At 72.0% G+C, this 57,671-nt stretch carries 45 protein-coding genes (2 of these 45 running past the window's edge); 21 read left to right on the top strand and 24 right to left on the bottom strand.

The annotated features are described in order from the left end of the window. The 4 genes in view from ACFY2Q_RS16935 to ACFY2Q_RS16920 are tightly spaced (at most 20 nt apart) and all read right to left on the bottom strand, a layout consistent with a single transcriptional unit that may run on beyond the window. Window positions 1-28, bottom strand: partial view of a BMC domain-containing protein gene (locus ACFY2Q_RS16935; protein WP_354824231.1) — the beginning only. The gene continues 263 nt to the left of window position 1, outside the view; the window shows 28 of its 291 coding nt (coding positions 1-28); the start codon lies at window positions 26-28; the stop codon falls past the left edge of the window. 20 nt (window positions 29-48) lie between these two features. Further along, window positions 49-876 carry a 2-amino-5-chlorophenol 1,6-dioxygenase subunit alpha gene (locus tag ACFY2Q_RS16930; RefSeq protein ID WP_387131117.1) on the bottom strand — a complete coding sequence of 276 codons (828 nt, stop codon included), beginning with the start codon at window positions 874-876 and terminating at the stop codon, window positions 49-51. After that, on the bottom strand, window positions 869-1,855 hold the full coding sequence (locus ACFY2Q_RS16925) for a tRNA U-34 5-methylaminomethyl-2-thiouridine biosynthesis protein (RefSeq protein WP_387131116.1): 987 nt from the start codon (window positions 1,853-1,855) through the stop codon (window positions 869-871). The genes ACFY2Q_RS16930 and ACFY2Q_RS16925 overlap by 8 nt, the downstream gene beginning before the upstream one ends. Then, window positions 1,852-3,891: a hydantoinase B/oxoprolinase family protein gene (locus tag ACFY2Q_RS16920; RefSeq protein ID WP_387131114.1), complete on the bottom strand. Its 2,040-nt coding sequence runs from the start codon at window positions 3,889-3,891 to the stop codon at window positions 1,852-1,854. The genes ACFY2Q_RS16925 and ACFY2Q_RS16920 overlap by 4 nt, the downstream gene beginning before the upstream one ends. A gap of 121 nt (window positions 3,892-4,012) precedes the next feature. On the opposite strand from ACFY2Q_RS16920, the gene ACFY2Q_RS16915 reads away from it, so the two are divergent. Continuing rightward, window positions 4,013-4,840, top strand: coding sequence for an IclR family transcriptional regulator (locus ACFY2Q_RS16915; RefSeq protein WP_387131112.1), 828 nt, complete (start codon window positions 4,013-4,015; stop codon window positions 4,838-4,840). Window positions 4,841-4,845: 5 nt separating this feature from the next. On the opposite strand, the gene ACFY2Q_RS16910 is transcribed toward ACFY2Q_RS16915, so the two are convergent. From ACFY2Q_RS16910 to ACFY2Q_RS16875, 8 genes are all read right to left on the bottom strand, one after another. Continuing rightward, window positions 4,846-6,468: a thiamine pyrophosphate-binding protein gene (locus ACFY2Q_RS16910; RefSeq protein ID WP_387131110.1), complete on the bottom strand. Its 1,623-nt coding sequence runs from the start codon at window positions 6,466-6,468 to the stop codon at window positions 4,846-4,848. Next, window positions 6,465-7,226: an enoyl-CoA hydratase/isomerase family protein gene (locus ACFY2Q_RS16905; RefSeq protein WP_387131108.1), complete on the bottom strand. Its 762-nt coding sequence runs from the start codon at window positions 7,224-7,226 to the stop codon at window positions 6,465-6,467. The genes ACFY2Q_RS16910 and ACFY2Q_RS16905 overlap by 4 nt, the downstream gene beginning before the upstream one ends. Further along, a complete protein-coding gene (gene purB / locus ACFY2Q_RS16900) occupies window positions 7,223-8,581 on the bottom strand; it encodes an adenylosuccinate lyase (protein WP_387131107.1) in 1,359 nt (452 codons plus the stop codon). The genes ACFY2Q_RS16905 and purB overlap by 4 nt, the downstream gene beginning before the upstream one ends. Continuing rightward, window positions 8,581-10,146 (bottom strand): class I adenylate-forming enzyme family protein, encoded by a 1,566-nt coding sequence (locus ACFY2Q_RS16895; RefSeq protein ID WP_357483193.1) that lies wholly within the window; start codon window positions 10,144-10,146, stop codon window positions 8,581-8,583. Before ACFY2Q_RS16895 ends, purB begins: the two co-directional genes overlap by 1 nt. A 3-nt stretch (window positions 10,147-10,149) precedes the next feature. Continuing rightward, the gene (locus ACFY2Q_RS16890) at window positions 10,150-12,159 is read right to left on the bottom strand and encodes a hydantoinase/oxoprolinase family protein (protein ID WP_387131105.1); all 2,010 of its coding nucleotides are present in this window, start codon (window positions 12,157-12,159) and stop codon (window positions 10,150-10,152) included. A 31-nt stretch (window positions 12,160-12,190) separates the two neighbouring features. Continuing rightward, the gene (locus tag ACFY2Q_RS16885; protein WP_356999342.1) at window positions 12,191-12,949 is read right to left on the bottom strand and encodes an ABC transporter permease; all 759 of its coding nucleotides are present in this window, start codon (window positions 12,947-12,949) and stop codon (window positions 12,191-12,193) included. A 68-nt stretch (window positions 12,950-13,017) separates the two neighbouring features. After that, window positions 13,018-13,902: an ABC transporter ATP-binding protein gene (locus tag ACFY2Q_RS16880; RefSeq protein ID WP_387131103.1), complete on the bottom strand. Its 885-nt coding sequence runs from the start codon at window positions 13,900-13,902 to the stop codon at window positions 13,018-13,020. Then, the gene (locus ACFY2Q_RS16875; RefSeq protein ID WP_387131101.1) at window positions 13,899-14,861 is read right to left on the bottom strand and encodes an ABC transporter substrate-binding protein; all 963 of its coding nucleotides are present in this window, start codon (window positions 14,859-14,861) and stop codon (window positions 13,899-13,901) included. The genes ACFY2Q_RS16880 and ACFY2Q_RS16875 overlap by 4 nt, the downstream gene beginning before the upstream one ends. A gap of 143 nt (window positions 14,862-15,004) precedes the next feature. On the opposite strand from ACFY2Q_RS16875, the gene ACFY2Q_RS16870 reads away from it, so the two are divergent. Next, window positions 15,005-15,886 carry a MaoC/PaaZ C-terminal domain-containing protein gene (locus ACFY2Q_RS16870; protein ID WP_387131099.1) on the top strand — a complete coding sequence of 294 codons (882 nt, stop codon included), beginning with the start codon at window positions 15,005-15,007 and terminating at the stop codon, window positions 15,884-15,886. A gap of 46 nt (window positions 15,887-15,932) precedes the next feature. On the opposite strand, the gene ACFY2Q_RS16865 is transcribed toward ACFY2Q_RS16870, so the two are convergent. Next, a complete protein-coding gene (locus ACFY2Q_RS16865) occupies window positions 15,933-16,226 on the bottom strand; it encodes a helix-turn-helix domain-containing protein (RefSeq protein WP_387131098.1) in 294 nt (97 codons plus the stop codon). A gap of 77 nt (window positions 16,227-16,303) precedes the next feature. Here ACFY2Q_RS16865 and map point away from each other — a divergent pair, with 77 nt between their 5' ends. Then, a complete protein-coding gene (gene map / locus ACFY2Q_RS16860) occupies window positions 16,304-17,122 on the top strand; it encodes a type I methionyl aminopeptidase (RefSeq protein ID WP_387131096.1) in 819 nt (272 codons plus the stop codon). A gap of 77 nt (window positions 17,123-17,199) precedes the next feature. Here the strand turns inward: map and ACFY2Q_RS16855 are convergent, their stop codons facing one another. From ACFY2Q_RS16855 to ACFY2Q_RS16830, 6 genes are all read right to left on the bottom strand, one after another. Then, window positions 17,200-17,754, bottom strand: coding sequence for a carboxymuconolactone decarboxylase family protein (locus ACFY2Q_RS16855; protein ID WP_387131094.1), 555 nt, complete (start codon window positions 17,752-17,754; stop codon window positions 17,200-17,202). Window positions 17,755-17,994: 240 nt separating this feature from the next. Continuing rightward, window positions 17,995-19,392 carry a cation:proton antiporter gene (locus tag ACFY2Q_RS16850; RefSeq protein ID WP_387131092.1) on the bottom strand — a complete coding sequence of 466 codons (1,398 nt, stop codon included), beginning with the start codon at window positions 19,390-19,392 and terminating at the stop codon, window positions 17,995-17,997. Window positions 19,393-19,502: 110 nt separating this feature from the next. Further along, window positions 19,503-20,027, bottom strand: coding sequence for a winged helix-turn-helix transcriptional regulator (locus ACFY2Q_RS16845; RefSeq protein ID WP_387131091.1), 525 nt, complete (start codon window positions 20,025-20,027; stop codon window positions 19,503-19,505). A 52-nt stretch (window positions 20,028-20,079) separates the two neighbouring features. Next, on the bottom strand, window positions 20,080-21,522 hold the full coding sequence (locus tag ACFY2Q_RS16840; RefSeq protein WP_387131089.1) for an MFS transporter: 1,443 nt from the start codon (window positions 21,520-21,522) through the stop codon (window positions 20,080-20,082). 668 nt (window positions 21,523-22,190) lie between these two features. Then, window positions 22,191-22,943, bottom strand: a complete 753-nt coding sequence (locus ACFY2Q_RS16835) for a helix-turn-helix domain-containing protein (protein WP_387131087.1) — start codon at window positions 22,941-22,943, stop codon at window positions 22,191-22,193. 468 nt (window positions 22,944-23,411) lie between these two features. Beyond that, entirely contained in the window at window positions 23,412-24,218 is an 807-nt protein-coding gene (locus tag ACFY2Q_RS16830) for a TIGR03084 family metal-binding protein (protein ID WP_387131086.1), read from the bottom strand. A gap of 465 nt (window positions 24,219-24,683) precedes the next feature. Between ACFY2Q_RS16830 and ACFY2Q_RS16825 the strand changes: the two genes are divergently transcribed. The 13 genes from ACFY2Q_RS16825 to ACFY2Q_RS16765 all read left to right on the top strand — a co-directional run bounded on the left by ACFY2Q_RS16825 (window position 24,684) and on the right by ACFY2Q_RS16765 (window position 44,014). Then, on the top strand, window positions 24,684-25,634 hold the full coding sequence (locus ACFY2Q_RS16825) for a DUF1702 family protein (RefSeq protein ID WP_387131084.1): 951 nt from the start codon (window positions 24,684-24,686) through the stop codon (window positions 25,632-25,634). A 28-nt stretch (window positions 25,635-25,662) separates the two neighbouring features. Further along, window positions 25,663-27,198: a polyketide synthase dehydratase domain-containing protein gene (locus ACFY2Q_RS16820; protein ID WP_387131081.1), complete on the top strand. Its 1,536-nt coding sequence runs from the start codon at window positions 25,663-25,665 to the stop codon at window positions 27,196-27,198. 301 nt (window positions 27,199-27,499) lie between these two features. Continuing rightward, window positions 27,500-28,030, top strand: a complete 531-nt coding sequence (locus ACFY2Q_RS16815; protein ID WP_387131078.1) for a DUF5987 family protein — start codon at window positions 27,500-27,502, stop codon at window positions 28,028-28,030. Further along, a complete protein-coding gene (locus ACFY2Q_RS16810) occupies window positions 28,027-29,682 on the top strand; it encodes an FAD-dependent oxidoreductase (RefSeq protein ID WP_387131076.1) in 1,656 nt (551 codons plus the stop codon). The genes ACFY2Q_RS16815 and ACFY2Q_RS16810 overlap by 4 nt, the downstream gene beginning before the upstream one ends. Continuing rightward, window positions 29,679-30,740, top strand: coding sequence for a carboxymuconolactone decarboxylase family protein (locus tag ACFY2Q_RS16805; protein ID WP_387131075.1), 1,062 nt, complete (start codon window positions 29,679-29,681; stop codon window positions 30,738-30,740). The genes ACFY2Q_RS16810 and ACFY2Q_RS16805 overlap by 4 nt, the downstream gene beginning before the upstream one ends. Window positions 30,741-30,809: 69 nt before the next feature. Continuing rightward, a complete protein-coding gene (locus ACFY2Q_RS16800) occupies window positions 30,810-31,805 on the top strand; it encodes a DUF1702 family protein (protein ID WP_387131072.1) in 996 nt (331 codons plus the stop codon). Window positions 31,806-32,181: 376 nt separating this feature from the next. Next, window positions 32,182-34,131: a CRTAC1 family protein gene (locus ACFY2Q_RS16795; protein ID WP_387131069.1), complete on the top strand. Its 1,950-nt coding sequence runs from the start codon at window positions 32,182-32,184 to the stop codon at window positions 34,129-34,131. 5 nt (window positions 34,132-34,136) lie between these two features. Beyond that, complete coding sequence (locus ACFY2Q_RS16790; RefSeq protein WP_387131066.1) at window positions 34,137-35,174, top strand: enediyne biosynthesis protein; 1,038 nt, start codon at window positions 34,137-34,139, stop codon at window positions 35,172-35,174. Beyond that, window positions 35,171-40,924: an SDR family NAD(P)-dependent oxidoreductase gene (locus tag ACFY2Q_RS16785; RefSeq protein WP_387131063.1), complete on the top strand. Its 5,754-nt coding sequence runs from the start codon at window positions 35,171-35,173 to the stop codon at window positions 40,922-40,924. The genes ACFY2Q_RS16790 and ACFY2Q_RS16785 overlap by 4 nt, the downstream gene beginning before the upstream one ends. Window position 40,925: 1 nt before the next feature. Continuing rightward, complete coding sequence (locus tag ACFY2Q_RS16780) at window positions 40,926-41,360, top strand: acyl-CoA thioesterase (RefSeq protein ID WP_387131293.1); 435 nt, start codon at window positions 40,926-40,928, stop codon at window positions 41,358-41,360. A 19-nt stretch (window positions 41,361-41,379) separates the two neighbouring features. After that, window positions 41,380-41,961, top strand: a complete 582-nt coding sequence (locus tag ACFY2Q_RS16775; protein WP_387131060.1) for a flavin reductase family protein — start codon at window positions 41,380-41,382, stop codon at window positions 41,959-41,961. After that, window positions 41,958-43,328 (top strand): cytochrome P450, encoded by a 1,371-nt coding sequence (locus ACFY2Q_RS16770; RefSeq protein ID WP_387131059.1) that lies wholly within the window; start codon window positions 41,958-41,960, stop codon window positions 43,326-43,328. The genes ACFY2Q_RS16775 and ACFY2Q_RS16770 overlap by 4 nt, the downstream gene beginning before the upstream one ends. Beyond that, the gene (locus tag ACFY2Q_RS16765) at window positions 43,325-44,014 is read left to right on the top strand and encodes an O-methyltransferase (protein WP_387131057.1); all 690 of its coding nucleotides are present in this window, start codon (window positions 43,325-43,327) and stop codon (window positions 44,012-44,014) included. Before ACFY2Q_RS16770 ends, ACFY2Q_RS16765 begins: the two co-directional genes overlap by 4 nt. A 217-nt stretch (window positions 44,015-44,231) precedes the next feature. Here the strand turns inward: ACFY2Q_RS16765 and ACFY2Q_RS16760 are convergent, their stop codons facing one another. Continuing rightward, a complete protein-coding gene (locus ACFY2Q_RS16760) occupies window positions 44,232-44,522 on the bottom strand; it encodes a phosphopantetheine-binding protein (RefSeq protein ID WP_387131055.1) in 291 nt (96 codons plus the stop codon). A 264-nt stretch (window positions 44,523-44,786) separates the two neighbouring features. On the opposite strand from ACFY2Q_RS16760, the gene ACFY2Q_RS16755 reads away from it, so the two are divergent. Genes ACFY2Q_RS16755 through ACFY2Q_RS16740 form a run of 4 tightly spaced genes read left to right on the top strand, consistent with a single transcriptional unit; the run spans window position 44,787 to window position 52,608 of the window. Then, window positions 44,787-48,065 (top strand): AMP-binding protein, encoded by a 3,279-nt coding sequence (locus ACFY2Q_RS16755; RefSeq protein WP_387131291.1) that lies wholly within the window; start codon window positions 44,787-44,789, stop codon window positions 48,063-48,065. A 5-nt stretch (window positions 48,066-48,070) separates the two neighbouring features. Beyond that, window positions 48,071-49,678 carry a tyrosine 2,3-aminomutase gene (gene cmdF / locus ACFY2Q_RS16750; RefSeq protein WP_387131053.1) on the top strand — a complete coding sequence of 536 codons (1,608 nt, stop codon included), beginning with the start codon at window positions 48,071-48,073 and terminating at the stop codon, window positions 49,676-49,678. Window positions 49,679-49,708: 30 nt separating this feature from the next. Beyond that, window positions 49,709-51,211: a tryptophan 7-halogenase gene (locus ACFY2Q_RS16745; RefSeq protein WP_387131051.1), complete on the top strand. Its 1,503-nt coding sequence runs from the start codon at window positions 49,709-49,711 to the stop codon at window positions 51,209-51,211. A gap of 14 nt (window positions 51,212-51,225) precedes the next feature. Further along, window positions 51,226-52,608, top strand: a complete 1,383-nt coding sequence (locus tag ACFY2Q_RS16740) for a condensation domain-containing protein (protein ID WP_387131049.1) — start codon at window positions 51,226-51,228, stop codon at window positions 52,606-52,608. Window positions 52,609-52,672: 64 nt separating this feature from the next. Here the strand turns inward: ACFY2Q_RS16740 and ACFY2Q_RS16735 are convergent, their stop codons facing one another. The 4 genes from ACFY2Q_RS16735 to ACFY2Q_RS16720 all read right to left on the bottom strand — a co-directional run bounded on the left by ACFY2Q_RS16735 (window position 52,673) and on the right by ACFY2Q_RS16720 (window position 56,716). Beyond that, window positions 52,673-53,686 carry an SDR family NAD(P)-dependent oxidoreductase gene (locus tag ACFY2Q_RS16735; RefSeq protein ID WP_387131047.1) on the bottom strand — a complete coding sequence of 338 codons (1,014 nt, stop codon included), beginning with the start codon at window positions 53,684-53,686 and terminating at the stop codon, window positions 52,673-52,675. 90 nt (window positions 53,687-53,776) lie between these two features. Next, window positions 53,777-54,199, bottom strand: a complete 423-nt coding sequence (locus ACFY2Q_RS16730) for an SgcJ/EcaC family oxidoreductase (protein WP_387131045.1) — start codon at window positions 54,197-54,199, stop codon at window positions 53,777-53,779. A 32-nt stretch (window positions 54,200-54,231) separates the two neighbouring features. Next, on the bottom strand, window positions 54,232-55,413 hold the full coding sequence (locus ACFY2Q_RS16725; protein ID WP_387131043.1) for an acyl-CoA dehydrogenase family protein: 1,182 nt from the start codon (window positions 55,411-55,413) through the stop codon (window positions 54,232-54,234). A gap of 238 nt (window positions 55,414-55,651) precedes the next feature. After that, on the bottom strand, window positions 55,652-56,716 hold the full coding sequence (locus ACFY2Q_RS16720; RefSeq protein ID WP_387131041.1) for an RNA polymerase subunit sigma-70: 1,065 nt from the start codon (window positions 56,714-56,716) through the stop codon (window positions 55,652-55,654). A 290-nt stretch (window positions 56,717-57,006) separates the two neighbouring features. Here ACFY2Q_RS16720 and ACFY2Q_RS16715 point away from each other — a divergent pair, with 290 nt between their 5' ends. Next, window positions 57,007-57,671, top strand: the 5' end (the start) of a protein-coding gene (locus tag ACFY2Q_RS16715) for an FAD-dependent oxidoreductase (protein WP_387131289.1). The gene runs 688 nt beyond the window's last position; only the first 665 of its 1,353 coding nucleotides appear in the window; the start codon lies at window positions 57,007-57,009; the stop codon falls past the right edge of the window.

Raw genomic sequence — 57,671 nt, 5'->3', positions numbered from 1 at the left:
CGACGAAGCCGGCAGCCATGTTCCGCATGGTTTCTCCTTTTCCAGTGTTTAGGGCAGGTTCCAGGACAGGACGGCGCCGCCGGTGCCCCAGAGCGGTCCGTACCCGTGCAGTTGCGCCGGTCCGGTCGCCGCCCCGGCGCCGGCGGCGAACGCCAGCGCGCGGAACTGGCTGTCGGCCTGCGCCTGGCGGGCGAAGTCCTCGCGGATCTTCAGCGCCTCGTCGACCTTGCCGGCGGTCAGCAGGTCCAGCACCCGCCGGTTCCAGCGGTCGTGCGCGGGGTCGCCGATGTGGTCCTCGTGCGGCTCGATCCACTGCTGGATCAGGCCGGACGACATGCCGGAGACCACGACGACGGCGGCGCGTACGCCGGCCTCGCGGGCCGCGGCGGCGCCGGCCGCGCCGACGTCGGCGAGCGTCTGCGCGTCGGCGTACAGGTTGCACGACACCTGTGACCAGCGCAGCTCACGGCCCGGGTCGAGCAGCGCCGAGGTGACGATGGTGCCGGTGTCGATCGGGAAGCCGTCGTAGCGGGTCCGCCGGGCCTGCATGCCGTCCTTCTGCACCTGGTCGGCCCACCGCTCGGTGAACGGCACGTCGAAGCGCAGGTCGTAGCGGAGCAGGCCGTAGTCGTAGGCGTACCAGTTCTCGTCGACGTGCTCGCCGCGCGGGTTCGGGTCGCACTGGAACTGGTGGCCCAGGACGGTGAACCACTGCGTGGACAGCAGCAGCACCACGTCGGGCTTGAGTCGGCGCAGTCGGTCGCCGACGTCGCGGGCGGCGCTGGCCAGGTCGGCCCAGCACTGCGCGGGCTTCTCCGCCAACAGGTGCGGCATGCCGGGCAGCAGCGCCCCGGCGATGATCCCGGTGTCAGGCACGGCGGTCTCCTTCGGGCGTCCACTCGACGACCGCGTTGCCGGTGCCGATGATCGTGCCGTAGCCCATGACGTCGCCGGGTATCTGCGGCCAGCCCATCGCGGCCAGCATCCAGGTGAGGCTGCCCGCCTTGGTCTCCGACGCGGTGGCCTCGATGTGCTCGGGGATCAACTCGCGCAGCGGCGCGGTCGGCCCGCGGCGGATCGCCTCCAGCAGCTTCATGTCCCAGCGGTACTGGTGGTTGTTGTACGGGTGCTCGCGTTCCATGTCCTCCGGCAGCTCCGGCTCCTCGTGCCAGTGCAGGTGCGACAGGGAGTTGGAGGCCAGCAGCACGGCGCGGCGGCCGGTGCGCTCCACGGCCCGGCGGGTCGCCTCGCCCAGCACCTCCATCTCCTCCAGCGACGCGTCGGAGTAGAAGTACGGGTTGTTGTTGGCCGACAGCGACACCACCGGGATGTCCCAGGCGGGGTTGACCAGGTGCAGCGCGCCGATCGTGGCGTAGTCCACCCGTACCCGTGGGTCCCGCAGTTTGCGGGTGACCAGGCCGAGGTCGCTGGCCTCGTCGGCGATGGCCTCGCCCAGCTCGACGTCGGAGCGGAAGTCGTAGGAGTACCGGAACAGGTGCGGGAAGATCGGCTCGACGGAGACGCCGCGCGGGTTGGGCACACAGTTGACGTGGTGACCGACCATCGTGATCCAGTGCGGGGCGTGCACGATCAGCACGTCCGGGCGGTGCACCTCGCGGATGCGCTTGCGCAGCCGCTCGTACGCCCAGCGCAGCACCTCCCAGCCGCCGGTGGAGCGCGGCTCGTTCTGCGGCGGGTTCTCCGCGTAGATCAGGTGCGGCGGGTGCGGGCTCATGATCCCGGCGACGATGCCGGCGCGGGCGGGCGCCTCCTGCGGCAGCCGCTCGGTGGTGCCGGTGCGGCCGACGCCGCCCGGACGGGCGGGCGCCACGGGCACCCGGAAGACTCTGCTCATGCCGGTCCCTCCCCGGTCGTGCCCCGGTCGGCCAGCACCCGCACGAACGTGCGCTCGTCGGGTTCGGCGCCGAGGATCTGCAGCCCGTCGTCGTCGAGGGCCAGTTGGTCGTCGGCCAGGCCGGCGTCGTGCCGGACCCAGGCCCGCAGGGGCGCGGGGTGCGTGCCGTGGATCTCCACGAGGGCGCCCTCGGCCAGGCCCGCGCCCGGTGCCACGTAGACGATCCGGCGCCGGCCGCGCTCACCGGCGTACGGCTCACGGTCGGTGGTGGTGACGCGCAGCCACCGCCGCTCCCCGCGCATCTCCTGCCGGGTCGCCGCGGTCGCGCCGAGGTCGACCCGGCCGTCGTCGTCGAGCCGCAGCCCGTAGCGGCGTTCGGCGTCGGCGGCGCTGAGGTATCCCTGCGTCACGTCGTCGGCGACCTCGGCGGGTTCGCGGTCGAGCGGGTCACCCCACCCGCCGCCGCCGGCGGACTCCATGACGAGGACGTCGCCGGCGCGCATGGTGAAGCCGGCGACCTTGCCGGGGGTCGCGAAGTCGACCCGCTCGCCGCTCGCACGGCGCACGAACGTGACGGTGGGGGCGCCGGGGCCGCCGTGGTGCAGACCGTACGGCGGCACCGTGGTGCGGTCGGTCTGCACGGAGTAGGCGCCGGTGCTGGCGAGCAGCCGGGTCTCGCGCCGGCTGCCGAGCCCACCGCGGCGCGTCCCGTCGCCGCACGAGCCGAGGCGCAGTTCGGACGCGTCGATGAGGATCGGGATCTCGGTTTCCAGCCGTTCGACGGACTGGATGGTGGAGATGTCCCCGAGGTCGACGGGGTTCATCGCGCTCGGCCCGTCGGATTCGAGGAATCCACCGTTGCCACCCGCGGGGTAGTCGTAGTACAGGTAGGGCCGGCCGGTGCGTTGGTCCACGCCGCCGATGAGGTTCTGGAAGGTGGTTCCGAATTGGTCGGCCGCGATGAGGTCGGGTGCGACCTGGCTCAACGCGGCCATGACGGCGGAGATGACGCGCTTGCGCACCTCGCTGTGCGCGTTGGCGGGGGCCGGGTAGGCGACGTGCACGACGGTGCCCTGCTCGGTGTGCACGCGCAGCGGGCGGAAGGCGCCGTGGTTGACCAGACCACCGGGGTCGAGCGCGCTCTTGACGGCGATGAAGACGCCGGCGACGGTCATCGCTCGCGAGGAGTTGACGACGGCGGCGACCTGTGTGGACGAGCCACGGAAGTCGGCGTCGATCTCGTCGCCGTCGACGGTGAGGACGCAGCGCACCAGCGCGGGGTCGTACCGGCCGTCGGTGTAGAGGTCGAGGTAGTCCTCGTAGCGGTAGACGCCGTCGGGCAGCTCGCGGATGCGGTCGCGCAGGCGCTGCTCGGTGCGGTCCATGTTGGCGGCGACGCTGTCGAGCAGCAGTTCGGCGCCGTATCGGCCGACGAGTTCGCGCAGCCGGCGCTCGGCGGTGTGGCAGGCGGCGATGCAGCTCTCCAGGTCACCGCGTCGCTCGTCGGCCATCCGCACGTTGGCGAAAAGGATGGCGTACGCGGCGGCGTTGGGACGGCCCTGCTCGATCAGCTTGATCGGCGGGATGCGCAGTCCCTCCTGGAGGATCTCGGTGGCCTGCCCGGAGACGCTGCCGGGGGTCATCCCACCGATGTCGGCCCAGTGCATGCGTACGCAGGGAAAGAGGAACAGCTCGTCGTCGACGAAGACCGGGGTGATCAGGGTGACGTCGTTGAGGTGGCTGCCGCCGCGGTACGGATCGTTGACGATGTAGAGGTCACCGGGGCGCATCTCGTCGGCAAAGTCGGCGAAGATCTCCGCGACGGAGGCCGGCATGGCGATGACATGCCCGGGCATGTCGCGCCCCTGGGCGACCATCTGACCCTTCGGGTCGAACAAGGCGCAGGAGAAGTCCTGCGCGTCCGCGATGACGGGGGAGTGCGCGGTGCGGAAGATCGTTTGGCGCATCTCGCGCACGATCGAGATCAGACCTTCGGTGACGATCTCGAGGTCGATCGGGTTCAACGTCTTGGTCATGCGACGCCTCATGTGTTCCGGCTCGTGGTGCCAAGTGGCTTGGCTCTGGCCTCCCGTGGACCACATTGTGGTCCGTGGTTTATATTATGAAACACTATCAAGCGAGAAAGTGGGAAGCAAGATGTCGCAGGCCGCAGGACCGCCCCCAGCTGCGGAGGAGCCCGTCACCCGGGAGTCCGGCACCCAGGCGCTCGACCGCGCCCTCAGCGTGCTGCTGGCCTTCCGCAGCGGGAGCGTCGAACGCAAGGTCAGCGACGTCAGCCGCGAGCTGGGACTGCACAAGTCGACCGCCAGCCGGTTGTTCCGGGCCCTGGCCGACACCGGCTTCCTGCAACGCAACGACGAGACCGGCGCGTACCGGCTCGGCGTCACCGTCTTCGAGCTGGGCGCCCGCTTCCTCTCCGGGCTCGACATGCACGCGCTGGCCCGGCCGCTGCTGCACCAGCTCGCGCAGGACCAGGGCGAGTCGGTCAACCTGTCCATCCGCGACGAGCTCGACGCGCTGTCGATCTACATCGAGCACGGCACCCACAACGTGCAGCTCGTCTCCCGCCTCGGCCGGCGCATCCCGCTGTGGTGCAGCGCGGCCGGCAAGGCGCTGCTGCTCGACCACGACGACGAGCAGATCCGTGCCCTGTTCGCCGACACCGAGTTCACGCCGCTGACCCGCAACACCGTTGCCGACCTCGACACGTTCGCCGAGCGGATGCACCAGGCCCGCGAGCAGGGGTGGGCGCTCAACGACGAGGAGAGCGAGGAGGGCCTGCGCGTCGTCGCCGCGCCGGTGCGCGACCAGTTCGGCCACGTCACCGCCGCGATCAGCGTCTCGGGGCCGATCTTCCGCCTCGACGAGGCCCGCGTCGCCGAACTGGCTGCCGCCGCCGTCCGGACCGCCGACGAGCTGTCGCGTCAGATGGGCCACGGCGTGGGCGCGATCTGGGGGCACTGACCAGCTCAGAAGTGTTCCTGCACGGCGTCGGGGTGCACCCGCACGTGCAGCAGGGCGGGGCCGGTGACCGGCAGCACCGCGTCGAACGCGGCGTCGGCACCGGCCTCGTCCGTCACCGTCCACGACGGCACGCCCAGTGCCCGCGCCACGGCGGCGAGGTCGCGTTCAGGGAAGCGGGCCAGCGCCGGATCCACCCCGCGTGGGCGCAGCTTGCGCACCTCCGCCCCGTACGCCGCGTCGTCTAGGACGATCAGCAGCACCGCAGCGCCCGTACGGGCCAGCGTGTCCAGCTCACCCAGCCCGGTGAGCAGGCTCCCGTCGCCCTCGAACGCCACCACCGGCCGATCCGGACGACCCACCGCGGCGCCCACCGCGAACGGCAGCCCCACACCGATGCTTCCGAAATCCCACGGGGCGATCAGCGCCCGGTCCACCGCAGGTGAGTCCAGCAGCAGGTTCGGCCAGCCGCCGAAGTGCCCCACCCCCACCACAGTGGTGCGGTGCCGCGGCAACCGCCGCGCGCACACCCGCAGGAACGCCCGCGGGTCGATCCGGTCGGCCGTCCGCAACGGGACCAGCCCGGCGAACGGGTCCGCCTCGGCCACCTCCCGCGCCAGCTCCGCCGAGCGCCACTGTGGCCGCGAGATCGGCGGCAGCGCGGCGGCCACCGCGGCGGCCACCGCCCCCGCGTCACCCACCACCTGAACGTCCACCGGCCAACGGGCGCCCAGCGCCGCCGCGTCGATGTCGACGCCCACCACCTCGGCCTGGGCGAACAGCCGGCCGTGGTCCGCCGTCCACCGGTTCAGCCCGGCCCCGAACGTCAGCACCAGGTCCGCCTCGCCCAGCACGCGCCGGGTCAGCGGCCGGGCCAGCCCACCGGCCACCCCCAGGCAGTACGGGTGGTCGGCGAAGACGCCCGCTCCCATCAGCGTGGTGGCCAGCACCGCCCCGCTGCGGTCCGCCAGCTCCCGTACCGCCGCCGCGGCAGCCTCTGCGCCCCGGCCGGCCAGCACGACCGGCCGCTCCGCCTTCCGCAGCCGCTCCGCGAGCATCACCACGTCGTCCGGGTGCGGGGTCGGCGGCCCCGACGGGCGCGGCCGGACCACCGCGACGGGCGGCGGCACGTCCTGCGGGACGTCCTCGTCCTGCAGGTCCATGGGCACATTCAGCACCACCGGCCCACGGGCCGATTCGGCCAGCCGGAACGCCGCCGCGACGTCCCGGACCGCGCCCGCCGCGCCCACCACCGGCACCACGCGGCCCGCCGTCGCCAGGGCGAACGGCTGCTGCGGGAAGTTCTGCACGTGCCCCGGGTCGCCGGGCGGGGTGTCGCCCGCCACCAGCACAAGCGGGGTGCCCGCCTGGCGGGCGATCGTCAGCGCGGCGCCCGCCACCGCCAGCCCCGGCCCCTGGGTCACCGTGGCCACCGCGCACCGCCCGGACGCGCGGGCGTACCCGTCGGCCATCATCACGGCGGCGTTCTCGTTGCGGGCAGCGACGAACCGCACGCCGTGCCGGTCCACCAGGTCGTTGACGAGGAACATGTTGGCGTCGCCCAGCAGGCCGAACACCGTGTCGACGCCGTGTGCGACAAGCGCGTCGGCCAGCAACTCGTACACCTTCACCGCTGCTGGCCCTTCGGGTAGGCGCCGGCCGGTCGCAACGCGACGCTGAGGGCACCCAGGTACGAGTCGTTCGCGGCGGCCTCGAACCGCGGCCCGGCCAGGCGCGCGGCCCGCTTCGTCATGGACCGGCCCACCGGCGACACCGCCAGCAGCCGATCGACCACCGCGTCACACGCCGCGCCCAACTCGTCCGCCGGCACCGCCGCCGTGACCAGGTCGTGGCGCAGCATCTCGGCCGGGTCGATCCGGTCACCCAGCAGCAGCCAGCGCTTCGCCCGGTCCGCACCCACCAGGTCGGCCAAGATCGCCATGCCGCTCCAGGTCAGCGGGATGCCGAAGGTGACCTCCGGGAACGTGAAGAAGCAGCTCTCCGCCGCCACGCGGACGTCCGCGGCCAGCCCGAGCACCGCGCCGGAGCCGATCGCCGGACCGTTGAACGCGGTCACCGTCGTCTGCTCCAACCGGTACCAACGCTCCACCAGCTCGGCCGTACGGCGCTGCACGTGCATGGTGGCGGACGCGTCCAGGGTGGCCAGCTCGTCCAGGTCGGTGCCGGCGCAGAACGCCGACCCAGCGCCGGTGAGCACCACCACCTCCACCTCGGAGTCACGGCCCACCTCGTGCAGCACGTCCTCGAACCGGGCCAGCATCGCCAGGTCGAAGCTGTTGCGCCGATGCGGGCGGTTCAGCGTGATCCGGGCCAGCCGGCCCGCTCGGTCGAGCAGCACGGAAGACCCGGAGGACGGTTCGGTGATCATGGTGACTCCGAGGTGAGTAGGGCGCGGTCCACCAGGGCGGCGGCGTGACCGACGTACGACAGCGGGTCCAGCAGCCCGGCGACGTCCTCGCCGGGCAGGGCGGCGGCGACCTGCGGGTCGGCGCGCAGCACGTCGGCGAACGGGCGGTCCTGCTCCAGGCTGTCGCGCACCACCCGCATCACCAGGTGGTGAGCCTCCTCGCGGCCCAGCGTGCCCGCCAGCCGCAGCATCACCGCCTCCGACAGCACCAGCCCGCCGGTGATATCAAGGTTGGCGCGCATCCGGTCCGGATTGACGCCCAGGTCGCCGAACACCTCGACCAGGCGCTCCAGGGCGCCGCCGATGAGGATGAAGCACTCCGGCAGCAGCTTCCACAACGTCATGCCGACGCCCATGTCCCGGTCGTCCTGCGCGACCATCGTCTGGAGGGCCAGCGGCACCTGTGCACGGAGCGTGCCGGCCGCCGCGATCACCGCCTCGCAGCGGATCGGGTTGCGCTTGTGCGGCATCGTGCTGCTGCCTACCTGGGTCGCGCGCTGCGGCTCGTACGCCTCGCCGATCTCGGTGCGGCCCAGGAAGTACACCTCGCGGGCCAGCTTCTCGCCGCTGGCCGCCACCAGGCCCAGCACCATCAGGCACTCGGCGAACCGGTCCGAGGTGGCGTGCCACGGGGTGTCCGCCACACCCAGGCCCAGGTCCTCGGCGACGATCCGCTCCAGCGCAAACGCCTGCGGCCCGTACCCGGCCATCGTGCCCGCCGCCCCGCCCATGCTCGTCACGAGCAGCCGGGCGCGCAGTTCCCGGAGCCGGTCGCGGTGGCGCTGCAACTCGCTCTGCCACACCGCGCAGCGCAGCCCGAACGTCGTCGGCAGCGCCTGCTGCCCGTGCGTACGCGCCGGCATCGGGGTGCTGCGGTGCCGCAGCGCCAGCCGGCGCAGCAGCCGCACCAGCTCGTCGAGTTGGCGTCCGACGATGTCCAGGCCGGCGCGGGCACGCAGCACGAACCCGGTGTCCATGATGTCCTGTGTGGTGGCGCCCAGGTGCACGTACCGCCCCGCGTCGCCGGGGCACGCCGCGGTCAGGGCGCGCACCAACGGCACCAGCGGGTGCACGGTGTCCGCGGCGTCGGAGGTCAGCGCCGCCGTGTCCAGCTTCTCCAGCCGGGCCGTCGCGGTGATCGCCTCCGCGGCGGAGTGCGGGATGATCCCGAGTGACGCCTGACCGCGGGCGAGCGCGGCCTCTACGTCCAGCCAGGACTGCATCAGCTGCCGGTCGTTGAACACCCCCCGCATCTCGGCGTTGCCGAAAAAGCTGGTGACGGTCAGCGAGTCGAGGAAACAGGACCCCAGGTGCATCAGTTCTCCCCCTCGAACAGCGCCAGCGCGGCGCGCCGGTCGACCTTGCCGGACGGCAGCAGGGGCAGCCCGGCGACCGCGCGTACCCGTGTGGGCAGCTTGTGTCGGGCCAGCCGCCCGGCGGCGGCGGCGAGCACCACCTCGGGGTCGAGCCGGGCGTCGGGCGCGGCGACCAGCAGCGCGCCGACCTCCTCACCCCAGCGCGCCGACGGCACGCCGAGCACACACGCCTGGCCGACGGCGGCGTCGTCGAGCAACACGGCCTCCACCTCCGCCGGGCTGACGTTCTCGCCGCCACGGATGATGAGCTCCTTGACCCGGCCGGTGAGCGTGAACACCCGCTCGGCGGTCAGCGCGCCGAGGTCGCCGGTGCGCAGCCAGCCGTCGTCGGTCAGGGCCGCGGCGGTGGCGTCGGGGTCGTCGACGTACCCGGCCGCGACCGACTCGCCGCGGACCAGCAGCTCACCCGGCTCGCCCGGCGGCACGGCGTGCCGGGTGCCGGGCCGCACCACGGCCGCTTCCAGGCCGGGCACGATCCGGCCGACGGTCAGGCCGACCGGGGCGCAGCTGCCGTCGCCCGGGTCGACGCTGATGGTCGGACCCGCCTCGGTCTGGCCGTAGACGACGGCGGCGCGGTCCAGGCCCAGCACGCGCACGGTGCGCTCGCGCAGCGCGGGCGGGCACGGCGCGCCGCCGAGGAAGCCGACCCGTAGCGAGGACAGGTCCCACCGGCCCGGCTCGCGCTCGACCCGGTCGGCGAGCATCGTGGCCATCGTCGGGACGGCCTGCACCACGGTGCAGCGGTGCCGCTCGATGAGGTCCAGCACCGTCTCCGAGCGGAACCGCCGCGTCGACACCCAGAGCGCCCCGGTGACCAGGGCGAGCACGGCGCCGCTGCTCAGCCCGGCGGCGTGCGCCAGCGGCAGCGGTGAGGCGAGGATGTCGGCCGGGCGCAGCCCGGCCGCCTGGGTCGTCCACTGCGCGTTGCGCACCAGGTTGCGGGCGCTCAGCGCCACCATCTTGGCGGGGCCGGTGGAGCCGGAGGTGAACTGGATGTTCAGCACGGCATCGGCGTGACCGGTCGGTGCCGGTGCCGGGTCGGCCCAGCCGGTCAGCGCCGCGAGCGCGCCCCGACCGCCGTCGTCGTCGAGCGTGTGGATGCCGTCCGGCGCGTACGGCGTACCGGCCAGCGCGGCGGCCGCCTCGGCGGGCGCGTTCCGGTCGCGGATCCGCGCGGCCACGAACAGCCGGCGCGGCCGGGCCCGGGCCACCGCCTCGGCCAGCTCCGCCGCGGTGAGGCCCGGGTGCAGCGTGACCAGGGCGGCGCCGCGCCAGGCCGCCGCCGCGAGCAGCGTCAGCCAGGCGAGGCTGTTCTCCGACCACACCGCGATCCGGTCACCGCGACCGATCCCCTGGGCGGCCAGGACGGCTGCGCCCCGGCCCGCCAGCTCGGCGAACTCGGCGTGCGTGACCGGGCGGTCCAGCTCCGCGAACGCGTACAACGGCCGGTCCGGGCACCGGGTCGCCCCGTCGAGCAGGACGGCGTCGAGAGCGAGGTGCGACATGGGTCAGTCCCGGGTGAGCAGCAGGTTGCCGTGCTCGTCGGCGGCGCCGCGCCAGCCGGCCCCGACGACGGTGGTGCTGCCGTTCTCGCGCACCACGGCCGGGCCGGTCACCGTGTCGCCGGGGGCCAGTTCGGCCCGTCGCCACACCGCGGCGTCCACCCAGCCGTCCAGCCCGTACAGCCGGGTTCGGCCCGGCTCGGCCCTGCCGGCGGACGGTGCGGCGAAGCGCACCTCCGGGCTGGGCCCGAACGCGGTGAGCCGACAGTTGACGATCTCCGCCGGGTGGCCGGTACGCACGTAGGCGTACCGCTCGGCGTACGCGTCGTGGAAGGCCGCGACCAGGTCCTCGGCCCGGGTGGGCAGGTCGTCCACCGCGACGGCCAGGTCGTGGCTCTGCCCGCGGAAGCGCATGCCCACGGTCAGGGCGAACGACACCTGGTCGGCCTCGATGCCGTCCTCCGCCTTGAGTTGCGCCCGGGCGGCGTCCTGTAGCTCCGCGACGGCCTCGCGCGCCGCGGCCAGCCCCGGCTCGTCGGCGCCCACCAGGACGGTACGCACGTAGTCGTGCCGGGCGCGGGCCGTGACGAACCCCAGCGCCGAGAAGTTGCCCGGCACCGGCGGCACCAGCACCCGGCGGATGCCCAGCTCGTCGGCGAGCGCCGTGGCGTGCATCGGCCCGGCCCCGCCGAACGGCATCAGCACGAAGTCGCGCGGGTCGTGCCCGCGGGCCACGGAGATCTCCTTGATCGCGCTTGTCATCTTGATGGTGGCCAGCCGCAGGATGCCGTGTGCCAGCTCCATCTCGTCCAGCCCGAGCTGCCCGGCGAGCGCCGCCGCGGCAGCCGCCGCCGGCGCCCGGTCCAGCAGCACCTCGCCGCCCAGGCTCTCCTGCGGGTCGAGGTGCCCGACCAGCAGGTGCGCGTCGGTGGTGGTCGGCTCGGTGCCGCCACGGCCGTAGCAGGCCGGGCCGGGCGTGGAGCCCGCGCTGCGTGGCCCGATCCGCAGCTCGCCGCCGAGGTCGCGCCATGCGATGGAACCGCCGCCCGCCCCGATCGTGTTGATCTCCACCTGGAAGGTGCGGTTCGGGTACCCGGCGATCGTCCCGTCGCTTGTCATCAGCGGCGAGCCGCCCTTGATCAGGCAGACGTCGGTGCTGGTGCCGCCGATGTCGCAGGTGATCACGTTCGAGTGTCCGGCCAGGCCCGCCACGTGGACGGCGGCCGCGACACCGCCCGCCGGGCCGGAGAGCGCCAGGTTGATCGGCAGGCGGCTGGCCTCGTCGGTGGAGACGACGCCGCCGCTGCTGGTCATGATGGACAGCGGGTGCACATACCCGGCGCTGGCCAGGGCGGTGCCGAGCCCGCGCAGGTAGTCGGCGACGGCGCCGCGGACGCTGGCGTTGAGCACCGTCGTGGCGAACCGCTCGTACTCGCCCTGCTCCGGCACGACGTCGGAGGAGACCGTGCAGACCAGGTTCGGGTGGCGTTCGGCGAGCCGCTGCGCGGCGGCCCGCTCGTGGGCGGGGTTGCGGTACGAGTGCAGCAGGCAGACCGCGACGGCTCCCGGCCCGGCGGCTGCCACCCGGTCCAGCACCTCGTCCAGGTGGCCGGGGTCGAGTGGTTCGGTGACCGAGCCGTCGGCGGCGACCCGCTCGCGCAGCGCGTGCCGCAGCGAGCGGGGCGCCAGCGACGGGCGGGCCGCCTCCTTGACGCTGTAGAGCTGCGGGCGGTGCCCGAGGCCCATCTCCAGTACGTCGCGGAAGCCGGCGGTGGTGACCACGCTGACCGGGTCGCCGGACCCCTCCAACAACGCGTTCGTCACCCGCGTGGTGCCGTGCACGAAGCGGTCCACCGTGTCCAGCGAGACGCCGAGCTTGGCGAGTCCTTCGAAGATCGCGGCCGCGGGGTCGTGCGGCGTCGACAGCGTCTTCGCCTCGGCGAGCCGTGCGGTGGCCGGCTCGTAGACGATCACGTCGGTGAACGTGCCGCCGATATCGACGCCGATGCAGAGCATGCGGGGGGTGCCTTTCGTGGGAGGGGGACCGTCAGAAGGTGACGCCGTAGCGGCGCAGCGTGGTACGCGTGACGGTCCGCAAGATCCAGTCGAAGAGGTAGCCGAGCAGGCCGAGGGCGAGGATGCCCACGAAGACCCACTCGGTCTTGGCGTAGTTGCGGGCGGTCCAGATCAGCGAACCCAGCCCGCTCTGCGCCGCGACGATCTCCGCGGAGACGATCGTCAGGAACGAGTTGCCCATGGCGAGCCGAGCGCCGGTGACGACGTGCGGCACTGTGGACGGCAGCACCACCGACACGAGGCTCTGCAGCGGCGAGGCGCCCAGGGCGCGGGCCGCCCGCAGTCGCAGATCGTCGACGGCCAGCACCCCGGCCAGGGTGTTGAGCGCGACGATGAAGACGGTGGTGTAGAAGATCAGCGCGACCTTGGACGCCTCGCCCGGGCCGAGCCAGATGATCGCCAGCGTGACGAAGGCGATCGGTGGCACGAACCGGAAGAACTGGATGTACGGGTCGAGCATCAGTCGCAGCCAGGGGATGCACCCCATGAGCAGCCCCACCGGCACGCCGATCACGACGCCGAGCGCCCAGCCGGTCAGGATGCGGGTCGACGAGGCGCTGATCGAGGCCCACAGGGTGCCGTCGCGGATCAGGTCGACCGCGCCGTTCCAGGTCAGCATCGGCGACGGCAGGAAGAACGCCGTGTAGTTGCGGCTCACCAGGTCCCAGACGGCGATGCCGAGGGCCACCGAGAGCACCGACAGCCCGACCCGGGTCAGCTGGGGTCGCATGGTTCGCCGGCGTGCCGGGTGGCGCGGTCCGACGGGGGTGGGCGCCGGGTCCGTACGCACGTCGACGGTCATCGTCCCGCCCCTTTCTGGTCGCTGGTCGGCCGGCCGTCGTGCCCGTCGTCGAGCCCCTGGGCCCGCAGGGTCCGGGCCACCTCCTCGCCGATGTCCTCGCGCAGCTGCCGGAACAGGGCGGCGCTGGCCGGGTCGGTGAGGTCACGCGGCCGGGGCAGGTCGCACGGGTACACGTTCTTGATGGCGGCGGCGGGGCCGGCGGTCATGGTGACGATGCGGTCGCTGAGCAGGATCGCCTCGCCGATGTCGTGGGTGACGAACAGGATGGTGGCGCCGGTGTCGCGCCAGATCCGGTCCAGCTCGACCTGCATGACCAGCCGGGTCTGGGCGTCCAGCGCCCCGAACGGCTCGTCCATGAGGATGACGGAGGGCTCGTTGGCGAGCACGCGGGCGAGCTGCGCCCGCTGCCGCATGCCGCCGGAGAGCTGGCTGGGGAACCGGTCGGCGCTGTGGCTGAGCCCGACCATCGCCAGGTAGCGGTCCTCGACGGCGGTGCGCTTCGCCTTCGGCATGTTCCGCATCCGGGGGCCGAACGCGACGTTCTGCCGGACGGTCAGCCAGGGGAACAGCGCCTCCGCGCTCTGGAACACCACGCCGCGCGCCACGTCCGGCCCGGTGACCGGAGCGCCGCCGCAGGAAACCTCGCCGCTGGCCGGGGTGACGAACCCGGCGACCGCGTTGAGCAGGGTGGACTTGCCGCAGCCGGAGGGCCCGAGCAGGCAGATGAACTCGCCCGCCGCGATGTCGAGTGTCGCGCCACGCACCGCGTCGAAATCGCCGAAGCGGATGTCGACGTCGCGTAGGGAGACGGGGTCCCCGCCCCGGCCGGTCGAGGACGACCGGCCGGTCGGGGACGCCGTACGCGTGCCGTGGGGCGTCACGCCACGCCCCTGACCATCACCGTCGCAGGGTCAGCGGCCTTCTCCACGATCTTGCTGTCCTGCTGGAACTTGGCGATCTCGGTGTAGCGCTGGAGGTCCTCGTCGGTGAAGTCGCGGACCTTGCACTCCACGCCCTGCAGGAGGTTCTGGGCCTCGGCCGCCGGGACCTTGATCGCCTTCTCGGTGACCGCGCCGGCCTTGGCGGCGTCGGCGGTGAGCTGCTCGCACGCCTTGCCGACGGTGTCGACGACCTTCTTGGCGGCGTCCTTGTTCGCCTCGTACCAGGCGCCGTCGACGCCGATCACGAGGTTGTAGACGTAGCCGATGTCGCCGCTGGTGAGCAGCACCTTGCCGCCGTTCGCCACACCGCGCGACGGCCACGGCTCCCACATGATGTAGCCGTCGACGTCGCCGCGCTGCAGCAGCGCCGGCATCTCGGCGGGGGAGGCCTTGACGAACTCGACGGCGTCACGGCTGATGCCCTTGGCCGCGAGGACCTTGTTGGTGGCGTACTCGTTGACGGTGCCGGGCACGACGCCGTACTTCTTGATGGCAGCGACGTCGTTGATGCCGGAGCGGGCGACGAGCTTGATGAAGCTGGGCGACTGGGAGAAGACGGCCAGGCCCTTGATGTCGCCACGGGTGGCCCGGTTGAGCAGGCTGGACTCGGTGCTGGCGGTCACCTGGCCCTGCTTGGCCAGGATCGCGTCCAGGCCGCCGGTGCCCTCCTGGAACTGGGTCACCGTCACGTTGACGCCGGCCGCGGCGAAGAGCTTGTCCTGGTCGGCCAGGTAGATGGGGGAGTACGCCGGGTCGACGCCCACCCCGAAGGTGACATTGGCGGACGGTCCGGTGGCGGCGCCACCGGCCTCGTCGACCGTCTGGTTCTCGGCGCACGCGGCGCCGGAGACCGTTATCAGCAGAGCCGCGGCCGCTACCCGCAACGTTCGCATCTTCATGGCTACCTCAGTCTCCGACTGGCTCATATGGTGGTCCGTGTTGCTCAATGTGGGACGGTACTGTGCTGCCGCGCACACCGTCAAGGGATCACGGCCCGCTGACCAGCGGTTGGACACAATCCCCCTCACGATCGAGGTTGCTCATGACCCCCAGCGCGGGCCCCGAAGTGCCCGATGACCGTTTCTGCCCCGACGCGCTACGCCGCTGGCGGCACACCGCCGAGCGGCGGTGGATCAGCGGCGACGCGTTGCTCTACGCCCTCGGCGTCGGCGCCGGGCAGCGCGACCCCGCCGCCGAGTTGCGTTTCACCACCGAGAACTCCGCCGGCCACCCACACGCGGTCCTACCGACGTTCGCGGCCCTGCTCGCCGCCGATCCGCCCCCGCTCGGCGACCCGGCGGCCGTCCGCCACGCCGAACAGTCCCTGTGGCTGCACCGCGAACTGCCCTCCGCCGGTACGGCCCGCGTCTCCGCCGCCGTCACCGCCGTGTACGACCAGGGCAGCGGCGCCCTGGTCCGCGTCGTCTCCCGGATCCGTGACGTCCAGGGCCGCCCGCTCGCCACCGCCGTCGCCGGCTTCTTCGTCATCGGCGCCGGCGGCTTCGGCGACGACCGTGCACCCGCGCCCGCCTGGCTGGCCCCCACCGGGCCGCCCGACCACGAGATCCGCTACCCGGTGCCCGCCGACCAGGCCCTGCTCTACCGGCTCAGCGGTGACCGGAATCCGCTGCACAGCGATCCGACGGTCGCCGCACGTGCCGGTCTGCCCCGGCCGCTGCTGCACGGGCTCTGCACGTACGGCTACGCGGGGCGTGCGCTGCTGCACACGGTGGCCGGATCGGACCCGGCTCGGCTGCGTCGCGTCGACGCGCGCTTCACCGCACCCGTGTATCCGGGTGACACCCTGACGATCCGCGTCTGGCGCCACCGCCACGGCGCTGCCTTCCAGGTCGTGGACGGCGCCGGCCGGGTCGTCCTCGACCGGGGCGTCGCCCGGGTGCGGCCACCCTCGGCTGAGTCCTGAGAGCGTATCCGGGGCTCCGCCGGAAGCTGAGCTCCGGGGCCCGCTCCTAGCGGAGCACCTGGGCGGCAGGCCTCCAGGACGACTGGCCGATGGGCATGTCGGCCATCCAGATGTCAGCCAGCTCGGCGAGCGGGACGTCGAGGGCCTGGCTGAGGCACACCACGGTGCCGAACGCCGGCGCGGGAAGGCGGCCCGCCTCGATCTTGCGCAGCGTCTCGGGGGAGATGCCGGCTGCCAACGCCACCTCGACGAGGCTGCGGCCGCCCCGCGCGGTCCGGAGGGCGGCTCCGAGGCGCTGACCCGCGGCGATCTGTTCGGCGGTGAGGGGTTGGCGAACCATGCCTGCAGGATAGTCCTTCCGGTGCGCCGCCGAACTGGCGTGGTATAAAAATACCGCTAACGGAGAGGGAGGCTGTCGTGATCGAGCTCAAGTCCGCCGAGGAGATCCGCCGGATGTCGGTGGCCGGCCAGTTCGTCGGCGAGCTGCTTGCCGAGCTGAGCGGCGTCGCCGCGGTCGGCGTCAACCTGATGGACCTCGAACACCACGCCCGCCGCCGGATCGCCGAACGCGGCGCCGAATCCTGCTACTGGGACTACGCCCCGTCGTTCGGTCGGGGCCCCTTCCGCAACGTGTTGTGCCTGTCGGTGAACGACGCGGTGCTGCACGGCCTTCCGCACGACTACGTCCTGCGAGACGGTGACCTGCTCAGCATCGACATGGCGGTCGGCATCGACGGGTGGGTCGCCGACTCCGCGCTGTCGGTAATCGTCGGCACCCCCGACCCGGCCGACGAGAAGCTGATCGAGGCCACCGAGGTCGCACTGGAGGCAGGCATCGCCGCCGCCCAGCCCGGTGGCCGCCTCGGCGACATCTCCGCGGCGATCGGCGAGGTCGCCCGCTCCTACGGCTACGGCGTCAACGCCGAGTTCGGCGGCCACGGCATCGGCCGCACCATGCACGAGGCCCCGCACGTCTCCAACGACGGCCGCCCCCGTCGTGGCCTGAAACTCGACCCCGGCCTCACCATCGCCATCGAGCCCTGGCTCTGCCGCTCCACCAACAAGATCAAGTTTGACGAGGACGGCTGGACGATCCGCTCCGCCGACGGCTCCCGCACCGCCCACTCCGAACACACGGTAGCCATCACGGCTTCCGGCCCCCAGGTCCTGACTCGCCGCCCCACGCGGGGCACCACCGCGGCCGACCCCACCAAGCGGTCCGCCGCGACCTCCTGACCCCTGCCCGCCTGAGGGCTGGGCTGCGCGGGAACGCCGATCAGTGCTGGGGCTCAGCTGACCGGGGTGGCGGCGGGCTACGCGGGGATCGCCGATCCGTATCCGACCTCGATGATTCGACGCGTGGTCTCGGCGTAGGCGTCCGGACCGACGGGCGCGAACGTGCCGAGACCGTCGACGTACCTGTTGAACATGCAGAACGCCGCCGCGATCAGGACGGTGTCGTGGATCTCCAGGTCGGTGGCGCCCTCGGCGCGGGCGTCGGCGACCAGCTCGGTGGTGACGTTGCGGCCGCTGATCTGGACGGCGCCGGCGATGCGCAGCAGTGCCCGCAGCTTGGCCGAGATCGGGGCGTTGTCGAGGTCGGCGCGCACCTGGTCGACAAGCGTCATGCCCTCGTCGAGTTGCGCCGCGGCGAACGCCGAGTGTGATGCGCAGCAGAAGGTGCACTCGTTGCGCCCGGAGACGTACGCGGCGATCAGTTCCCGCTCGCCGGCCGGGAGCGAGTGCGGTGCGCGCAGCAGCACCTCGGCCAGTTCGTTGAGCGGCTTCGCCGTCTCCGGGCGGTATCGCATGGGGCCGGTGATGCCGGGAAACTGCTTCTCGTCGACACCGAGATCAATGTGCGCCATGGTCGTCAACCCTTTCCGCCCGTGCGCGGTGGGCCCAGTCGGACGACGCCTCCGCTCAGACGACTGCCCGTGTGGGGCGGCGAGACCGCCGCGCGACAATGCTCCCACCCGGCCCGTCGGGGGCGTTTCTCCGATCGTGCTCTCCCCGGCGACCCGGCGACCCGGCGACCCGGCGACCCGGCGACGCGGTGACGCGGTGACGTGGCAGCCCGGCGGCTGCCGCCGTACTCCGGAAGGGGTTCAGGAGGGCGGGGACCCGTCGGTCGCGGCGGGCGGTGCCGCCGCCACCGGACTTCGGCCCCGCCAGGTGTCGTGTTCGAGCAGGCGCAGCCGCTCCTCCTCGCCCTCGGCCATCTGCCTGGTGGCGTACCGCATCAGCGGTGGTGTCATCAGCGAGGTGACGATGGCGACAAGGACGACGACCGTGTACATGGCGGTGTTCAGGACGCCGAGGCGCAGGCCGGTGAGCGCGACGATCACCTGGATGACACCGCGGGCGTTGATCCCCGCGCCGAGGGCCACCGCCGACCATCGGTCGAGCCGGCCGATCCACGCGCCGAGGAACGCCCCGGTGAACTTGCCGACGACTGCCACGACCAGCATGGCGAGCCCGGTCAGCAGCACGGCTGGCTCCACCAGCGCGGTGAGATCCATCCGCAGGCCGGCGGTGGCGAGGAAGATCGGCGCCAGGACCGACAGCACAATCGCCCGCAGCGGCGCGAGGAGCACCTGGGCCGACCGGGTGGTGGCGATGAGGATCCCCGCGATAAGCGCGCCGAAGAGCGCCTCCATGCCCAGCGAGTGTGTGATGACCGCGCCGACGAGCACGATGATGACGGCCGAGGCCACCGCCGAACCGGAGTCGCCCGAGCGGGCCGCGCGTTCCATGACGCGGCGGACCAGGACGCGGCCGACGGTGGCCGCGAACGCCACGAACCCGATCAGATGCCCGATGGCGAGGCCGACGGTACCGGCGGTCAGGCCAACCGTCGCGGCGGCGGCCACGAGTGAGAGCAGGAGCCACCCGACCACGTCGTCGATGACGCTGACGGCGAGGGTGAGCTGACCGATGTCGCGGTGCAGCAGACGCATGTCCGAGAGCGTCTTGGCGATAACGGGTACGGCGGAGACGCAGATCGCCACCCCGACGAGGAGCGCGAACGTCCACCGCTGCGCGTCAGGTGTGTCCGACACCGAGGCCGGGATCAGCAGACCCAGGCCGATGCCCAGAGCGAGCGGGATCAGCAGCCCACAGACGGCCACGGCGGTGGCCGCCCGCCGGTGGCGGCGCACCACCGTCAGGTCGACGTGGGTTCCGGTGACGCCGACGAGCAGCAGGAGGCCGAGCTGCGCGACGGCGTCCAGCAGGTGCATCTGCGCCGAGTCGTCGGGTAGCAGCCATCCGGTGATCCCCGGGACGAGGTGCCCCAGCAGGGACGGGCCCAGAATGACGCCGGTGAGCAGCTCGCCGACCACTGCGGGCATGCCGAGTCGTTCGGCGAGCGCGCCGAGCAGACGTGCGAGCAGCAGCAGGACGGTGATGGCGGCGAGGAACACCAGGAGCTGATGGTGGGCCAGAGGTGCCGGAGCGGCGGACAGGACCACGGGGGCGACCTCCTCGGCGGATGCGTCCCACAATTCTCCGCCCCGGGACGCGTCGCCGACGTCTCCGGAGGTGCCCTCCCGGTCGATGCCGACGTGCTCCGATGCCGCTTCTCTGCGCGGCTCGTCGCGCCGTCAGCGCGGGGTCAGGAGCCGGCGGGCGGGACCGACACGAGAGCCGCCGGAGGCGCGTCGTCCACTGTGGTGCGGGGCACCGGCACGGTGGGCGACGATGTGGTCGGCCGGGTGGTCACCTCACCCACGGGGATCGGCCCGTCGCACGACGCGCAGACCATCACCAGCTCGACGGGGTGGCCGCAGGTGGTGTGGACGCTCTCCCGCTCCGGTGGCCCGGTCCCGGCGCTGTGCTTGTCGCCCCACTGCATCAGCGCGGTCAGCACCGGCGCCAGCTCCCGGCCCCGGGGAGTCAGCCGGTATTCGTGCCGCAGTGGACGGTGCTTGTAGGGCACCCGCTCGAAGATGCCCGCCTCGACGAGGGTGTTGAGGCGTTGGGCGAGGACATTGCGCGCCATCCCCAGGTCGCTGAGGAACGAGTCGAAGCGGCAGTCGCCCACCATCGCGTTGCGGATGATGAGTAGCGTCCAGCGCTCGCCGACGATCTCGAGAGCGCGTGCGATAGAGCAGTCCTGTCCGTACCCGCGTCGAGACATTGAGTTATCGTAGTGCCCCTTCGGCCGGGGGAGCTGTGGGAATTGCCGCATCTCACGCGTCCACCCGTCGGGCCGGATGGCTGCCACCGTGTCGGAGCAGCAGCGCCGCCAGCGCCCCGACCACGGCAAGGCCGGCGGCGACGGCGAACGCGGTGTGCAGGCCGTCCGCCACCCGCTCCGGTGCCGCCGGTGCTCCGGCCGCCGTCTGGTGCGCGACGAGAACGGCCGACACGATGGCGAGCCCGATGGCCCCACCCATGCTGAACGAGGCGTCGGTCAGGCCCGAGGTGGTGGGCGAGTCGGCGTCGGTGGCGCCGAGGGTCACGGCGATCTGCGCGGCCACGAAGGCGGCTCCCGTGCCCACGCCGATGACCGGCAGCACGCTGAGGATGTGCCCGGCGGCCAGTGGGCCAGGGACCATTGTCAGCGCCAGCAGGCCGGCACACACCATGGCCATGCCGACCATGGCGACCGTCCGCAGCCCGTGCCGCAGTGCCACGGCCTGACCGGCGTACGAGCCGATGACCGATGGCAGGGTCAGCGCGACCATCAGGATGCCGAAGCGGCTCGCGGAGAAACCCAACGACTCCTGGCTGTAGAGGGCGATAAGCAGCAACACGCCGTCGACGATCGTGCCGGCGGCGAACAGCACGACGAGGCCGGCAAGTCGGGTGCGGGATCGCAGCAGTCCGGGGCGTACCAGCGGACGGGCGGCTCGTGACTCGACGGTCAGGAAGAGCAGGAGCAGCATGATCGCGCCGGCCAACCGCAGCAGGTCGGCGACGGCAGAGCCGTTGGGGGTGAACGCGCCGACGATCGTCCAACCGAACAGGGCGAGGGCGCTGACCAGGATCGCCGCGCCGACCACGTCCAGCGGACGTCCCGAGGGAGCGCACCTGTCGGCGGGTAGGAGTGGGACGAGGAGCGCGGCGGCGATACCCACTGGCACGTTCAGCAGGAACACCCAGCGCCAGCCGGGCCCGTCGGTGAGCACCCCGCCCAGCAGCAGCCCGGAGGTGCCGCCGAAGGCCCCGATCAGGGTCCACAGACCGAGCGCGCGGGACCGGGCCGGCCCGTTGCCGAGGGAGAGCGCGAGCAGCGGCAGCGCGGTCGTCGCGACAAGCGCCGCGCCGACGCCCTGTAGGACACGGGCCGCGATCAGCACACCGCCGGACCAGGCCACGGCCGACAGCAGCGAGGCGGCGGTCACCAGCGCCAGGCCTGCGGTGAAGAGCCGTCGGCGGCCGAACATGTCGGCGAAGCGGGTGCTGAGCAACAGCATGCCGCCGAAGCTGATCAGGAACGCGGACATGACCCACTGCACTGTCCCCGTGGACAGGCCGAGTCCACGTTGGATGCTCGGGATAGCGACATAGACGATGGTGCTGTCTACTGTCACCATCAGGAACGAGGCGCCGAGCGCGCCGAGGGCCAACCGTTGACGTCTGCCGAGCCGCACCGCCGATGGCGACGGTCCACTGAAGTTGTCCACCATCCAGCCCCTTGGTTTCCCCGTGGTGCGGGAGCTAGCCGCATCCGTGAGCGGCAGACGTGCCGCGGGTCTGACCTGCCCACGGCGGGCCACGGCTACGACAGACCCGAGGTGCCACGACCGGGGGTGTGTCTGGGCGAGTCCCCGGGCTGCCGCTGACGCGGCGCTGCCTACAACCACTCAGTGCGGATTAAAAACTGACGTTGGGCAATGAAGATAGCAGCAGAGCCTCCCTCGCACGACCCTGACGGCCGGAGTCCCACGACAGCGAGCACATCACAACAAACGGCGATCGTGGAGGTGGTTGTCGTGCATGTTCCACACCTATCGTCGACGCCCTCGTCGAGCCGATCTCCGGCAGGTTGGCCGCGACGGTCACCGCCGCTCCAACGGAGTTACGGACGGACCGGGCCACTGTCGCGGGCCGCGACGGTCCCCGGCTGCCCAACGGGTGTGGGCGACGGCTGCGGGCGTCGTCGACCGCGAGGTTTCGGCCCTGGCCGTGGTACGACTCGACGTCGGGCGGATCGTCGGTCAGCGAGTGTCGGCTGACGCGCTCGGCGCAGACGCTCCGCGCGGGTGAGGTCGTACGGCGACGGGGCTTTCCCGAGTCGGCCGTGGCTGAGCAGCCCTGGCCGACGGTGTCGGGCGGCTACCGGCGGCGTGCCGGGTCAGCGGATGGGAAGGGCCAGCAGGATCGGCGGGTCGAGCGGCGTCATGCGTCGTAGGTGCAGGTCGACCTCTGTCGAACCCGGACGCCGGCAGATGGTGAGCGGACCGTGCGCGCCGATGAGGGCGTCCTGGTCCTCGAAGGTGGGGCGCGTCGGCGACCAGTAGTTCTGCTCCTCACGGAGCCTGGAGTAGGCGAGGACATACCACTGACCCGGCGGTGGGCTCTCCAACCGGTAGGGGCCGGGGCGTTCGAGGACGGTGCAGCTCGCCGGTCGCCCGAGTGGCACGGGGTCGCGGAAGAGTCCGATGAAGACGGTGCGCTCCGTGTCGTGGTCGGATTCGGGAGCGTGCACGGTGCCGCGGATCGCGGCGACCGGAGGCTGGGCAGTCGGTCGTAGGTCGACGGCAACCTGCGGTGTCACCCCGCCCAGTCTGCGGAAGGTGCTCGGCGAGACACCGACGCTGCTGCTGAACCGGGAACTGAAGGTGCCCACACTGGCGTAGCCGACCTCATGGGTGATCTCGGTGACGCTCAACGAGGTGGACAGCAGGAGTTGTTTGGCGCGGTGCAGCCGCATGACCATGAGGAAGCGCCCCGGAGAGATGCCTGTGGTCCGTTGGAAGATCCGGGTGAAGTGGAACTTGCTGAACATCGCGGTCCTGGCCATGCCGTCCACGGTGTGCTCTTCGGCAAGATCCTCCCGAATTGACCTGATTACTCGACCGACGGCTCTCTGGATAGAGTCTTCCATCGCATCCCCCAATCCGATGGTTGGTACGCGTGTGACGCAGGATTTCGTGGCGGTGACTCGACCTGTCAGCTCTAGCGTGTGGCGATACGCGTTCCGCGTGCCGCCGGGTTGTTAAGCCGGCGGCAATTGCGGGTCTAAGAACCGACAGGGATAGACATAGGGAAATGGTTGGCGACGGTGGGCTTATGTTAGCCGGCACCGGACCGGCAATCAATACACCTATTTTCCCAGGTGGAGATACAGTTTCGTTAGGAGACTGGCCAGGGGCGACGAAAATGGACGCTTGCCCCGTATGCGATGACATTGGTATGTGTTGCCGGGCAATGTCGGACCGTTCGATCCGGTTTGTCGGTTGGCGACCTGGTCGGGCTGGTGGAAATGGGGCGTTCCGTCGTCCCGTCAATGGGACGCAATGGTGCCGGACGGATTTCCGACGCTGTGTCGGGTGAAATCCATGTCAACCGGGTGCTATGGCTGTCGGGTTCGGGCGAACTGACCCGGCGCCCGTCCGGAGCCGGCCGGTCCCCGGTACGCCTGGGCGATGTCCAGCCAGCGGTCGGCCTCGCTGCCGACCGCGCGCAGGGCCAGGTCGTCGCGGTGCCGGCGGCGGGTGGTGAGCAGGCAGAAGTCCTCGGCCGGGCCGCTGATCCGCTGCTCGGCGTCCTCCGGACCGAACGTCCAGGTCGCACCCGAGGGCGCGGTGATTTCGAACCGGAACTCGGCGTCCGGCGGCGTCAGCCCGCGCGCCAGGTACCCGAAGTCCCAGGTCCGGACGGCGAACGCGACCAGGTGGCCGAGTCGGTCGGTGGGGGTGCGGCGTACGCCCAGGGCGTCCGCGACGTCCTGGCCGTGCCCGAAGACCTCCATCATCCCGGCCGCCGCGAGCACCGGCGCCGGCAGTGCGCGCACCAGCCACGGCACCGGCTGACCAGGCGGCACCGCGGCCAGCGCCTTCTCGGCCGTGGCCCGCTCGGCGCGCCAACGGGACAGCAGGACCGCGGGCGGCTCGACGACGAACTCCGCCATGGCGGCCGCCACGTTGGCGTCGAAGTCGTCGCTGAGTCGGGAGGTCACCTGCTGGAACATGGCAGGCTGCGCGGCGGCCAGGCCGGCGAGTCGGAAGGTCGCGGCCAGGTGGGCGATCTGGTGTCGGATCGCCCAGCCGGGCGCCGGGGTGGGGGTGTCCCACCGGTCCGCGTCCAGCTCCGAGACCAGGGCGTCGAGGGCCTCGCTCTCCGCGGTGAGATCGGCGATCACGTCGGGTGCCTGGGTCACGTCGTACCCTCTTCCTGATAGTCGTCACGGGGCGGGTGCCTGTTCGACGGTCCGCGACACGGTGTTCCGACCGACTGTCCGCACATTTACCAATTTGTGTGCATCGATGCGTGACGTGGGTACGGAAACTGCTGCGACCGTCGCGAGAGGTCAGTAAAGCTGAGCTCAATACGTCGGCAAGTCCTGTGGCGCATGATCTACGTCGAATAGACTTTCCGAGTGTGCCCCAGTCGGCGACAGTATTTCTTCTCTGTTTGTGCCGTCACTCGACCAGCCCTCGACCGGCGATTACCGGCCGGTGTGTCGGTGTCATCAATACGGGCCGTGATTTACAGTGATCAGGAGATCGCGCAGAGCAACCAGGAAGTAGGCGATCGCCCCCCGCTGCCCCTAGCCTCGGCTCATCCGGGTTCACCGGACAAGGACACGGACGCCACAGGCGTCCGTCTTCCGTGGGGAGAGCCGATGGCAGGCATGTGGCGCACCCTCCGCGCAAACCTCATGACGCCGGACACCGCCGAGACGACGATGAGTCGGCGGGGGTTCCACGTCAAGGACGAGGCCACCCGCCGCCGGCTGGAGTCCGTCGGCGCCAGCTTCCTCACCGGCTTCCGGGCCGCGGTCGAGGCCCGCGACGACGCCGACATCGAGCGTCTGGAGCTGATCGAGCGGCAGTTCCGCGGATTCGCCTACGAGGGCGCCGCCATGGGATACGCCATCCTGGACGGTGTCGCCCTCGGCGGCGACCGCACCGGCCGCTTCCTGACCGGCTTCGGAGCGCCGCACGTCTACATGGCCTACGTCGGGATCGGCTGGGCGTACGCCAAACTGCCCCGGTGGCGCTGGCGCGCCGTCCAGGCGCCGGACCCGCTGCTGCGGTGGCTGGTGCTCGACGGCCTCGGCTTCCACCGCGCCTACTTCGAGACCGACCGCTTCGTGCGCCGCCAGGAGATCAAGGCCGTGGCCTGGCCCTCGGACGTGCCCGGCGACTACCCCGCGCACGCCATCGACCAGGGCATCGGGCGGGCCAGTTGGTTCGTCGCAGGCGCCGACCCCGACGTCGCGGCCGAGCTGATCAGCCGCTTCGACGAGTCCCGCCACGGTGACCTGTGGAGTGGCATGGGCCTGGCCGCGACCTACGCCGGCGGCGCCGACCCCGACGAGCTCAAGAAGCTGTACGTCCACGCCGGCCGGTACCGGCCGCAGTTGGCCCAGGGCGCGACATTCGCCGCGCAGGCGCGACTGCACGCCGGCCTGGCCACCGAGCACACGCACCTCGCAACAGGTGTCTTCTGCGGCTGCACCCCGCAGGAGGCGGCGACGCTCACCGAACGGGAGCGCGACGCCCTCCCCGCGGACGGAGCCGTGCCGGCGTACGAGATCTGGCGTCAACGGATCCAGGCGCACTTCGCCTGACAGGTGGACCAGTCGGGAAGGTGGCACGGTGGAGCGGATCACGACGGGGCCTCGTACGGCATCAGGTGCGGCGGCACCGGCCGCGCGCTTCACCACCTCGGTGCTCGTCCACGAGCCGGGTCGGCTGCTGGTGACCTCGGCGACGCTGGGGCCGGGGGAGGACCCATACCTCGACGACCCGGGCGGCGACGCCCCGCTGGTGCTCCCGGCCGCGTGCGCCCTTGAGGCGCTCGCTCAGGGCTGGACGGCGCTGACCGGGCACGCCGGACCTCCGGTGTTCGAGGCGGTCGAGTTCGGCGAGCCGCTCGTGGTGCCCCGCGACCGCGCCGTCGAGCTGCGGCTGACCGCGCTGGCCGGCCCGCAGGCGAGCACGGCCACTGTGACGTTGCACAGCGCCTGTCCGGGAGGGCAGGTGGAGCACGTCCGCGCCCGGCTGCGGCACCGCGGCGCCGCAAGGGTGTCCGACCCGGTACCTGTCATGCGGCACCGGGCGGCCACCGTGCCCGTCCCCGCCGCCCTGCCGGTGCCCCCCGCGCGGCGCGTCGAGTCGACGCCGCAGTGGCCCGAACCCGCGGGTGAGGTGCACGAGGTTCCGCTCCGCTCCGACGGCCGGCTGCGTCGCGTGCTGCGGTACCGCGAGATCACCGCCTCCGGCTGCGTGGCCGAACTCGCCGGAGCCGGCGCGACGTGGTGGTTCGGGGCGGCTCCGCCCGAGCCGCTGCTCCTCGGTGACCCGGGCCTGCGCGACGCGATCCTGCACGCCCTGCACGGGTTGGCCCCCGACGCGACGCTGCGACCGCTCGGTGTGGACCGGATCTGGCTTGCCGGCGCCGGCCCGTACGAGCAGGTGACGCTGTATGCGGTCCGCCGGGATCGGGACCGCGACGTGCACCGGTTCGACCTGGAGATGCTCGCCGGAGGGCGGGTCGTCGAACGCTGGACCGGGCTGCGGCTGCGGCTGGTGTCAGGCGCCCGGCCGCCCGGCCCGTGGCCCGCGCACGTCCTCGGGCCGTACCTGGACCGCAGGCTCGCCGAGCTGGTCGGCGTCGACGCCGCCACGGTGCTCGAACCGGGCCTGCACCGCGAGCGGCGCCGGGAGCACACCGCCCTTGCCGTGTCCCGGCTGCTCGGCCCGCACGCCACCGTCCGCTACCGGCCCGACGGGCGGCCCGAGGTCGGTGGTGGACGCTGGGTGTCGGCGGCGCACGGCGCGGCGCACACCCTGGCGGTGGCCGCGCACACGCCTGTCGGCTGTGACCTCGAAGCCGTCGCGCCGCGTTCGCGCGACGAGTGGCGCCAACTGCTCGGCGGGCACCTCGCCCTGGCCGAGCTGATCGCCGCCGAGACGGGGGAGTCGTTGTCCACGGCGGCGACACGTGTCTGGTCGGCAGTGGAGTCGCTGCACAAGGTCGGGATCACGGCTGTCACGCCGCTCACGTACGACAGGCACACCCCGGACCGCTGGGTGTTGCTCACCGCCGGCACCTGGCGGGTGGCCACCTGCGTGGCGGGTCTGCGCGGCACGCCGGCGGAGCTGTCCGTCGCGGTTGCCGCGGCCGGCTGATCGACCGCCCGGATGGCCGTCGCGCATCCAGTTGTGCGGCGGTTATCCGCTGCGCCGCGAATGTCGTCGCGCGTCCTCCCGGTTGCGTTATTTGTCGACGTGCACAGCAAAGCGCGAGATGCGGGCGCAGCGGCACACCTAGACCATTGGATTGCGTCATGACGGGGGAATGCCGCAGCGTTTCTCGCGGGCGACCGGACATTGCGCGGACGCATGCCTGCAACGCGTTTCCTGTCAATTCAATCGATCGTCGGAGGTGATGCCCGTGCCCAGGGAAACCGAGACAGCGCAGGCACGGACGATGTCGCTGGAAGCGTATGCCGACACGATTCTGCCCGGTGAGCGGCGATGGCCAGGGGACCGGGCCGTGGCCGGGGTCTCGCAGGGCGGCGGCGCGGTGGCCTCCGGTGCGCTGGAGGTGCTCCGCTCCGTCGAGGGGGGCATGGCGCCGGCGTTGGACATGCTGGCCGACGGTCTCAACGAGCACGCCCGGGAGTACGCGGCGGGGGTCGGGATCGCACTGGATCCAGAGGTCCCGCCGTTCGTCTCGCTCGACTATCCGGACCGGGTGCTGCTCGTGCAGCGGCTGACCGACCGGGCGCACCCGGAGCGGGAGGCGTGGACCAGCCTCGCCATGTTCAGCACCATCGCCTTCGACGCCGGGGCGCACACCAACACCGTCGAGGCGCTCGTCGCCGGACACGCGGGCCTGACGACGATGGGCTTCCGCCCGCCGGACGCCGACGGGCTGTGGCGGTTTCCCACCTACAGCTACGGCCGACAGTTGGCCCAGCCCCACCCCGACACGACCCCCTCCGGGAGCCCCGCATGACGAGTTCCGAGAGCACCGACGTCCTGGTGATCGGCAGTGGCTTCGGCGGCGCCATCACGGCGTACCACCTCGCTGCCGGTGGCGCGCGGGTGGTCGTGTTGGAGCGCGGCCCGTGGCTGTCCGGTGAGGACTTCCAGCACGACTTCAAGTTCGGTACGTCGTCGACCCGGATCTTCGACTTCGTCATCGGCGACGGGATGAGCGTGCTCAGCGGCAACTGCGTGGGCGGCGGCAGCGTTGTCTACTTCGCCGCGATGCCCCGCGCGCCCCGGTTCGTCTTCGACCGCAGGGGGCGCTTCGACCACCGGATGTGGCCGGCCGCGATCTCCCGGGAATCCCTTGAGCCGTGGTACGACCGGGTCGCCGAGGCGTTGCCCGTCACCCAGACGACCTGGGACACCGTGCCGTTCTCCGGCGGGCTGTTCGGTGCGGCCTGCCACCACGCCGGACGTACGGCGAACGCGGTGCCGGTGGCGCTCGACGCGGCCAAGTGCACGAACTGCAACTGGATGATGTCCGGCTGCCGGTTCGACGCCAAGCGGTCCCTGCTGCTCAACTACCTGCCGGCCGCTGTGGCGCACGGCGCGCAGATCCGGCCGCTGCACGAGGTGCAGCACCTGTCCCGCACCGACGACGGCGGCTACCGGGTGCACTACAACGTCCTCGACGACGTCGACTACCGGGTCGAGGTGGGCGCGGGCACGATCGACGCCAAGATCGTGATTCTGGCCGCCGGCGCCGGGGCCACCCCGGTCATCCTCCAGCGGTCCGAGCCGACCCTCGGTGCCATGCCGCACGCCGTCGGGCGGTACTTCTCCGGCAACGGCGAACGGCTCAACACGGCGATCCTCAACGAGGACCGCGTCCGCGACGTGCTCGGCCTGACCCGGCCCGACGGCGTGCCCTACGAGGCGTACCAGATCGGCAAGGGCCCGTCCGTGGCCACCTGGGACCGGCTCGACGGGTCCCTGCCCGAGTACGAGAGGTACTCCCTGGAACAGCTGTACTTCCCGCCGGGCTTCGGCACCATCCTCGCCCAGGTGCCCGACGCCGTCGGGCCTTCCTGGTTCGGTGCGGAGAAGAAGGAACTGCTGCGCAGCTGGCAGTCCTGGCTGACCGTCTTCACGATGAGCGAGGACGACAACGAGGGCGTGTTCGGCACGCCGCCGTCCACCGGCAACTCGATGCGGTTGTCGCAGCAGATGCTCGGACGGGGTTCGCTGCGCTACGACCCGACCGAGAACACGCTGCGCGGGTGGGCCCTCTCGGACGCCGAGGTGCGCGACATCCTCGAACGCGACGGGCTGGCCCGGGTGATGCCGTGGACCAACGACGTGGTCGGCGCGTACACGGTGCACCCGCTGGCGTCCTGCCGGATCGGCGACGACCCGGCGACCTCGGCGCTCGACGACCGGCACGAGCTGCGCGACCACCCCGGCATCTTCGTCACCGACGGCTCCGCGGTGCCCGCCGGACTGACCGTGAACCCCGCGATGACCATCGCCGCGCTTGCCGAGCGGGCAGTGCCGGGCATCGTCGAGGCGGCCCGCGCCCGCGGCGTGAACGTCCGCTACGGCGCCCCCGCGCCGGACGGGGCCACAAGCAGCCGCGACGCGATGCTGCCCCTGGTGAGCGGAACGCGGCGGCGGTGAGCGGTCTGTACGCCCGTGTGGCCCGCCGCCCCTCCCGGGCGCACGTGCGCCGGGTCACCCCGGTGCCTGTCGAACGGGCCGACGGACGGGTGGCCGCGGTCTACCAGCAGGTGGAGCGGGACTTCGGCATGCTCGCCCCACCGGTCAGCCTGCACTCGCCCGCGCCGCAGGTGCTGGCCGCGTGCTGGGTGACGCTGCGCGAGACCCTTGTCGCCGCCGGCCGGGTGGACCGCGCCACCCGCGAGACGGTGGCGGCTGCCGTGTCGGCGGTCAACTCCTGCCCGTACTGCGTGGAGGTGCACTCGGCGACGCTCGACGGCCTGCTCCGACCGGCGGGCGACGCGCCGGCCGACGCCCGGCTGGCCCGCGTGGCCGACTGGGCACGGGCCGGCACGGCACGGACGTCGGCCGGGCAGGTCGCGCCTCCGGTCGACCGCGACGAGGCCGTCGAACTGCTCGGGGTGGCATTTGCCTTCCAGTACCTCAACCGAATGGTGAACATCTTCCTCGAACCCTCGCCGATCCCGCCCGCGGTGCCGGGGGCGCTCCGGGGCGGCGTACGCAAGGTGTTCGGCCGATTGATGGCCCGGGGTGCGCGGGGCGACCGACCGGCCGGCGCCGCGCTGGAGCTGCTGCCGTCCGCGCCGCCGCCACCGGACCTCGGCTGGACCGCCGGTCACCCGATCCTGGCCGACGCGCTCGCCCGGAGCGGCGCGGCTGTCGACGCCGCCGGGCGTCGATCGGTGCCGGAATCGGTACGGGAGCTGGTCACCGCCCGGCTCGACAGTTGGGACGGCCAGCCGACCGGGCTCAGCCGAGCGTGGGTCGGCGACGCGGTAGGTGACCTGCCCGCCGCCGACCGGCCCGCGGGCCGACTCGCGCTGCTCACCGCGTTCGCGGCCTACCAGGTCGACGACGAGGTGGTGGCCGGCGTGCGTGCCGGCGGAGCCGACGATCGCGCGCTCGTCGAGTTGACCTCCTGGGCCAGCATGACCGCAGCCCGGCGGGTGGTGGCCTGGGTTCCACTCGACCCTGCTCCGCCACCGCAGCCGTCGTGACCCCCGCCCGCCGCCGGCACACCGCCGGCGGCGGGCGTCCGTCCTGTCCGACTCCGTCCGGGAGGAAATATGTCCACCGTTCTGGGCTCGTTGCGCAGGCTCGCGCTGGCACCCGCGCTGAGCGAGGTCAGCTTCGCCCGCCGAGGCTTCCCCGGGCCGCCGACGCCCGCCACCGCGCGGCTGGAGGCCATTCCCCGGTCCGTCGTGTGTGGCTTCGAGTGGGGCATCGACGCCCGGGACCTCACCGAGGTGCAGCACCGGGTCGAGCTGGTCGACGAGGGCATGCGTGGCTTCGCGTACGAGGGCGTCGCGATGGCCTTCACAGTGCTGGACGCGATGGGGAGCGGCCGTCGGCGACGTACCCGTGAGCTGTTGCGCGGCCCGGGGGCGCCGCACCTCTTCCTGGCCTACATCGGCATCGGCTTCGCGATGGCGCGGCTGCCCCGGCCGCTGTGGCGCAAGGTGGTGCCCGACCTGGAGCCGGGCCCGTTCCATCCGACGATGACCTGGCTGGCCGTGGACGGTTACGGCTTCGACTTGGCCTACTTCGACGCCGGCAAGTGGGTCGACGGGCAGAGCGTTCCCGCCCCGTACGCCTGGCAGGGTCGGCCGGACTACTTCGGCCGGGCGGTGGACCAGGGGATCGGTCGGGCCCTGTGGTTCATCCACGGCGCCCGGGTGGACGACGTGGACGCCGCCGTGTGCCGCTTCGCCCCGGAGCGCCGGGCGGACCTCTACAGCGGCGTCGGGCTGGCCGCCACCTTCGCCGGCGGGTGCGGTGCGGCGGACCTGGAGACCCTGCGCCGCCGTGCCGGCCGGTACGCGCCGGAGCTGGCGCTGGGCAGCGTGTTCGCCATGCGGGCGCGGGTGCACGCGGGCTTCGTGCCCCCGCACTCGGCGGTGGCCGCAGCGGCCCTGACCGACCTGTCGGTGCAGGCGGCCGTCGCTCTGGCCGACGACACCGCGCCGGGGGCAGACGACGGGGGGCCGACCCCGCCGTACGAGATATGGCGGGCCAGCATCCGTCGGCATTTCGACAGGACTGTGCACGCTTCTGTGGAGTAATTCCAAAAAGCTATTGCCGGTGCCCGTGTAGGTCTTTATATAAAACCCTGTCCCGCCCTCTGGGACACATTATCTGAATGTGTCATCAATTCTAGGAACGGCACGGCACAGCAATTTTCGAGTAGCCCGCGTTCGGGCGTCCTGTGAGGATCTGCTCACACGCCCCCCGCAGGGCGAGCGACAGCGCCGAGCCCCGTCCGGGTCCCCCCGGTCGCCGGCCCGGTCGCACGTCGACCGCCTCCGGTCGGGCGGCCGCCCGGCGAGACAGCAAGAGCCGGGCGGCCCGTGAACCGACCGGCCCGGGCCGGTACGCCACCGCGACGCGCGGTGGCGTCACTCCGACGAGTTCCGTCACCAAACGGGAGGTCTTGAGTTCATGTCAGCGACGTTTGGCTTGCTGCGCCGGCAGCTGGCCGGGATCATCGGCCTCACACTCGTGGTCGGAATGTTCTTCGCCGTCCGGTTGCCCAGCTCGTCCGCGGCGGAGCGGACGGACCTGTCGTCCCGGTACGCGTTCGAGCCCATGGGCATCGCGCTTCCCTCCGGAGCCGTACAACAGTCGATCCGCAAGGTGAACAAGTCCTACACCCACATCGACGCCTGGATCTCCTCAGTGGGTGCCGGCATCGCCATGAACGACCTGGACGGCGACGGCCTGGCCAACGACCTCTGCCTCACCGATCCCCGCACCGACCAGACCATCGTCACCCCGACACCCGGCAAGGGCGAGCAGCGGTACCAGCCGTTCGCGCTGGACGCCGCGCCGCTGCCGATCAGTCGGATCACCGCGCCGATGGGCTGCGCGCCTGGTGACTTCAACGAGGACGGCCGGATGGACCTGCTGGTCTACTACTGGGGCCGTACGCCGATCCTCTTCCTGGCCCGGGGCGGGCCGCTCGCCCTCGGGACCACCGCCTACCGCCCGGTCGAGCTGGTGCCGGGTGTCGGCGCGGGTGAGTACAACGGCCCGCTGTGGAACACGAACGCCGTGGCGATCGACGACTTCGACGGTGACGGCCACGTCGACATCTACATCGGCAACTACTTCCCGCACAGCCCGGTCCTCGACGACACCGTCAAGGGCGGGGTCGAGATGAACGACTCGATGTCCAACGGCATCAACGGCGGCGAGGACTACGTCTTCCGGTGGACCAGCGGCGCGGCGGGCACCGAGCCGACCGCCGCCTTCCAACTGGTGAACAACGTGATCCCCCGGGACGTCTCGAAGGGCTGGGCCCTCGGCGCCTCCGCCGCCGACATCGACGGCGACCTGCTGCCCGAGCTGTACCTGGCCCACGACTTCGGCCCCGACCGGTTGCTCTACAACCGATCCACGCCTGGCAACATCGAGTTCGCCCTTGTCGACGGGGTACGCAGCGCGACAGTCCCGAAGTCGAAGGTGCTGGGCAAGGACTCGTTCAAGGGGATGGGCGCCGACTTCGGCGACATCGACGGCGACGGCCTGTACGACCTGTTCGTCAGCAACATCACCACGCCGTTCGGCATCCACGAGAGCAACTACGCGTTCATCAACTCCGCCAAGGACCACGCGGAGGTCAAGACCAGCTTCAGCAGTGGCAACGCCCCGTTCTACGACCGCAGCGCCGACCTCGGCCTGGCCTGGTCGGGCTGGGGCTGGGACATCAAGATGGGCGACTTCGACAACGGCGGCCGGCTCGCCATCGCCCAGGCCACGGGCTTCGTCCGGGGTGAGGTGAACCGCTGGCCCCAGCTCCAGGAGTTGGCCACCACAAACGACACGCTGGTCCGCCACCCGGCGTGGTGGCCGAACGTGCGCGCCGGTGACGACGTCGGCGGCAACCAGCGACTGCACTTCTTCGTTCGGGGCGAGGACGGTCGATACGTCAACATCGCACCCGAGTTGGGGCTGGACATCCCGGTGCCGACCCGAGGGCTGGCCACCGGCGACTCCGACGGGGACGGCCGGCTCGACCTGGCGGTCGCCCGACAGTGGGCGGAGCCGATCTTCTATCGCAACACCAGCCCGAACGCGGGCGCCTTCCTCGGCCTGCGGCTGACCCACGAGTCCGCCGATTCGGCCGGCCGCGGCTCGCCGGCAGTCGGCGCCCAGGTCACCGTCACCACGCCCGACGGCCGCACGCTCGTCTCCAAGGTCGACGGCGGCGGCGGGCACTCCGGCAAGCGCAGCAACGAGGTGCACATCGGGCTCGGCACCGACGTCACCGGGCCGGTGAAGGTCACCCTCTGCTGGCGCGACCGAACCGGACAGATCCGCAAGCAGGACCTTCAGCTGAACCCGGGTTGGCACGACGTGCAGCTCGGCTCGCAGGCCAAGGAGAGGTAACGGACATGGCCGAGACCCAGACCATCCCCATCCGCCACGATGCCAAGATCACGACTGCGCTGCGCCGCTTCGCCATGTCGATCACGATCTTCAACATCGTCGGCTACGTCTACCTGGGCTTCGAGCAGCCTTGGCTGTGGCCCTTCATCGCGCTCGCCACCGGCTACACCGTCGAGATCGTGCTCGAGGCGATCGGCGCCCGGGCCGAGGGGCGCGCGCCGCGCTTCCTCGGCGGCGGCAAGCGCGGGTTCATGGAGTTCCTGCTACCGGCACACATCACCTCGCTGGCCGTCAACATGTTGACCTACGTCAACGACCGGGTCTGGGTGATGATGTTCGGGGTCACCGTCGCGATCTCCGCGAAGTGGATCCTGCGGGCTCCCGTCCGGGGCCGGCTGCGGCACTACATGAACCCGTCGAACTTCGGTATCGCGGTCATCCTGATCCTGTTCCCGTGGGCCAGCATCGCCCCGCCGTACCACTTCACCGAGCACACCCCGGCGCTCGGCGACTGGTTGATCCCAGCCATCATCATCACCGCCGGGACGATGCTCAACGCCAAGCTCACCAACCGGATGTGGCTGATCCTCGGCTGGCTGTCGGTGTTCGCGCTCCAGGCCGTGGTGCGCGGGCTCATCCTCGACACCGCCATCCTGGGTGCCCTCGGAATGATGACAAGCGTGGCGTTCGTGCTGTTCACGAACTACATGATCACCGACCCGGGCACCAGCCCGTCCAGCCCCGCCTCGCAGTTCGCCTTCGGCGCCGGAGTGGCCGCCGTCTACGGCGTGATCACCGGCGCGGGCATCGCCTACGGGCTGTTCTTCGCCACCGCGACGGTCTGCCTCATCCGTGGCATGTACCTGTGGGCGCTGCACATCTCCAACAAGGTCCGCGAGCAGCGGGAAGCCGCCGCCGCCGGGCAGGAAACCCACGACGGCCAACCCGCCCCGATCGCCGCCACCACCGGCACCGAGGCAGGCGCCGACGCCGGCACTCTCGCCACGGAGCCCAATTCGCACAAAGAGGCGGTACCGGCATGAGTCGCATCGCCGTCGTCGGCCTCGCGTGCCGATATCCCGACGCCGCGTCGCCCGGGGAACTGTGGGAGAACGCGGTAGCCGGCCGGCGGGCCTTCCGCCGCCTGCCGGACGAGCGGATGCGGCTGGCCGACTACTGGGACGCCGACCGCAGCGCCCCGGACCGGTTCTACGCGCGCAACGCGGCAGTCATCGAGGGGTACGAGTTCGACCGGGTGAAGTTCCGCATCGCCGGCAGCACCTACCGCTCCACCGACCTGACCCACTGGCTGGCCCTCGACGTGGCCGCCTCGGCACTCGGCGACGCCGGCTTCCCGATGGGCGAGGACCTGCCCCGCGAGCGGACCGGCGTGGTGGTGGGCAACACCCTCACCGGGGAGTTCGCCCGCGCCAACGTGATGCGGCTGCGCTGGCCGTACGTCCGTCGGACCGTCGGCGCGGCCCTGCGCGAGCAGGGCTGGGACGACGAGCAACTCGGCGACTTCCTCGCCACCCTCGAACAGAGCTACAAGGCGCCGTTCCCGGAGATCGACGAGGACACCCTGGCCGGCGGCCTGTCCAACACCATCGCCGGACGGATCTGCAACTACTTCGACCTCAAGGGCGGCGGCTACACAGTCGACGGCGCCTGCTCCTCGTCGCTCCTGTCGGTGCTTACCGCCTGCCGGGGCCTTGTCGACGGCGAGCTGGACGTCGCCGTGGCCGGCGGCGTCGACCTCTCGATCGACCCGTTCGAGATCATCGGCTTCGCCAAGACCGGCGCTCTGGCCCGCGGTGAGATGAAGCTCTACGACCAGGGATCCAACGGGTTCTGGCCCGGTGAGGGCTGCGGCATGGTCGTCCTCATGCGACACGAGGACGCGGTGGCGCAGGGCCGGCGCATCTACGCGTCGATCGCCGGCTGGGGGGTCTCCTCCGACGGCAAGGGCGGCATCACCCGGCCGGAGGAGGAGGGCTACCGACTGGCGCTGCGCCGGGCGTACGAGCGCGCCGGCTTCGGCATCGAGACCGTCGCCATGTTCGAGGGGCACGGCACCGGCACCGAGGTGGGCGACGCCACGGAGCTGCGGGCGCTCACCGAGGCCCGGCGCCTCGCCGGCGCCTCCGGCACACCGGCCGCGATCAGCTCCATCAAGGGGATGATCGGGCACACCAAGGCGGCCGCCGGGGTAGCCGGCCTGCTGAAGGCGGTCCTCGCGGTGCACCACCAGATGCTGCCGCCGACCATCGGCTGCGAGGATCCGCACGATGTGCTCACCTCGGCCGAGGCGAAGTTGCGGGTGCTGCCCGCCGCCGAGCCGTGGCCGGCCGACGCGCAGTTGCGCGCCGGCATCACCGCCATGGGCTTCGGCGGGATCAACACCCACCTCGTCGTCCAGGGCGAAGACGGTGAACGCCGCAGGCCGGACGCCCGGACCCGCACGATGGCGTCCCGGGCACAGAACGTCGAGCTGCTCGCCGTGGACGCCGACACGCCGGCCGAGCTGGCCGAACGGATCGGCACCCTCGCCACGCAGGTGATCAAGCTGTCGTACGCGCAGCTCGGTGACCTGGCCGCCGGCCTCTACCGCGAGCTGGGCGACCGGCCCTACCGGGCCGCCGTGGTGGCCCGCTCGCCGGAGGACGCCGAGCGTCAGCTGCTGCGGGTGCACGCGGCCCTACAGGCCGGGGAGACCCGGCTGTACGCCGTGGACGGCAGGGCCTTCCTCGGTCACGCCCGCGGCTCCGCCCGGATCGGTTTCCTCTTCCCCGGGCAGGGCACCGGCCGCGGCCGGCCGGCGCAGGCGCTGCGTCGCCGGTTCACCCAGGCCGAGCGGATCGTCACCGAGGCGGCGCTGCCCACCGGCGACGTGGTGGCCACCGAGGTCGCCCAGCCCCGCATCGTCACCGGCTCGGTCGCCGGACTGAGCGTGCTCTCCGCGCTCGGCATCGAGGCCGACGTGGCCGTGGGGCACAGCCTCGGCGAGCTGACCGCACTGCACTGGGCCGGGGCGATGGACCTGTCGTCGGTGCTGCGGATGGCCGCCACGCGGGGCCGGACCATGGCCGAGCACGGCCGCCCCGACGGGACGATGGCCGGTATCCCCGCCGACCCGGAGACCGTACGCCGGCTCCTCGGCGACGACCCAGTGGTCATCGGCGGCTACAACAGTCAGCGGCAGACAGTGGTCTCCGGCGCGGTCGAGGCGGTCGACAAGGTGCTGACGCGCGCCGAGGCGGCAGGTGTGGCCGGCAAACGGCTGCGGGTCTCGCACGCCTTCCACTCGCCGCTCGTCGCCGAGGCGGCCGAGGCGTTCGGCGGGTACCTCGCCGGTGAGCGGTTCGACCCTCTGCACCGGCAGGTGATTTCCACAGTGACCGGCACCGAGCTGGCGTCGGACACCGACCTCGCCGCCCTGCTGCGCAACCAGATCACCGATCCGGTGCTGTTCACGCAGGCCGTCGCGTTGGCCGCCAAGGAGGTGGACCTGTTCGTCGAGGTCGGCCCGGGACGCATCCTGTCCGACCTGGCCCGCACCGACGTGTCGGTGCCGACGGTGGCACTCGACACCGATGACGAGACGATGGCAAGTGTGCTGCGGGTGGCCGCGGCGGCGTACGTCGTCGGTGCCGCCCGGGTGCACCCGCAGCTCTTCGACGGCCGGCTGGTCCGGCCGCTGAAGGACGTCGACAAGTTCACCTTCTTCACCAGTCCCTGCGAGACGGTGCCCGAGGTGGCGCTGCCGGAGTCGCGGCAGCGGGCCGCCGAGGTCGCCGCGCAGTTGCCCGGTGAGGTGCCCGCCGGCGAGTCGGCGTCCCTGACGCTGCGCCAGCTCGTCGCCGAGCGGGCGGAGCTGCCACTGGACATGGTAAGCGAGGACAGTCGACTCCTCGACGACCTGCACCTCAGCTCGATCACGGTCAGCCAGGTGGTCAACCAGGCCGCCGAGCGGTTGGGCGTACCCCCGTCACGGCTGCCCACGAACATCGCCACGGCGACCGTTCGGGAGGTCGCCGAGGCGCTGGAGACGCTCATCGGCACCGGCCTGGTCGAGGATGCGACGCAGCCGGCATCGGTGGCCGGTGTGGCGACATTCATCCGGGCGTTCGCGGTCGACCTGGCCGAGACGCCCCCGCCGGTGCCCGGGCCCGCCGAACCGGCAGGCAGGTGGCAGCTCTTCGGCGCGCTCACCGATCCACGCGCCGAGCAGGTCCGCCAGGCGCTCGCCAACGGCGGCGTGGGCGGCGGCGTGCTGGTCTGGCTGCCGGCGGACTGCCCGCCGGAGCAGCTCGAACCGGCCCTACAGGGGGCCCGGGCGGTGCTGGCCGGCGGCACGACCGACCGTTTCGTGGTGGTGCAGCACGGCTTCGGGGCCAGCGGGCTCGCCCGCACCCTGCGGCTGGAGGCCCCCCAGATCAGGACCACTGTGGTGCACCTGCCGCCCGACGCCGACGCCGTCGAGCGGGTGCTTGCCGAGGTCGTCGCGACCGAGAGCTACCACGAGGTCCACTACGACACCTCGGGCACCCGGCGGGAGCAGGTCCTGCGGGCCCTGCCGATCACGCCGGGCCGCACCGAGGCCCCGCTCACGACCGGCGACGTGCTGCTGGTCACCGGTGGGGGCAAGGGCATCACCGCCGAGTGCGCCCTCGCCCTGGCCGTCGACGCAGGGGCCCGACTTGTGGTGTTGGGCAGGTCCGACCTGGCCGGCGACGCCGAGCTGTCGGCCAACCTGGAGCGCTTCGCCGCCTCCGGGGTCGAGGCCCGGTACTTCCAGGCCGACGTCACCGATCCGGTGGCGGTCCGGGCCGCGGTCGACGAGGCCCAGCGCCTTCTCGGCCCGGTCACCGCCGTGCTGCACGGCGCCGGACGCAACGAGCCGGCCGCGCTCACCTCCCTGAGCATGGACGACTTCCACGGGGCCCTCGCACCAAAGGTTGGCGGGCTCACCAACGTGCTGGAGGCGGTCGACGCCGACCGGCTCAAGCTGCTGGTGACCTTCGGCAGCATCATCGGCCGGGCCGGTCTACGGGGCGAGGCGCACTACGCCACAGCCAACGACCGGCTCGCCGAGCAGACCCGCCGATTCGGCGCAGCCCACCCGAGCTGCCGTTCCATCTGTCTGGAGTGGTCGGTCTGGTCGGGCGTCGGCATGGGGGAGCGGCTGTCCGTCGTCGAGTCGCTGACCCGCGACGGCATCACCCCGATCACCCCCGACGAGGGCGTGGCGCTGCTGCGCCGGCTCGTCACCGACCCGGACACTCCGCCGGTGGTGGTGGCCAGCGGCCGGGCCGACGGCCTCGACACGCTCCGATTCGAGGAGCCGGAGCTGCCCCTGCTGCGCTTCGTGGACCGGCCCCAGGTCCGCTACCACGGGGTCGAACTGGTCACGGATGTCGAGCTCACCGCCGGCAGTGACCTGTACCTGCCCGACCACCTCCTCGACGGCAACCTGCTCTTCCCTGCGGTCTTCGGCATGGAGGCGATGGCGCAGGCGGCCATGGCCGTCACCGGCCGCGACGAGACACCTGTCATCGAGCAGGCCCGGTTCCGCCGGCCGATCGTGGTGCCGCCGCACGGCAGCACCACCATCCGGATCGCGGTGCTCGTCACCGCCGACGACACCGTCCGCGCGGTGATCCGCGCCTCGGACACCGGGTTCGCCGCCGACCACTTCGAGGCGACGCTGCGCTTCGCCGAGACCCCAGTGCCGGCCGGACCGCCGGAGCAGGTCACCGACGACCTGCCGCCGGTGCCGCTCGACCCGGCCCGCGACCTGTACGGCGGCACCCTCTTTCAGGGGGCGCGCTTCCAACGGCTGCGCGGCTTCCACAGGGCCGCCGCCCGGGACGTCGACGCCGACCTGGCGGCCGAGCCCGGTACGGACTGGTTCAGCGCGTACCTGCCGAGCACCCTCCTGCTCGGTGACCCGGGAGTCCGTGACGCGCTCATGCACGGCAACCAGGTGTGTGTGCCGGATGCCACGCTGCTGCCGGTGGCGATCGAACGGCTGTACCCGGCGGGGCCGCGGCTGGGCACCGAAGGCTCGCTGCGCTACTGCGCCACCGAGCGGGAGCGCGACGGCGACACCTACGTCTACGACATCGCGCTGCGAACCGGCTCGGGCGAGGTCGTCGAGCGGTGGGAGGGTCTGCACCTGCGGGCCGTACGGAAGAAGGACGGCAGGGGCCCCTGGGTGGCGCCGCTGCTCGGCTCCTACCTGGAACGGACCCTTGGTGACCTGATCGGCGCCACGGTGGCCGTCGCCGTCGAGCCCAACGCGGAGGGCGGCGACGGCGATCGGGACGCCCTGGCGGTCGGTCGTGCCCTCGGGCACGCCGTGTCGCTGCGCTACGACAGCGACAGACGTCCGGAGAAGGTCGGCGACCGCTCGGTGGCGGTCTGCCACGGCGCTGGCCTCAGCCTCGCCGTGGCGGCCACCGCACAGGTCGGCTGCGACGTACGGCACGTGCCGGCGCGTTCGGCGGACGAGTGGTCGGCGGTCCTGGGCCGGCCGGCGGCGCTGCTCGATCAGTTGGTGGACGGCTCCGGTGAGGACCGGGACGTCGCTGGCGCCCGCATCGAGGCGGTCCTGGCTTGCCTGCGTCAGGTCGGGCTGCCGGAGCACGCGCCGGTGGCGCTGACCCCTGTGCAGCGCGACGGCTGGGTGGTCTTCGCCTCTGGCCCGGTGCGGGTGGCGACCCTCGCCACGACCGTGGGTGACACGGCCGCGCCGGTCCTCCTGGCTGTCCTCACCGATGGCTGGTCGTGACATGGAGGACTACTACGAGTACCGGCACACGGTGGGCTTCGAGGAGACCAACCTCGTCGGGAACGTCTACTACGTCAACTACCTGCGCTGGCAGGGACGGTGCCGGGAGATGTTCCTGTACCACAAGGCGACCGAGGTCCTCGACGACCTGCGCGCCGACCTGAAGCTGTTCACGTTGAAGGTGGACTGCGAGTTCTTCGCGGAGATCACCGCCTTCGACCAACTGGCCATCCGGATGCGGCTGGTCGAGCTCACGCAGACCCAGATCGAGTTCAGCTTCGACTACGTCCGGCTGCACGCCGAGGGCGAGTTGCTTGTCGCCCGCGGCCGGCAACGGGTGGCCTGCATGCGCGGGCCGAACAGCCGCACCAGCCCTACCCGGGTTCCGGATTCGTTGGCCCGGGCACTGGGTCCCTACCGGGCACGGACGGCGTAGCGACACACGGGAGGTACACGTGAACGTCCAATCAGAGTCCGTCGTCGAGCCGTCCGATCCCGTCCAGCTGCGCCGAGCGTTCGGCTCGTTCGCCACTGGCGTGACAGTGGTGACCGTCGGAGGCGACTGTCCACACGGGATGACGGCGAACTCGTTCACGTCGGTGTCCCTCGACCCGCCCATGGTGCTCGTCTGCGTCGACCAGCAGGCGATCATGCACGGCAGTCTGCTGGAGCGCGGCCAGTTCGGGGTCTCCGTGCTGGCCGCGCACCAGGAGCCGGTGGCCCGGCACTTCGCGAACCGACGTCGCCCGCTGGGCGCCGCCCAGTTCGACGCCGTCGACTGGTTCGCCGGCCAGGTCACCGGCGCGCCACTGATCACCGGAGCGCTGGCGCACTTCGAGTGCGAGCTGTGGCAGTCCTACGAGGGCGGCGACCACACCATCTTCGTGGGCAACCTGCTGGCAGCGCGCCGTGAGCCGGAGGGGGACGGCGTGCTGTTCGTCCAAGGCCGGTTCCGCCAGCTCACCCCCGACCGAGCCGACCCGGCCGACGGCGTGCCCGCGTGGCACGCAACGGCCCGAGGAGGGGTGACGGGATGACGACGACACCGATCCGCCGCGTACCGGCGGGTCCGACCGGCCCGGCGATGCTGCGCACGCTCTGGCAGCTCGGCCGGGACCGGCTGGGCCTCATGCGGACGGCGGCGAGCTACGGCGACGCCGTCCGGCTCGGGCCGAGCTTCAAGACGCTGCACTTCTTCAACCACCCCGACCACGCCAAGCACGTCCTTGCCGACAACAGCCAGAACTATCACAAGGGCGTCGGGTTGGCCCAGGCCCGGCGGGCCCTCGGCGACGGCCTGCTCACGAGCGAGGGCGAGCTGTGGCGCAAGCAGCGCCGCGTGATCCAGCCGGCGTTCCAGGCCAAGCGCATCGCCGCGCAGGCCGGCGTGGTGGTCGAGGAGGCCGACCGGCTGGTCGGACGACTGCGCGAGCACCGCGACGGCGCGCCCGTCGACATCATTCAGGAGATGACCGGCCTGACCCTCGGGGTGCTGGGTCGCACCCTTCTCGACAGTGACCTCAGCGGGCACCGCTCGGTGGGGCACTCCTTCGAGGTCATGCAGGACCAGGCCATGTTCGAGATGGTCACGATGGGCTCGGTGCCGACCTGGCTGCCGCTGCCCCACCAGCTCCGGTTCCGGCGCGCCCGAAGGGACCTGCAACGGATCGTCGACGCCCTTGTCGCCGAGCGGCGGGCCCGTGGCGAGGCGGGCGACGACGCGTTGACCCGACTGATCGTCTCCACCGGGCAGGAGGCCGATCCACAGGTCGGCCGCCTGCGGATGCGCGACGAACTGGTCACCCTGCTGCTGGCCGGGCACGAGACGACGGCCAGCACGCTGGGCTGGACCTTCCACCTGCTCGACCAGCACCCCGAGGTACGCGAGCGGGTCCGCGCCGAGGCGGTGGAGGTGCTCGGCGACCGGTTGCCGGTGTTCGAGGACCTGGCCCGGCTGCGGTTCATCGGCCAGGTGATCAGCGAGGCGATGCGGCTCTACCCGCCGGTGTGGATGCTCTCCCGTATCGCCCAGGGGCCGGACGAGATCGGCGGGTACGACGTGCCGGCCGGCGCGGATGTGCTGATCTGCCCGTACACCCTGCACCGCCACCCGGACTTCTGGGAGGACCCGGAGCGGTTCGACCCCGATCGGTTCGACCCGTCCCGGTCCGGCGGCCGGCCACGCTACGCGTACGTGCCGTTCGGCGCCGGACCCCGGTTCTGCGTCGGCAACAACCTGGGGCTGATGGAGGCCACGTTCGTGGTCGCCATGGTCGCGCGGGAGCTGCGGCTCACCGGCGACCCGGCGTACCGGGTGATCCCCGAACCGATGCTGTCGCTCCGGATCCGGGGCGGCCTGCCGATGCGGGTCACGGCGGAGAACGCCGCGGGGACGCTCCGGTGAGCGGCGCGGGCTTCGCCGAGGTCAAGCACGTGCCGGTGAACCAGGCTGTCCGGGACTACCTGGTGCGGTCCAGCTCACCGCCGGATTCGGCGCTGAGCGGGTTGGTCGACTCCACACGCGAGGTGGGCGAGGCGGCCGGGATGATGGTGCCGGTCGAGCAGGCCGCACTGCTGACCATCCTGACCCGGCTCGTCGACGTGCGCACGGCGGTGGACATCGGGACGTTCACCGGGCTGTCGGCCCTGGCCATCGCCCGCGGGCTCGCCCCTGGCGGCCGGGTGGTGACCTGTGACGTCACGGACCAGTGGATCGGCATCGCCCGCTCCCACTGGGAGCGGGCCGGGGTGGCCGACCGGATCGAGTTCCGGCTCGGTTCGGCGGCCCGAACCCTGCGGTCGATGCCCGCCGACACGGTCGTCGACCTGGTCTTCATCGACGCCGACAAGATGAACTACCCCACCTACTACGAGGCGGTGGTGCCGATGCTGCGGCCCGGCGGCCTGCTGCTGGCGGACAACGTCCTGCTCGACGGGTACGTGCTGGCCCCGGAGTTGGCCGAGCCCGGCCTGCCCCGCCGTGCCGCGCAGACGCTGCGCGCGTTCAACGCCACGCTCGCCGCCGACGAGCGATTCGAGGCCGTCATGTTGCCGATCGCGGATGGACTCACCATCGCCCGACGCCGCTGAGGCACACACAGGCGACCCCGCGCCCGCCAGGGCCGGGGTCGCCTGCGTGTGCGCGAGCGTCGGCGCGCGTCGGCGTCCGGGCGTGCTGACTCGGTGCTCGTCCTCGACCAAGCCGGAGCGGCATGTTCGCGCGCGGGCGTCGGTGTGGATCCCGGCCCGGACACGACGACGCGGATCCACCCCCGAGGGCGGATCCGCGTCGTCGGGCCGGAGGCGGTCAGGCGGGGTTCGCCGCCGGCGCGTCCTGCGCCGGTCGGCTGGCGGCCACGACCGCCGCCGTGAAGGCGGCCAGGTCCGGATCCTCGAAGAGGAGCCCGACGTCCACCACCACACCGAGTTCGTCCTCGATGCGCGTGATGATGCGAACCGCCGAGATGGACTGCCCCTGCAATTCGAAGAATGTCGCCTCCGGTCGATCCGGTGGCATGCGCAGAACATCGCTCCAGATCGCCGCGACACGCTTTTCGACGGTCGGCTGTAGCGAGTTGTCCTGATTGATATCCGTCATTCGCAGTGCTCCCCTCCTGGCCGGGTCCGGTACCCGTGGCCGGCCGGTCACGGGTACCGGACTGCGGCAGTCACGACGTACCGCGCTCCCATGTTGCGGGTGGTCGACAGGCCTGCGCATCCTTGCGATTGCGCGACCGGAGGGCGGCGACAGGCGTTTTCGTCGACGATGGAATTCCCGCACCGATCGGTGTGCTCTATTTTCGGTATCGCATTTGTTGAGAAGACCGTCTTCATTGTCACGTGCCACGATTCGACCGTGGCGATGAGCAGGGACACGACGCTGGCCGGTACGCCCGAGACGGGTGCCGGCCCGGTCGGCACGTCCTGGGCACAGGACGGCATATGGCTGCTGGACCACCTTGCCCCGTACCGGGGGGTGCACCGGATCGTCCGGACCTGGCAGGTCGACGGGACTGTCGACGCGGAGACGCTGCGGGTGGCGTGGCGTACGGTGCTGAACCGGCACGAGGTGCTGCGGACCCGGCTGGCCGAGGCGGACGACAGGCCGATGCCGGTGCTCACCGCCGATCCCGAGGGTGCCTTCGTCCACGTCGACCTGACCCACCTGGCCGGCGCCGAGAACGAACGCCGTGCCGATCGTGTCTGCGCCGCGGCGGCTGCCGCTCCGGAGCACGCCACCGACGGCCCGCTGGCGCGACTGACGCTTGTGCGGACCGGCGCGACCGCGTACCGGCTGGTGCTGGCGCTGCACCGCGCCGTGGCCGACGACAGGTCGGTCTCCGTGCTCGTCGACGAGCTGTCCACCTGCTACGCCGCGGGCGTGCGGCAGGCGCCGGCACGTCCGGTGCCGCTGCCCCCGGCTCCGCGCTACGCCGACTACGCCGGCTGGCAGCGCGAGCTGGTCGCCGGGCCGGCCGGCCGACGGCTGCTGGACTGGTGGACCGACACCCTCACCCCGGCGCCTCCGCCGGTGACGTTGCCCGTCGACCCCGGTGCCCGGTCGTCGCTCCCCGCCGGCCTGGTCCCGTTCGACTGGGGCACCGAGCTGTCCGGTCGGCTCGCCACGTTCTGCCGGGCCGGGGGGATCAGCCCGACGGTGGTGCTGCTGGCCGCCCTCCAGGCCGTCCTGCATCGGTACGGCGACGAGGACCGGGTCAGCGTGGTGCTGCCCGTGCCGGTGCTCCCGGAGGAGTTCACCGGGCTCGTCGGCCCCTGTGACAACCTGCTGGTGCTGGTGGGCGACCTGAGCGGCGGCCCCACCTTCGCCGAGACGGTGGAGCGTGCCGCAGCCGTGCTCCGGGCCGCCACCGCCCACGGCGAGCTGCCGTTCGCGCGGCTCGTCGGGGCGCTGCCCGTGCACCGCGACCCGGGCCGGGTGCCGTTCTGCGATGTGGTGCTGGCCGTCAACACCTCGGAGGCCGAGCTGCGGCTGGCCGGTGCCCGGACCCGGGCGGCGACGGTGGCCGACGGCGGTCCCACCGTCGCGGATGTGGTGCTCACCGTTCGCCGGACCTGGCCGTCGGTCACCGGCACGCTCGGATACCGGGGGGACCGGTTCGAGGCGGGCTCGGCGGCGGGCGTGCTCGGTCAGGTCCGCACGCTGCTGTCGGCAGCGCTCGACGCCCCGGACACGCCCCTGGACCGGCTGCCGCTGGACGAGCCGGCGGCTGTCGACCCGGCGCCGCACGCCACGACTGTCGACCCCCCAACCGTGTACGAGAGCATCGCCCGGCACGCCGCGCAGATCGCGCAGGCGGTCGCGGTGGCCGGTGCCGACGAGCGCTTGACGTACGACGAGTTGGAGCGCCGCGCGGCGTCGGTGGCCGCTCACCTGAGCGCGCTGCCAGTCGTCGGCGCGCCTGTCGTCGTTCGCATGGCACCCGGTCCGTGGCAGCTCGCCGCGTCGCTGGGCGTCCTGCGCGCCGGCGGTCACCTGGTCTGGTTCGGTGCCGGCGACGCGGGGGAGCGGGGGAGGGCGGTGCTCGCCGAGCTTCTGCCGGCCTGCCTCCTGCGGGCGGGCGAGGATCCGGGTGACGACCTGGCCCGCTGGTTCCGGGACGAACTCGACGGCCGGCTGATCGATGTGACAGCCCTCCCGGGCGAGACGAGCGCCGCCGCCGCCGTCGCCGTCGCCCCGAGCCTGCCGAGCGTCACCGACCCGGGCTCGCGGACCGCCTACGTCGCCTACACCTCGGGCTCGACCGGCCGGCCCAAGGGCATCGCCCAGACCCACCTGGCGCTGGCCCAGTTCGTCGGGTGGATGGCCGACGCGCTGGAGCTCGGCCCTGGTGCCCGGGTGGCCCAGTGGGTCACGCCGGAGCACGACCCGAGCATCTGCGAGGTGTTCGCCACGCTTGTCGGCGGCGGCACGCTGCACCCGGTGCCGGAGCGGATCCGCGTACACCCCGAGAAGTTTGTCGACTGGCTGGTGCGGCAGCGGATCACCTTCCTGCAGACCGTGCCGAGCTTCGCCCGGGAGCTGCTGGCAGTCGTCGCGGCCCGGGAACCGGCCGACCGGCCCAACGGCCTGGCCCGGCTGGTGCTGATGGGCGAGGCGTTGTCGGGCGAACTCGTCGACGGGTTCCGCCGTGCCCTGCCAGCGACCCGGCTGACGAACATGTACGGCCCGACCGAGACGATCGCGGCCACCTGGCACGACATCACCGGCCCGGTGCCGGCGACAGTGCCGATCGGCCGGCCCATTCCCGGGCGGCAGGTGCTGGTCCTCGACGAGGCTGACCGGCCCTGCCCGACAGGCGTCACAGGTGAGATCGTGGTGCGCAGCCGGCACGTCTGCGACGGCTATGTCGGCGCCGACGGGCCTGGGCCGGCCTTCCGGCCTCCCTCCGGTCACCTCGACGACGACGGCACAGGCCTGCGGTGGTACCGCACCGGTGATCTCGCGCGGCGGCGGTGGGACGGCCTCCTGGAGTTCCGGGGGCGCCGCGACCAGCAGGTCAAACTCCTCGGCTCACGGGTGGAGTTGGCCGAGGTCGAGGCGGCGCTGGCCGCGCACGACGGGGTGACGGAGTGCGCGGTGGTTCCGGTGACCGACACCGACGGGTTGGTGGTCCGGCTCGCGGCGTACGTCGTACCGCGTCGCGGGCCCGACGGCGGCCCGCTCGCCGGTGTCGGCGAGTGGCGGGCGCACCTGCGCCGGCGGTTCGGCACCGCGATGGTGCTCGTCTCCTTCGAGTCGGTGCCCGGCCGGTTGCCCCGCACGGTGGCGGGCAAGGTGGATCGCCGCCGGTTGTCCGCACCGAGGCCGTCGACGGACCGTCGGGCACCGACCGGCCCGGTGGAGCAGGCGCTGGCCGAGATCTGGTCGGACCTGCTCGGTGGAGGGCGGTTCGACGCCGAGTCGACGTTCTTCGCCGCCGGTGGGCACTCCCTGCTCGTCCCACCGCTCGTGGCGAGGATCCGGCGACGCCTCGGCGTCACGGTGGCGCTGCGGGACTGCTTCACCCACAACACGTTGGCCGGCATGGCCGCCCTGATCGAGGCGGCGCGCGTGGCCCACGACCGTTCGATACCCCCGGAATCGGCAGACCTGAGTGCTGTCACGGACGCGATGGAGTGAGTGCATTGACGTTGGCCAGAACCACGCAGGCGGTGGCAATCACGGGCGAGGACCTCGACATCCCCGGGGTGCGACGGGTCGCAGAGGAGGACGCGCCCATCGAGGTGGCGGCGTCGTCGCTGGCCCGGGCGGGCAAGAGTCGGATGCTGTTCGAGGACATCGTGCGCCAGGACGTTCCGGTGTACGGGGTCACCACCGGCTACGGCGAGATGATCTACATGCTGGTCGACACGGCCAAGGAGGTGGAGCTGCAGACCAACCTGGTGCGCAGCCACGCCGCCGGGGTGGGTCCGCTGTTCGCCCAGGACGAGGCGCGGGCAGTGGTGACCGCCCGGCTCAACGCGTTGTCCAAGGGGCACTCCGCGGTCCGTCCGGAGCTGTTGGAGCGGCTGGCGCTCTACCTCAACCTTGGTCTGACCCCGGCCATCCCGGAGATCGGCTCGCTCGGCGCCAGCGGTGACCTCGCGCCGTTGGCGCACATCGCCTGCACCGTGATCGGTGAGGGCTACCTGCTGCGCGACGGCAAGCGGGTGCCCACCGGCGAGGTGTTGCGCGAGCACGGCATCGAGCCGATGCAACTGCGCTTCAAGGAGGGCCTGGCACTCATCAACGGCACCTCCGCCATGACCGGCCTCGGCGCGCTCGTGGTGGGCAGGGCAATGGACCAGGTCCGGCAGGCCGAGATCGTCACCGCCCTGGTGATCGAGACGTTGCAGGGATCCACGAGCCCGTTCCTGGCGGAGGGGCACGACATCGCCCGACCGCACCAGGGCCAGATCGACAGCGCGGCGAACATGCGGACCCTGATGCGCGGCAGCGCGCTCACCGTCGAGCACCGCCAGCTGCGCAGCCAGCTCCAGGAGGGCAAGCAGGACGGCGTCGACGTCCAGCGCACCGACGTCTACATGCAGAAGGCGTACTCGCTGCGGGCCATTCCGCAGGTCCTCGGCGCGGTACGGGACACCCTGTACCACGCCACGAACAAGCTGAACATCGAGTTGAACTCGGCGAACGACAACCCGCTCTTCTTCGAGGGGCACGAGGTCTTCCACGGGGCCAACTTCCACGGGCAGCCGATCGCGTTCGCGATGGACTTCGTGACGATCGCGCTCACCCAGCTCGGCGTCCTGTCCGAGCGGCGCACCAACCGGCTGCTCAACAGGCACCTCAGCTACGGTCTGCCCGAGTTCCTGGTCACCGGCGACCCGGGTCTGAACAGTGGCTTCGCCGGTGCGCAGTACCCGGCCACGGCCCTGGTCGCCGAGAACCGCACGATCGGTGCGGCGAGCACCCAGAGCGTGCCGTCCAACGGCGACAACCAGGACGTGGTGAGCATGGGCCTGATCGCCGCCCGCAACGCCCGTCGGGTGCTCGGCAACAACCAGTACATCCTGGCGGTGGAGCTGCTCGCCGCCGCACAGGCGGTGGACATCTCGAAGCGACGTGCCGGGCTCAGCCCCGCCGCCGCGGCGGCGTACGAGTTCGTCAGGGGTATCGCACCGACGCTCGACCGGGACCGCTTCATGTCCGACGAGATCGAGCAGGTCGGCGCCGCGCTGAGCCGGGGCGAGCTGGTTGCCGCCATCGGGCAGAGCGATGTCGACCTGCGCTGAGCGCGTGCGTACGCCGAGTTGGGAGATCTGATGACCGACAACGAGTACGACTACGACGTGGTGGTGGTCGGCGGTGGGCCCTGCGGCTCCACCATCTCCACACTTGTGGCCATGCAGGGCCACCGGGTGCTGCTGCTGGAGAAGGAGCGGTTCCCGCGCTACCAGATCGGGGAGTCGCTGCTGCCGTCGACTGTGCACGGCATCTGTCGCATCCTCGGCGTCGAGGAGGACCTGCGCCAGGCCAACTTCATGCCCAAGCGGGGCGGCACGTTCCGGTGGGGCGCCAACCCCGAGCCGTGGACCTTCTCCTTCGGCCTCTCCGCCAAGTTCGCCGGTGACGCCGCCACCGCCTATCAGGTGGAGCGGATGCGCTTCGACCAGATCCTGCTGGACAACGCCCGCCGCAAGGGCGTCGAGGTCCAGGAGGAGACGTCGGTTGTCGACGTGCTCACCGACGCGGACACCGACCGGGTCGACGGCGTGCTCTACGCCGGCCCGGACGGGGTACGACGCGAGGTGCGGAGCCGGTTCGTCGTCGACGCCTCCGGCAACAAGAGCCGGATCCACACCCGGGTCGGCGGCCAGCGGCGGTACTCCGAGTTCTTCCGCAACCTGGCCCTGTTCGGCTATTTCGAGGGGGGCAAGCGGATGCCCGCCCCGAACCGGGGCAACATCCTCGCCGTCGCGTTCGACGCCGGCTGGTTCTGGTACATCCCTCTCACCGAGGAGCTGACGAGCGTCGGCGTGGTGCTCATGCCCGAGGCGTTGGACCGGGCGCGGGGCGACAAGGAGCAGGCTCTGCTCGATCTGATCCAGCAGTGCCCGATGATCGCCGACTACCTCTCCGACGCCCACCGGGTCACCGAGGGCCCGTACGGCGAGGTCCGGATTCGCAAGGACTACTCGTACATCCAGGAGAAGTTCTGGCGGCCCGGGCTGGTCCTGGTCGGCGACGCGGCGTGCTTCATCGACCCGGTCTTCTCCTCGGGCGTGCACCTGGCCACCTACAGCGCCCTGCTCGCCGCCCGTTCGATAAACACCGCGCTGCGGGGAGGGGCCGACGAGACGACCTGCTTCGAGGAGTTCGAGGTGCGGTACCGGCGCGAGTACGCCCGGTTCCACGACTTCCTGGTCGCCTTCTACGACATGCACCAGGACGAGAGCTCCTATTTCTGGAAGGCGAAGAAGGTCACCAACAACACCGTCTCCGAGATGGAAGCCTTCGTGGAACTCGTCGGCGGCGGCTCCTCCAACGAGGCCGCTCTCGTCTCCTCCGGCGCGTACGCCCGGGGGCGCGACGCGGCGTACCACGAGCTCGCCGACCTGGTGGCGCAGCCGGTGCAGGAGGCCGGAGAAGACCGTGACCTGCTGAGTTCCACACTGGCCCGGTCGGTGTCCAAGGAGGGCACCCGGATCCAGATCCAGGCCGAGCTCGGCGAGAGCACCGACGAGAACGTCCCGGTACGCGCCGGAGGGCTCGTGCCCTCCGCCGACGGCCTGCACTGGTCGTCGCCACAGCAGCCGGCCGGCTGATGGAAGGGAGCCCGATGACCGACACCCTGCTGCCACCGCCGACGCCGGCCGGTGACCCGGCAGCCCAGACCCCGACCCGTGTCCCGCTCTCCCTGCAACAGGAGTTCCTGCACCACATCGACCACGGCGACCACACCGGGCCGTTCGGGCCGCGGTACACGATCGTGGGCGGCTGGCGGGTCACCGGCGAGCTGGACATCGACACGCTGCGACGGGCCCTCGACGACGTGGTGATGCGGCACGAGACGCTGCGCACGTCGATAGTGCGCGAGGGGTCGGAGGCGTACCAGCGGGTGTGCCCGCCGGCCGCGGTCCCGCTGGAGGTGCGCGACCTGCGCGCCGGGCCGCAACGGGACCGCGACCTGGTCGCCGAGGACCTGGTCAACGAGATCGAGGCCGACGTGTTCGGCATCGACGAGATGCCGCTGCTGCGCGCGGTGCTCGGCCGGTTCGACGCCCACGACGGTGTGCTGGTCCTCGCCGCCCACCACACCGCGGTGGACGGGTGGTCGGTGCACCTGGTGCTGCGTGACGTGGCCGAGTTCTACGCGGCCCGGAAGGAGGGCCGCCCGCCGGAGCTGCCGGAGATGCGGCAGTACCGGGAGTACGTGCGGTGGCAGCAGGAGAGCCAGGCCGGCGACAAGGTGCGCCGGGCGCGGGAGTTCTGGCGGGAGAATCTGCGGGGCGCGCAGGTGGTCGCCGTCCCGACGGACCGCACCCGGTCCGAGGAGCCCTTCGTCACCTCCTGGTACCGCTTCCTGTTCGACGAGGAGTTCCGGCGGGCCACGGCTGACCTGGCGGCGGCCACCCGCAGCACACCGTTCATGGTGCTGCTGGCCGCGTACCTGACCCAGCTGCGGGAGCAGACCGGAAAGACGGACCTGGTGGTGCCGACCTTCACCCCCGGACGTCACCCGGCCTGGGTGCAGAACACTGTCGGCTCGTTCTACAACTTCCTGCCCATCCGTGTCGACCTGACCGGTGCCGGTGACTTCCGGGACGTGATCGCCCGCGCCCGGGCGGCCTGTCTCGCGGCGTACGCGCACGAGTTGCCGTTCATCCAGATCCTGGAGGAGGCGCCGGACGTCATGAACGACGCCATCGGCCCGAACGCCGCGGCGTGTGTGCTCCAGGTGACCCAGTCGCCGGACATGATGTTCGGCCAGCAGCACGGCGACCTGCACTTCGCCGCGATGCGCCGGCGGATGGTGTCGGCCTCGGTCGGTTCGCAGATCCCCGACGGGGTGCTGTTCGGGCTGGAGGCGTCCCCCGAGGGCGGCCTGGTCGGCAGCGTGGGCTTCACCACCAACCTGTTCGTCGAGAGCACGGTCCGGTCGATGGTCACCACCTTCCGGCAGACTCTCGTCGACGTTCTGGGCGGGCGGGACGGCGCCTGACCCCGGCACCACGACGCCGGCGGTGACCCGCGAGGGTCACCGCCGGCGTCGTCTGTGTGGCCGGTCAGACCGGCTGTGCCGCCCGCCCGGCCTGCCGTCGGCTGATCAGGCCGCTGCGGTGCAGCCACCGGATCGCGTCCCGGATCGTCTCCCCGGCAGGGCGGCTCGGTGCGGGCGTGTCGCTGTCGGTCCGGACGTCGCAGTGGCAGGTGTAGACCGCGCCGTACTCCACAGGGATGTGCCAGGGCGAGAGGCGTTGCAGCGCCGACGTGGCCGCGCCCACCGGCAGCACCGCGGCCGAGGGCAGGTAGACCACCGGCAGTCGGCGCCCGGTGACCTCGCGTACCGTCGCGACGAGCTCTCTTGTGGACAGGTACCGGCCCGGCGCCAGCAGGCGGCGCGGCCCCGACCCGGGGCGCAGCGCCGCGACGTGCAGGTCGGCGACGTCGCGGACGTCACCGACCGGGAACCCGCCGCCCGGCCAGATGGGCAGCTGCCCGCGCAGCAACGCCCGCAGCCGGGCGAGCTGGTCGCCCACGTGCGGGTCGTGGGGCCCGAGGGTCGCCATCGGGTACGTGATGACGACAGGCGACCCGGCGTCCTGGTGCCGGCGGGCGACCTCCTCGGCGGCGGCCTTGGTGGCCATGTACCGCTCTCGGGGCCTGCCCACCGGCAGGTGGGTGCTGAGCGGACGGCCTCCGGTCGGCGCCAGGGCGACGAACGACGACACGTGCACGACCGGGTCGGCGCCGGCCCGGAGGGCCGCGTCGAGCACCACCTCCGTGCCGTCGACGTTCACCTCCCGCATCCGGGCGTGCCGGCGGGTGTCGAAGGAGTAGACCGAGGCGGCGTGCAGCACCGCGTCGCAGCCGTCGACAGCCCGCCGCACCGACCTCGCGTCGGTCACGTCCCCGACGACGGTCCGCACGTCCCGCCCGGACAGGCCGAGTGGTCCCAGCGCGTCGTCCACCGCGCCGGGGTCACGGACCAGCAGCCGGACCGTGTGCCCGGCGCGGTGCAGTGCCGCGACCGTGTGCGACCCGATGTAGCCGGTGCCGCCGGTGACCAGAATCCGCACGTTCCCTCTCCTCGCTGCACTTGTGATGGGTGGGACACGGCGACGGCGCCGGTCGGAGGGGGATCCGACCGGCGCCGTCTATGGGCCGGGTCAGCCGGCGTCGCGCGGGCTGTTCTGGTACGCGGCCAGTCGCCAGCCGTCGCCGGTGCGGACCAGCAGCCACGAGGCGCGGATGGCGCGTTCGGTGGGCACCTCCGTCTCGCCTGGGCCGAGGACGCCGCCGTCGGTGAGCAGGAGGGCCACGTTGGTGCTGAGGATGCGGATGTCGAAGGGCTGACCGGTCACCTGGGTGCCCTTGTACGGCCCGGCGAAGCCCTTGGCCATGAAGTCACGGATGTCGTCGCGGCCCCTCTGGAACTGGCCGGGCAGGATCATGGTGCCGTCGGCGGTGAACACGTCGGCGAAGGCGTCGGCGTCGTGCGCCGCCCACGCCTGCACGATGCGTCCGGGCACCGCGGCGATGGCGGCCTGGTCGTCAGCGGACACGTCCGGTACGAGGCTGTTCGTGGTCACGGGATGGGATCCTTCCGTCGTGGCGTGGGACGTCAGAGGTAGAGCGTGTTCGGGGCGAGGCCGCAGAGGATCCGCCCGTACAGCTCCGCGTTGGTGGTGGGGTTCATGAGCGCGTGCAGGTTGATCGCCTGCACGTCCCGGGCGATCCGCTGGATCGGCACGTCGTTGTAGACCGACGAGCCGCCGCTGGCGAGGGCGAAGACGTCCACGGCCTCCTTGCCCCGCCGGCACACCGCGCCCAGCTCGGCCCGGGCGCGAGCCCGCTCCTCGAGGGTCCACTGCGCGCCGCCGGTGGCCCGCTCGTCGACAAGGCTCGCCAGCCGTTGCGCGTGGAATTCCGCCTCGTCGCCCTTCAGCACCGCGTCGGCCACCTGGTGGTGGGTGATCGGCGCGTCCTGCTGGCTGTCGTAGTCGGTGTAGGTGATCTTGCGTTCGGGCAGCCGCTCGAAGAACACCTCACGGGCCGCCCGGGTCAGGCCGACGACGCTGCCGACCGAGGACGCCGCCGCGACCGGCAGCAGGGGGGAGCGATAGATGGGCGAGCCCGCGTTGGCCGCCGACACACCCTGCCCCTGCACGATGGCGCCCAACGGCAGCACCCGGTCGGCAGGGACGAACAGGTCCTGGGCGACGGTGCTGACGCTGCCGGTCCCGCGCAGGCCACTCGTGTGCCAGTCGTCGATGACCTGCAGGTCCGACATCGGCACGAGCGCCACGATCGGCATCGGCTCGCCCTGCGGGCTGAACTGCACCGCGACGATCTCCTGCCAGTGGGCGTGCGGCGCGCCGCTGATGAAACCCCACTTGCCGTTGACCACGATGCCGCCGTCGACGGTGGTGGCCGTGGCGCTGGGGCTCAGCGTGCCGCAGACCCGAACGTCGGGAGTCGAGAACACCTCGTCCTGCACGTGGTCCGGGAAGAGGCCCACCATCCAGGTGGGGATCCAGTAGACCGAGGCGACCCAGGCCGCGGAGCCGTCACCCCTGCCCAGTTCCGAGGCGACCTCGACAAGCGTCCGGGTGTCCGCCTCGTAGCCGCCGTACCGGACGGGCCGGCGCAGCTTGAAGATGCCGGCGTCGGCAAGCGCGGCGATCGTCTCGTCGTGGACGCGGCGGTTCTCCTCGGACCAGGCCGCGTGCCCGCGCAACAGGGGCACGAGGTCGGAGGCGCGTCGGACGAGGTCCTCGGTCGTCGGGACATCGGTGGTGAGCAAAGCACCCTCCTTGGAATGATGGCTGGGTGGTGCGGACGGTCCCGGTTGGCCTCGCGGGGGTACGGCGCGGGGCTGCTCCACCGAGGACGGGCGGCGGTCTGCGCGGCCGGTCAACCCGAGGATCACAGAGGCTGGACCTGCCCCGCATCTCCCCGAATGCCCAGCGGGCGGCGGTGAGCCGGGGAGGTCACCCGGATCGGGGCGCCGGTGATCGTCGCCCCACGCGGAGGCGGCGGGGTCAGAGAGCTGCCGGCAGGCCGAACGCCGGGAACAGGTCTGGTTCGAAGGCGGTGATCTCCACGATCTTGCCGTCGGCGATCCGGAGCACCTCCAGCACCTGCGGGCGGAAGGCGGTGTCGCCCGGACGGCGTACGTAGTGGGCCGCCGCCGGCTGCCGGTTGGCCCGGGTCGGCACGCTGCGCCACTGGCCGAGGTAGGCGGGCGAGCCCGGGTCGAGGACGTCGCGCAGGCTGTTCAGGAACGACGACCGGCCCCACCAGGCCGGGTCCGGCATGCCCGGCACGCACGGCACCGACATCGGCATGGTGATCCGGATGTCCTCCCGCAGCAGTTCGGCCATCGCACCGGTGTCGGCGCGCTCCAGCACCCCCATGTAGCGCTGGAGAAGCGCACGCTCCTCGCTTGTCGCGTCGTCCGCGGCCGCCCACTCGCTGCGGTGCGGCGGCAGGTGGTCCTTGAGGTTGCCCCGGGCCCGCTGCAGCGCGCTGTTGGCCGAGGCGACGCTCACCTCAAGCAGCTCGGCCGTCTCGGCGGCGGGCCAGCCGAGGACGTCCCGCAGGATGAGCACGGCCCGCTGCCGGGCCGGCAGGTGCTGGATCGCGACAAGGAACGCCAGCTCGATTGTCTCCTTGGCGACCACCGCGGCGTCGGGCTCCGCGTCGGCAGGCGCGGCCGGTTCCAGCAGCCGATCCGGATAGGGCTGGAGCCAGTACACCTCGTCCGGTGTGGTGGGACGGAAAGCGCCATCGGTCAGCACGGGGCCGCGGCCGGCGCGGGGCTGCCGGGGGTGGCGGTTGAGGAAGTCAAGGCAGGCGTTCGTCGCGATGCGGTAGAGCCAGGCGCGGAAGGTGGACCGGGCCTCGAACGTGTCCCGTTTGCGCCAGGCGCGCAGGAAGGTCTCCTGGACCTGGTCCTCGGCGTCCTCGAAGGAGCCGAGCATCCGGTAGCAGTGGACCTGCAACTCACGGCGGTGACCTTCGACCAGACGAGCGAAGGTGGCCTCGTCGACGGGCATCGACGGGCGCGCCTCGAACTGGGTGGAGTTGACACTGACACGGCTCACAGATCGTGCCCCGCTCCCGACAGCAACTGTTCGATGACGGTCGGCCAGAACCGTAGCACGGCGGCGGTGCCAGGCAGCCAACTTGTGGCGCGCTGGCGCCGGGCGTCAGCCGCAGCGCACGGCAAAGGATGCGACAGGTATCGGGTGACGGTGACGCTGACCGCAGTGGCCGGCGCGCGGCGACCGCTGGGCCATAGGGGCCACGTCGTCGCCGACCGAGGAACGGTCGTCGTCAGGAGGTTGCCGCAGTGAGTGAGATCGGTAGACGCGCCGTCGTGCTGGGCGGCAGCATGGCCGGCGTCCTCGCCGCCCGGGTGTTGGCCGAGTCCTACGGCGAGGTCCTGGTCGTCGACCGGGACACGCTGTTGGGCGTACGCGAGCCCCGGCGCGGCGCACCGCACACGGTGCACGCGCACGGCCTGCACGCCCGTGGTCACCTCAACATGGAGGAACTCTTCCCCGGCATCACCGACGAGTTGACCGCCGAGGGTGTGCCGACCGGGGACCTCGGCGAGATGCGCTGGTTCTTCAACGCCCGCAAGATCCGCCCCGCTCACACCGGCCTGGTCTCGGTCACCGCGCCGCGACCCGTGCTGGAGCACCACGTCCGCAGCCGGGTCGCGGCCCTGCCCAACGTGCGGTTCCTGGAACAGCACGACGTCCTGGGCCTTGTCACGACCGACGATCGGGAGCGTGTCGTCGGCGTCCGGGTGCGCTCCCGCGCCGTGGACGCCCAGCCACAGGAGCTGGAGGCGGACCTGGTGGTCGACGCCACCGGGCGCGGCTCGCGTACACCGGCGTGGCTGGCGGAGCTCGGTTACCGGCGGCCGGATGAGGACCGGGTCAAGGTCGGGCTGGCCTACACGACCCGGCACTACCGGCTGCGTCCGGAGATGTTCGAGGGCGTGCAGTCGATCAACCCGGTCGCCTCGCCCGCGCACCCCCGTGGCGCCTT

Source organism: Micromonospora sp. NPDC000316, from assembly GCF_042898885.1.
Lineage (GTDB): Bacteria > Actinomycetota > Actinomycetes > Mycobacteriales > Micromonosporaceae > Micromonospora.
Note: the sequence above shows the minus strand (reverse complement) of the source record. Positions and strands in the feature narration are given on the sequence as shown.

Bases quoted from the DNA above. Each gene is read 5' to 3' on its own strand.
- ACFY2Q_RS16825 (WP_387131084.1), top strand. From the start codon at position 24,684: ATGGCAGGCATGTGGCGCACCCTCCGCGCAAACCTCATGACGCCGGAC.
- ACFY2Q_RS16890 (WP_387131105.1), bottom strand. From the start codon at position 12,159: ATGCTCTGCATCGGCGTCGATATCGGCGGCACGTTCACCGACGTGATC.
- ACFY2Q_RS16885 (WP_356999342.1), bottom strand. From the start codon at position 12,949: ATGCGACCCCAGCTGACCCGGGTCGGGCTGTCGGTGCTCTCGGTGGCC.
- ACFY2Q_RS16845 (WP_387131091.1), bottom strand. From the start codon at position 20,027: ATGTCTCGACGCGGGTACGGACAGGACTGCTCTATCGCACGCGCTCTC.
- ACFY2Q_RS16840 (WP_387131089.1), bottom strand. From the start codon at position 21,522: ATGGTGGACAACTTCAGTGGACCGTCGCCATCGGCGGTGCGGCTCGGC.
- ACFY2Q_RS16915 (WP_387131112.1), top strand. From the start codon at position 4,013: ATGTCGCAGGCCGCAGGACCGCCCCCAGCTGCGGAGGAGCCCGTCACC.
- ACFY2Q_RS16875 (WP_387131101.1), bottom strand. From the start codon at position 14,861: ATGAAGATGCGAACGTTGCGGGTAGCGGCCGCGGCTCTGCTGATAACG.
- ACFY2Q_RS16925 (WP_387131116.1), bottom strand. From the start codon at position 1,855: ATGAGCAGAGTCTTCCGGGTGCCCGTGGCGCCCGCCCGTCCGGGCGGC.
- ACFY2Q_RS16835 (WP_387131087.1), bottom strand. From the start codon at position 22,943: ATGGAAGACTCTATCCAGAGAGCCGTCGGTCGAGTAATCAGGTCAATT.
- ACFY2Q_RS16760 (WP_387131055.1), bottom strand. From the start codon at position 44,522: ATGACGGATATCAATCAGGACAACTCGCTACAGCCGACCGTCGAAAAG.
- ACFY2Q_RS16770 (WP_387131059.1), top strand. From the start codon at position 41,958: ATGACGACGACACCGATCCGCCGCGTACCGGCGGGTCCGACCGGCCCG.
- ACFY2Q_RS16740 (WP_387131049.1), top strand. From the start codon at position 51,226: ATGACCGACACCCTGCTGCCACCGCCGACGCCGGCCGGTGACCCGGCA.
- ACFY2Q_RS16800 (WP_387131072.1), top strand. From the start codon at position 30,810: ATGTCCACCGTTCTGGGCTCGTTGCGCAGGCTCGCGCTGGCACCCGCG.
- ACFY2Q_RS16920 (WP_387131114.1), bottom strand. From the start codon at position 3,891: ATGACCAAGACGTTGAACCCGATCGACCTCGAGATCGTCACCGAAGGT.
- ACFY2Q_RS16810 (WP_387131076.1), top strand. From the start codon at position 28,027: ATGACGAGTTCCGAGAGCACCGACGTCCTGGTGATCGGCAGTGGCTTC.
- ACFY2Q_RS16895 (WP_357483193.1), bottom strand. From the start codon at position 10,146: ATGTCGCACCTCGCTCTCGACGCCGTCCTGCTCGACGGGGCGACCCGG.
- ACFY2Q_RS16755 (WP_387131291.1), top strand. From the start codon at position 44,787: ATGAGCAGGGACACGACGCTGGCCGGTACGCCCGAGACGGGTGCCGGC.
- ACFY2Q_RS16865 (WP_387131098.1), bottom strand. From the start codon at position 16,226: ATGGTTCGCCAACCCCTCACCGCCGAACAGATCGCCGCGGGTCAGCGC.
- ACFY2Q_RS16870 (WP_387131099.1), top strand. From the start codon at position 15,005: ATGACCCCCAGCGCGGGCCCCGAAGTGCCCGATGACCGTTTCTGCCCC.
- ACFY2Q_RS16745 (WP_387131051.1), top strand. From the start codon at position 49,709: ATGACCGACAACGAGTACGACTACGACGTGGTGGTGGTCGGCGGTGGG.
- ACFY2Q_RS16795 (WP_387131069.1), top strand. From the start codon at position 32,182: ATGTCAGCGACGTTTGGCTTGCTGCGCCGGCAGCTGGCCGGGATCATC.
- ACFY2Q_RS16790 (WP_387131066.1), top strand. From the start codon at position 34,137: ATGGCCGAGACCCAGACCATCCCCATCCGCCACGATGCCAAGATCACG.
- ACFY2Q_RS16855 (WP_387131094.1), bottom strand. From the start codon at position 17,754: ATGGCGCACATTGATCTCGGTGTCGACGAGAAGCAGTTTCCCGGCATC.
- ACFY2Q_RS16815 (WP_387131078.1), top strand. From the start codon at position 27,500: ATGTCGCTGGAAGCGTATGCCGACACGATTCTGCCCGGTGAGCGGCGA.
- ACFY2Q_RS16780 (WP_387131293.1), top strand. From the start codon at position 40,926: ATGGAGGACTACTACGAGTACCGGCACACGGTGGGCTTCGAGGAGACC.
- ACFY2Q_RS16905 (WP_387131108.1), bottom strand. From the start codon at position 7,226: ATGATCACCGAACCGTCCTCCGGGTCTTCCGTGCTGCTCGACCGAGCG.
- purB (WP_387131107.1), bottom strand. From the start codon at position 8,581: ATGCACCTGGGGTCCTGTTTCCTCGACTCGCTGACCGTCACCAGCTTT.
- ACFY2Q_RS16785 (WP_387131063.1), top strand. From the start codon at position 35,171: ATGAGTCGCATCGCCGTCGTCGGCCTCGCGTGCCGATATCCCGACGCC.